The 56,825-nt window shown below is 69.3% G+C and carries 55 protein-coding genes (1 of these 55 running past the window's edge); 15 read left to right on the top strand and 40 right to left on the bottom strand.

Annotated elements, in window-relative coordinates:
- The 12 genes from BJF86_RS03330 to BJF86_RS03275 form a co-directional block, all read right to left on the bottom strand.
- Positions 1 to 576, bottom strand: partial view of a type II secretion system F family protein gene (locus BJF86_RS03330; RefSeq protein WP_075816965.1) — the 5' portion only. Its footprint begins 339 nt before the window's first position; the window shows 576 of its 915 coding nt (coding positions 1-576); it begins with the start codon at positions 574 to 576; the stop codon falls past the left edge of the window.
- Positions 573 to 1,433, bottom strand: a complete 861-nt coding sequence (locus tag BJF86_RS03325; protein WP_075816964.1) for a type II secretion system F family protein — start codon at positions 1,431 to 1,433, stop codon at positions 573 to 575. The genes BJF86_RS03330 and BJF86_RS03325 overlap by 4 nt, the downstream gene beginning before the upstream one ends.
- A complete protein-coding gene (locus BJF86_RS03320) occupies positions 1,430 to 2,752 on the bottom strand; it encodes a CpaF family protein (RefSeq protein ID WP_083652676.1) in 1,323 nt (440 codons plus the stop codon). Before BJF86_RS03320 ends, BJF86_RS03325 begins: the two co-directional genes overlap by 4 nt.
- 296 nt (positions 2,753 to 3,048) lie before the next feature.
- Positions 3,049 to 3,837, bottom strand: a complete 789-nt coding sequence (locus tag BJF86_RS03315) for a hypothetical protein (protein ID WP_075816963.1) — start codon at positions 3,835 to 3,837, stop codon at positions 3,049 to 3,051.
- Between the two features lie 4 nt (positions 3,838 to 3,841).
- Positions 3,842 to 4,447 carry an SAF domain-containing protein gene (locus BJF86_RS03310; RefSeq protein ID WP_237768060.1) on the bottom strand — a complete coding sequence of 202 codons (606 nt, stop codon included), beginning with the start codon at positions 4,445 to 4,447 and terminating at the stop codon, positions 3,842 to 3,844.
- 103 nt (positions 4,448 to 4,550) lie between these two features.
- Entirely contained in the window at positions 4,551 to 5,102 is a 552-nt protein-coding gene (locus tag BJF86_RS03305) for a hypothetical protein (protein WP_143553667.1), read from the bottom strand.
- Between the two features lie 356 nt (positions 5,103 to 5,458).
- Entirely contained in the window at positions 5,459 to 6,058 is a 600-nt protein-coding gene (locus BJF86_RS03300; RefSeq protein ID WP_075816961.1) for a hypothetical protein, read from the bottom strand.
- A gap of 490 nt (positions 6,059 to 6,548) precedes the next feature.
- Positions 6,549 to 6,773: a helix-turn-helix transcriptional regulator gene (locus tag BJF86_RS03290; RefSeq protein ID WP_269087248.1), complete on the bottom strand. Its 225-nt coding sequence runs from the start codon at positions 6,771 to 6,773 to the stop codon at positions 6,549 to 6,551.
- Positions 6,774 to 6,824: 51 nt separating this feature from the next.
- Entirely contained in the window at positions 6,825 to 7,328 is a 504-nt protein-coding gene (locus BJF86_RS19715; protein ID WP_414819927.1) for an HU family DNA-binding protein, read from the bottom strand.
- 33 nt (positions 7,329 to 7,361) lie between these two features.
- Complete coding sequence (locus tag BJF86_RS03280) at positions 7,362 to 7,847, bottom strand: hypothetical protein (protein ID WP_075816959.1); 486 nt, start codon at positions 7,845 to 7,847, stop codon at positions 7,362 to 7,364.
- 4 nt (positions 7,848 to 7,851) lie between these two features.
- Positions 7,852 to 8,109 carry a hypothetical protein gene (locus BJF86_RS18605; RefSeq protein WP_237768059.1) on the bottom strand — a complete coding sequence of 86 codons (258 nt, stop codon included), beginning with the start codon at positions 8,107 to 8,109 and terminating at the stop codon, positions 7,852 to 7,854.
- A 359-nt stretch (positions 8,110 to 8,468) separates the two neighbouring features.
- On the bottom strand, positions 8,469 to 9,389 hold the full coding sequence (locus BJF86_RS03275; RefSeq protein WP_075816958.1) for a ParA family protein: 921 nt from the start codon (positions 9,387 to 9,389) through the stop codon (positions 8,469 to 8,471).
- 157 nt (positions 9,390 to 9,546) lie between these two features.
- Between BJF86_RS03275 and BJF86_RS03270 the strand changes: the two genes are divergently transcribed.
- Positions 9,547 to 9,819 (top strand): hypothetical protein, encoded by a 273-nt coding sequence (locus tag BJF86_RS03270; RefSeq protein ID WP_075816957.1) that lies wholly within the window; start codon positions 9,547 to 9,549, stop codon positions 9,817 to 9,819.
- Here the strand turns inward: BJF86_RS03270 and BJF86_RS03265 are convergent.
- The 4 genes from BJF86_RS03265 to BJF86_RS03255 all read right to left on the bottom strand — a co-directional run bounded on the left by BJF86_RS03265 (position 9,812) and on the right by BJF86_RS03255 (position 14,078).
- On the bottom strand, positions 9,812 to 11,839 hold the full coding sequence (locus tag BJF86_RS03265; protein WP_075816956.1) for a hypothetical protein: 2,028 nt from the start codon (positions 11,837 to 11,839) through the stop codon (positions 9,812 to 9,814). The genes BJF86_RS03270 and BJF86_RS03265 overlap by 8 nt on opposite strands.
- Before the next feature lie 207 nt (positions 11,840 to 12,046).
- Positions 12,047 to 12,268, bottom strand: coding sequence for a plasmid mobilization protein (locus BJF86_RS19710; RefSeq protein WP_414819926.1), 222 nt, complete (start codon positions 12,266 to 12,268; stop codon positions 12,047 to 12,049).
- A gap of 57 nt (positions 12,269 to 12,325) precedes the next feature.
- Positions 12,326 to 13,696, bottom strand: a complete 1,371-nt coding sequence (locus tag BJF86_RS03260; protein ID WP_075816955.1) for a hypothetical protein — start codon at positions 13,694 to 13,696, stop codon at positions 12,326 to 12,328.
- Complete coding sequence (locus tag BJF86_RS03255) at positions 13,689 to 14,078, bottom strand: hypothetical protein (protein WP_075816954.1); 390 nt, start codon at positions 14,076 to 14,078, stop codon at positions 13,689 to 13,691. Before BJF86_RS03255 ends, BJF86_RS03260 begins: the two co-directional genes overlap by 8 nt.
- A 245-nt stretch (positions 14,079 to 14,323) precedes the next feature.
- On the opposite strand from BJF86_RS03255, the gene BJF86_RS03250 reads away from it, so the two are divergent.
- Complete coding sequence (locus tag BJF86_RS03250) at positions 14,324 to 15,199, top strand: hypothetical protein (protein WP_075816953.1); 876 nt, start codon at positions 14,324 to 14,326, stop codon at positions 15,197 to 15,199.
- A gap of 66 nt (positions 15,200 to 15,265) precedes the next feature.
- Here BJF86_RS03250 and BJF86_RS17285 read toward each other — a convergent pair whose 3' ends face one another.
- The 3 genes from BJF86_RS17285 to BJF86_RS17840 form a co-directional block, all read right to left on the bottom strand.
- Positions 15,266 to 15,511, bottom strand: a complete 246-nt coding sequence (locus tag BJF86_RS17285; protein WP_143553663.1) for a hypothetical protein — start codon at positions 15,509 to 15,511, stop codon at positions 15,266 to 15,268.
- A 296-nt stretch (positions 15,512 to 15,807) separates the two neighbouring features.
- Positions 15,808 to 16,527: a hypothetical protein gene (locus tag BJF86_RS03240; RefSeq protein ID WP_143553662.1), complete on the bottom strand. Its 720-nt coding sequence runs from the start codon at positions 16,525 to 16,527 to the stop codon at positions 15,808 to 15,810.
- Positions 16,524 to 16,685, bottom strand: a complete 162-nt coding sequence (locus tag BJF86_RS17840) for a hypothetical protein (RefSeq protein ID WP_158068362.1) — start codon at positions 16,683 to 16,685, stop codon at positions 16,524 to 16,526. The genes BJF86_RS03240 and BJF86_RS17840 overlap by 4 nt, the downstream gene beginning before the upstream one ends.
- Positions 16,686 to 17,334: 649 nt before the next feature.
- On the opposite strand from BJF86_RS17840, the gene BJF86_RS03230 reads away from it, so the two are divergent.
- The 4 genes from BJF86_RS03230 (at position 17,335) to BJF86_RS03215 (ending at position 22,057) form a co-directional block, all read left to right on the top strand.
- A complete protein-coding gene (locus BJF86_RS03230; protein WP_075816949.1) occupies positions 17,335 to 18,195 on the top strand; it encodes an MT-A70 family methyltransferase in 861 nt (286 codons plus the stop codon).
- 268 nt (positions 18,196 to 18,463) lie between these two features.
- Positions 18,464 to 20,161, top strand: a complete 1,698-nt coding sequence (locus BJF86_RS03225; protein WP_158068361.1) for an McrB family protein — start codon at positions 18,464 to 18,466, stop codon at positions 20,159 to 20,161.
- Positions 20,158 to 21,546, top strand: coding sequence for a 5-methylcytosine restriction system specificity protein McrC (locus BJF86_RS03220; protein ID WP_075816947.1), 1,389 nt, complete (start codon positions 20,158 to 20,160; stop codon positions 21,544 to 21,546). Before BJF86_RS03225 ends, BJF86_RS03220 begins: the two co-directional genes overlap by 4 nt.
- A gap of 199 nt (positions 21,547 to 21,745) precedes the next feature.
- Entirely contained in the window at positions 21,746 to 22,057 is a 312-nt protein-coding gene (locus BJF86_RS03215) for a hypothetical protein (protein ID WP_237768058.1), read from the top strand.
- A gap of 22 nt (positions 22,058 to 22,079) precedes the next feature.
- Here BJF86_RS03215 and BJF86_RS17835 read toward each other — a convergent pair whose 3' ends face one another.
- From BJF86_RS17835 to BJF86_RS03190, 6 genes are all read right to left on the bottom strand, one after another.
- The gene (locus tag BJF86_RS17835) at positions 22,080 to 23,153 is read right to left on the bottom strand and encodes a site-specific integrase (protein WP_158068360.1); all 1,074 of its coding nucleotides are present in this window, start codon (positions 23,151 to 23,153) and stop codon (positions 22,080 to 22,082) included.
- Positions 23,113 to 24,063, bottom strand: coding sequence for a hypothetical protein (locus tag BJF86_RS17830; protein ID WP_158068359.1), 951 nt, complete (start codon positions 24,061 to 24,063; stop codon positions 23,113 to 23,115). The genes BJF86_RS17835 and BJF86_RS17830 overlap by 41 nt, the downstream gene beginning before the upstream one ends.
- Positions 24,056 to 24,370, bottom strand: a complete 315-nt coding sequence (locus tag BJF86_RS17280) for a hypothetical protein (protein ID WP_143553660.1) — start codon at positions 24,368 to 24,370, stop codon at positions 24,056 to 24,058. The genes BJF86_RS17830 and BJF86_RS17280 overlap by 8 nt, the downstream gene beginning before the upstream one ends.
- Before the next feature lie 101 nt (positions 24,371 to 24,471).
- Positions 24,472 to 27,528, bottom strand: a complete 3,057-nt coding sequence (locus BJF86_RS03200; RefSeq protein ID WP_158068358.1) for a tetratricopeptide repeat protein — start codon at positions 27,526 to 27,528, stop codon at positions 24,472 to 24,474.
- Positions 27,529 to 27,869: 341 nt separating this feature from the next.
- Positions 27,870 to 29,294, bottom strand: coding sequence for a pentapeptide repeat-containing protein (locus BJF86_RS18255; RefSeq protein ID WP_075816942.1), 1,425 nt, complete (start codon positions 29,292 to 29,294; stop codon positions 27,870 to 27,872).
- Between the two features lie 66 nt (positions 29,295 to 29,360).
- A complete protein-coding gene (locus BJF86_RS03190; RefSeq protein ID WP_202817309.1) occupies positions 29,361 to 29,783 on the bottom strand; it encodes a hypothetical protein in 423 nt (140 codons plus the stop codon).
- A 463-nt stretch (positions 29,784 to 30,246) separates the two neighbouring features.
- On the opposite strand from BJF86_RS03190, the gene BJF86_RS03185 reads away from it, so the two are divergent.
- Positions 30,247 to 30,489, top strand: coding sequence for a helix-turn-helix domain-containing protein (locus BJF86_RS03185; RefSeq protein WP_075816941.1), 243 nt, complete (start codon positions 30,247 to 30,249; stop codon positions 30,487 to 30,489).
- A 262-nt stretch (positions 30,490 to 30,751) separates the two neighbouring features.
- Here BJF86_RS03185 and BJF86_RS03180 read toward each other — a convergent pair whose 3' ends face one another.
- Complete coding sequence (locus BJF86_RS03180; RefSeq protein ID WP_075816940.1) at positions 30,752 to 31,747, bottom strand: restriction endonuclease; 996 nt, start codon at positions 31,745 to 31,747, stop codon at positions 30,752 to 30,754.
- Between the two features lie 373 nt (positions 31,748 to 32,120).
- Between BJF86_RS03180 and BJF86_RS03175 the strand changes: the two genes are divergently transcribed.
- The 3 genes from BJF86_RS03175 (at position 32,121) to BJF86_RS03165 (ending at position 35,271) form a co-directional block, all read left to right on the top strand.
- The gene (locus BJF86_RS03175) at positions 32,121 to 33,626 is read left to right on the top strand and encodes a ParB/RepB/Spo0J family partition protein (protein WP_075816939.1); all 1,506 of its coding nucleotides are present in this window, start codon (positions 32,121 to 32,123) and stop codon (positions 33,624 to 33,626) included.
- Between the two features lie 247 nt (positions 33,627 to 33,873).
- On the top strand, positions 33,874 to 34,884 hold the full coding sequence (locus tag BJF86_RS03170) for a DUF932 domain-containing protein (RefSeq protein ID WP_075816938.1): 1,011 nt from the start codon (positions 33,874 to 33,876) through the stop codon (positions 34,882 to 34,884).
- Between the two features lie 96 nt (positions 34,885 to 34,980).
- Positions 34,981 to 35,271 carry a hypothetical protein gene (locus BJF86_RS03165; RefSeq protein WP_075816937.1) on the top strand — a complete coding sequence of 97 codons (291 nt, stop codon included), beginning with the start codon at positions 34,981 to 34,983 and terminating at the stop codon, positions 35,269 to 35,271.
- 10 nt (positions 35,272 to 35,281) lie between these two features.
- Here the strand turns inward: BJF86_RS03165 and BJF86_RS03160 are convergent, their stop codons facing one another.
- Both BJF86_RS03160 and BJF86_RS17825 read right to left on the bottom strand, forming a co-directional pair.
- Positions 35,282 to 35,758 carry a hypothetical protein gene (locus BJF86_RS03160; RefSeq protein ID WP_202817308.1) on the bottom strand — a complete coding sequence of 159 codons (477 nt, stop codon included), beginning with the start codon at positions 35,756 to 35,758 and terminating at the stop codon, positions 35,282 to 35,284.
- Positions 35,759 to 35,772: 14 nt separating this feature from the next.
- A complete protein-coding gene (locus BJF86_RS17825; RefSeq protein ID WP_237768057.1) occupies positions 35,773 to 36,150 on the bottom strand; it encodes a hypothetical protein in 378 nt (125 codons plus the stop codon).
- Between the two features lie 237 nt (positions 36,151 to 36,387).
- Between BJF86_RS17825 and BJF86_RS03150 the strand changes: the two genes are divergently transcribed.
- Both BJF86_RS03150 and mobF read left to right on the top strand, forming a co-directional pair.
- Positions 36,388 to 36,849 carry a relaxase domain-containing protein gene (locus tag BJF86_RS03150; RefSeq protein ID WP_237768056.1) on the top strand — a complete coding sequence of 154 codons (462 nt, stop codon included), beginning with the start codon at positions 36,388 to 36,390 and terminating at the stop codon, positions 36,847 to 36,849.
- A gap of 8 nt (positions 36,850 to 36,857) precedes the next feature.
- Positions 36,858 to 41,939 (top strand): MobF family relaxase, encoded by a 5,082-nt coding sequence (gene mobF / locus BJF86_RS03145; protein WP_075816933.1) that lies wholly within the window; start codon positions 36,858 to 36,860, stop codon positions 41,937 to 41,939.
- 48 nt (positions 41,940 to 41,987) lie between these two features.
- On the opposite strand, the gene BJF86_RS03140 is transcribed toward mobF, so the two are convergent.
- The gene (locus BJF86_RS03140; protein WP_075816932.1) at positions 41,988 to 42,251 is read right to left on the bottom strand and encodes a hypothetical protein; all 264 of its coding nucleotides are present in this window, start codon (positions 42,249 to 42,251) and stop codon (positions 41,988 to 41,990) included.
- Between the two features lie 137 nt (positions 42,252 to 42,388).
- Here BJF86_RS03140 and BJF86_RS03135 point away from each other — a divergent pair, with 137 nt between their 5' ends.
- The 3 genes from BJF86_RS03135 to BJF86_RS03125 all read left to right on the top strand — a co-directional run bounded on the left by BJF86_RS03135 (position 42,389) and on the right by BJF86_RS03125 (position 44,762).
- Positions 42,389 to 42,940 carry a hypothetical protein gene (locus BJF86_RS03135; RefSeq protein WP_075816931.1) on the top strand — a complete coding sequence of 184 codons (552 nt, stop codon included), beginning with the start codon at positions 42,389 to 42,391 and terminating at the stop codon, positions 42,938 to 42,940.
- 98 nt (positions 42,941 to 43,038) lie between these two features.
- A complete protein-coding gene (locus BJF86_RS03130) occupies positions 43,039 to 44,004 on the top strand; it encodes a hypothetical protein (protein ID WP_143553658.1) in 966 nt (321 codons plus the stop codon).
- Complete coding sequence (locus BJF86_RS03125; RefSeq protein WP_075816929.1) at positions 44,004 to 44,762, top strand: hypothetical protein; 759 nt, start codon at positions 44,004 to 44,006, stop codon at positions 44,760 to 44,762. The genes BJF86_RS03130 and BJF86_RS03125 overlap by 1 nt, the downstream gene beginning before the upstream one ends.
- 174 nt (positions 44,763 to 44,936) lie before the next feature.
- On the opposite strand, the gene BJF86_RS03120 is transcribed toward BJF86_RS03125, so the two are convergent.
- The 11 genes from BJF86_RS03120 to BJF86_RS03070 all read right to left on the bottom strand — a co-directional run bounded on the left by BJF86_RS03120 (position 44,937) and on the right by BJF86_RS03070 (position 56,498).
- Entirely contained in the window at positions 44,937 to 45,557 is a 621-nt protein-coding gene (locus BJF86_RS03120; RefSeq protein ID WP_075816928.1) for a hypothetical protein, read from the bottom strand.
- Complete coding sequence (locus tag BJF86_RS03115) at positions 45,554 to 47,011, bottom strand: type IV secretory system conjugative DNA transfer family protein (protein WP_075816927.1); 1,458 nt, start codon at positions 47,009 to 47,011, stop codon at positions 45,554 to 45,556. Before BJF86_RS03115 ends, BJF86_RS03120 begins: the two co-directional genes overlap by 4 nt.
- Positions 47,008 to 47,553 carry a hypothetical protein gene (locus BJF86_RS17260; protein ID WP_075816926.1) on the bottom strand — a complete coding sequence of 182 codons (546 nt, stop codon included), beginning with the start codon at positions 47,551 to 47,553 and terminating at the stop codon, positions 47,008 to 47,010. Before BJF86_RS17260 ends, BJF86_RS03115 begins: the two co-directional genes overlap by 4 nt.
- Positions 47,554 to 47,616: 63 nt before the next feature.
- A complete protein-coding gene (locus tag BJF86_RS03105; protein WP_075816925.1) occupies positions 47,617 to 49,197 on the bottom strand; it encodes a peptidoglycan DD-metalloendopeptidase family protein in 1,581 nt (526 codons plus the stop codon).
- 13 nt (positions 49,198 to 49,210) lie between these two features.
- Positions 49,211 to 50,749, bottom strand: a complete 1,539-nt coding sequence (locus BJF86_RS03100) for an ATP-binding protein (protein WP_075816924.1) — start codon at positions 50,747 to 50,749, stop codon at positions 49,211 to 49,213.
- Positions 50,746 to 52,251: an SCO6880 family protein gene (locus BJF86_RS03095; RefSeq protein WP_075816923.1), complete on the bottom strand. Its 1,506-nt coding sequence runs from the start codon at positions 52,249 to 52,251 to the stop codon at positions 50,746 to 50,748. The genes BJF86_RS03100 and BJF86_RS03095 overlap by 4 nt, the downstream gene beginning before the upstream one ends.
- A gap of 12 nt (positions 52,252 to 52,263) precedes the next feature.
- Positions 52,264 to 53,751, bottom strand: a complete 1,488-nt coding sequence (locus tag BJF86_RS03090) for a type IV secretion system protein (RefSeq protein WP_075816922.1) — start codon at positions 53,749 to 53,751, stop codon at positions 52,264 to 52,266.
- A 19-nt stretch (positions 53,752 to 53,770) separates the two neighbouring features.
- A complete protein-coding gene (locus tag BJF86_RS03085) occupies positions 53,771 to 54,571 on the bottom strand; it encodes a hypothetical protein (RefSeq protein WP_075816921.1) in 801 nt (266 codons plus the stop codon).
- A gap of 4 nt (positions 54,572 to 54,575) precedes the next feature.
- Complete coding sequence (locus BJF86_RS03080) at positions 54,576 to 54,839, bottom strand: hypothetical protein (RefSeq protein WP_075816920.1); 264 nt, start codon at positions 54,837 to 54,839, stop codon at positions 54,576 to 54,578.
- The gene (locus tag BJF86_RS03075) at positions 54,836 to 55,300 is read right to left on the bottom strand and encodes a hypothetical protein (protein ID WP_075816919.1); all 465 of its coding nucleotides are present in this window, start codon (positions 55,298 to 55,300) and stop codon (positions 54,836 to 54,838) included. Before BJF86_RS03075 ends, BJF86_RS03080 begins: the two co-directional genes overlap by 4 nt.
- A gap of 397 nt (positions 55,301 to 55,697) precedes the next feature.
- The gene (locus BJF86_RS03070; protein ID WP_143553657.1) at positions 55,698 to 56,498 is read right to left on the bottom strand and encodes a hypothetical protein; all 801 of its coding nucleotides are present in this window, start codon (positions 56,496 to 56,498) and stop codon (positions 55,698 to 55,700) included.
- Between the last annotated feature and the right edge of the window lie 327 nt (positions 56,499 to 56,825).

Raw genomic sequence — 56,825 nt, 5'->3', positions numbered from 1 at the left:
GTCGCCTACCGCGGCGGCCTTCTCCATCGCGGGCCGGGGACCCGATCCGGCGGCCCGCTCGAGGGCCACCAGGTCGATGAAGGCGCCCAGTCCTCGGGAGAACTCGGCGCGGGCCTTACCGGCGTCGTCGATCACGTTGTAGGTGGGGATGAACCACAGGCCCAGTGCCAGGGTCAGGGAGGCCGCGACCGGGATGAAGATCGGCAGGCCCCAGAAGATCGTCGGCACCAGCGTCACGAGCGGCCCGGCCAGCAGACCCAGTGCGGCGAAGAGCAGCTTCTCCCCATAGAAGCGGGTCCGGGTCTTGCGCAGGATGGCGAGGTCCTGGTCGTTGACCCGGCCCCAGATCCGGCTCGGCAGGAGCCGTTCGCCGCTGACGCCCAGGACGTCGCGGATGTCGCTGCTGCGGGTCAGCCGGTGCTGGTGACGCTCTCGGATCTGCCGGGCGCCGGTAGGCGAGAGCCTGGACAGGGTCTCGTTGAGGTCCGGATGGGCCGGCAGCAGGCGCAACACGAGCAGGGCCACGCCGGCCCCAGCCAGGGCGCCGGCGGCGAGGAACAGTTGCAGCGTGCTCACGACGGCACCTGCTCGCGGACGGCTGACCCGATGAACCGCGGCAGAGGCTTGCCCTGGGTCATCATCCGCATCCACAGCAGACACAGGACGTAGCCGGTCAGCAGCACGATCAGGGCGATCTGCCCGATGGGGGTTCCGTAGGCCGCCACGTACTCGCCGGTCAACGCCAGGTACCCCAGGACCACGACGCTGATGCCGGTGATTAGGCGCACATTGGCGCGGGGTTTGGCCCGGTCTGCCTCAATCTCTCGTCGTCCTTTGACGTCCTCGGCGACAGACCGGGCCACCGCCTCCAGCACGGTGGCCAGGCCTGGCCCGCGCCGTTCGGCGCCGAGCACGAGGTTGGCGACGATCAGGTCGGCGGTGGGGTCGTCGAGGTCGTCGGCCAACAGTCGCAGCGCCGGCACGGTGCCCCACCGTGACCGCAGCCGACCCACCAGCCGGGAGATCTCCGGGCGGATCGGCTCGGGGGTGGACCGTAGCGAGGTGATCAGCGCCTGCTCCAGGCCGACGCCGGCGGTCAGGACCCCTGACACGGACCGAAGCCACTCCTCCATCGCCTCCAGCCGACGCAGCTCTTCGCGGGCCGGTGGGGCGCTCAACAGGGTGGGCAGACCGACCAGGACCGCCGGGATGATGACGATCGCGACCACCCACCCGGTCAGAACCGCGACAAGGACACCCGTGGCGAGGCCGACCAGGAGGCTGATCCGGGTCCGCCGGGTCAGCCGTACCCGCGCAGTCATACGTCGGCGTGGCCGGGGGGCCGTGACGGGGCGTGGGGTCAGGCCCAGGACCAGCAGCAGCAACCCGCCGGTGATCAGGGCACCGGCAACGGCGGGGATCACCAAGCTCATTCGACCCGTCCTTGTCCGCCGACGTAGCCGGCGAGGTCGAAACCGTGGTGGGCCAGGGACCGGTACTGGTCGGGCAAGATCTGCGGGGTCGCGACGCGGGTCCCCGGTTCGGCCTTGAACACCGTGGTGGTGGCGTACCCGAGCTGCTTCTCCCCCGGGGTCACGACCAGGATCTCCGAGATGTACCGGTACACCCTGGCGGTGCCGTCCGGTTGCGGTTCGACGTCCTTGGCGACGTGCACGATGACGTTGATGTAGGCGCTGACCGCGCGGACGGCGAAGGCGTGGTTCGCGTGCTCCCCGGCTTCCATGACGCAGGTGACGAGCTTCTCGATGGCGCCAACGGCGTGCGGTGCGTGGGTGGTGGAGATCGACCCGGTGCCGGACTGCATCGCCTTCAGCATGGCCATCGCCTCGGGCCCCCGGACCTCACCGACGATCTGCCGGTCCAAGTTCATCCGGAAGGAGTCGAAGAGCAGCTCGCCCAGGGTGACCTCACCGGCGCGGCGGCCGTCGGGGCCGAGCTCACCTGACCCGGGGCGTGCCTCGTAGGCGTAGCACAGCGGGTGACGGTCGGTCATCTCGTGCAGGTGCAGCTCGTACTCGGTCTCGAACGTGGCGATGACCTCCTGGCGAGGGATCTGTCCGCATAGCGCCCGCACCACCGTCGTCTTCCCGGCGCCCTGCGCCCCGGAAACCACCAGCGAACGACCGGACCGAACGACCGCGCCCAGGAAGTTGGCAGCGACCGGGGTCAGCGCGTCCAGGCCGACCAGGTCGTCCAACGAGACCTCCTGCATCCGGTGCCGGCGGATCACGACCTGCGGGCGGGGACAGACCCACGCCTGCGCCGCGAGCCGGGCTCCACCGTCCAGGCGCAGGTGCAGCCGTGGGTGTGCCGGGCTGAACGGGCGTGCGTTGACCTCGGACCGGTTCGCGACAAAGGACAGAAACTCGATCAGCTCCTCGTCGCTGTCCGCGACCCGGGGCCCAGGGACCTGCCGCCCACCGGTCAGGCCCAGCACGACCCGGTCGTGTCCGAAGATCATGATGTTCTCGACATCGTCGTCATCGACCAGGGGCTGCACCCGGCCGAGCCCGAACACGGCGTCGTGGACCGCGCGGCCCAGGCGCCCCGCCTGCGGCACCGTCCAGGCCTCCTGTCCGGCCCGGACACGTTCGGTCGACTCCCGGTTCAGGAGGTCGGTGATGATGGCCCAGCCGCGTTCGCGCTGCGCGGCGCGGTCCTCCAGCAGGTTCCCGGTGGACTCCTGGCTCAGCCGGTCGGCGACCTCCTGCCGCAGCGTGGCCACCAGCATCCAGTCCAGGCTGTCACTGTCCCGCCAGTCGCCCGCCGGGCGGCCAGCTGCGGTGGTCTGCGTTGCGGCGGCCTGGTCCGAGGGCGGGACGACGCGCAGCGAGGATTGCTGTGAGCCCAGCCCGGACAGGCTGAACGACCCCCGAGTCCGACCGGGGCGGCCCGGCTGGTTACCCGGCTCCCCCTGGCGGGGCTCCCGGTGCCCCTCCGGCGGGGCCTCGGAAGCGAACAGGGGCAGTCCAGCCGGGTCGGCCGAAGCCCCGCCAGCGGCCGGCGCCGTCTGATCAGTCTCCAGCCTCATCCGACCGCACCCTCCCCGGTGTCGATCAACTCTTCCTTCGCGGCCTGGACCGCGGCCGCGATCGCGGCGTCCGCGGACCGCAACGAGGCCACCAGCGGTGCCTGGTTCAGCTTGCGCACCTGGGCACCGGCGGAGAACACGGCCGCTGTCTTGGGGTCCCACTCCACCGTCGCGACGACCGGGACGCCCATCACGGCGGCGACCTCCTTGGCCCTGTACGGGCGGCCCGGACCGACCAGCAGCACACCCAGGGCGGCACCGGCGCCGAACTCCTCGAAGCGGGCCCGCAAGGTGTTAGCCCACGAGCGCGCCCCGGACAGCGACACCAGGTCCGACCGGGCCACCAGCAGGGTGAGGTCGGCTCCGAGCATCAACTGGCCAGCGGCACCTTCCAGCCCGAGCCGACCAAGGTCGATGATCGTGTCCTGGCCGGTGCCCCCCAGGGCCTTCAACGCGCCCAGCAGCGGGTCCCACAGCCCACTCAGGGCCCCTGCTTGCACGTGCGAGCGGACCCCAGGGATCAGGGTGACCTTGGTATCCGGCAGCGTGAGCGTCGCCTGCGGGACTGCCTCGCGCAGGCGTCCCTGGTTGTGCGCGACGTACAGGTCGATCAAGGAATCGGTCGGCATGCTCTGCCCACGCAGGTATCCCGCGAGGATCGGTGACCCACCGGTGGGGTCGGCATCCACCAGGATCGTCGGACGCGACCGGCTCAGCGCCAGCCCCACGGCGGTGGTGGTGACCCCAGGAGAACCCGAGGCGGAGGTCAGGGCGATCACGGACATGCGCTCAGTCCTCGCTGCTGTCCAGGATTACGGCGACCCGGCCCGCGGCGGCCCACGTTGCGGCCTCGCCCGCCCTGGTCTCGTCCAGAACCACGGACAAGATGACCTGCCCGGTCTCGCTCACGCTGAAGTTGGCGACCTCGGCCGGGATCTCGACCGGGTCGGACACCTGCGCCGGGTCACCCTGCCCGGCGGTCCCGACGACCCGGACCCGGTCCCCCACCTGCAGCGGTTCACCCGGGAGCGACCCCGGCGCGAGGGCCAACCCCACCACGGACTGGCCGGCACCGGGGACGACTTCCTCGACCACCACGTCCGGGGACAGCAACGTGCCGGCGCTCAAGTCCAGCCCGGCACGCTGGCCCACGAACGACTCCAGCTGATCGCCTGGCACGGTCCGCAGCGCCGGGTCGGAGTTCACCTGGACGACCATCAGGTCCTCGGCGCCGATCTGGGACCCGCGTGGCACGGTCTCCCGCAGCGCCACGACCGAGACGTTGTCCGTGGCCGCGGACCAGGCCCACACCGCCAGCAAGGCACCCGCAATGACCAGGGCCAGGGCCAGCAAGACCTGGATAGGACGCCGGCGCAACTTGGGAGGGGCAGTCACCTCAACCGAGGCTTCGGTCTGGGTGCCCTCCGCGGCCGGGAACTGCCCCTGAGGGGCTGCCGTGGTGGTCGACGTCATCATCTCTCCTGGAGTTGGCCGGTGGTCACTGCGTGATGACCTGAACCTCGCCGATGGCGATCTGTGTGGTCTGGGTGAAGTCGAGCTCGATCGTTCCGGACTGGCCCAGGCCCGCCCACCGGATCACCCAATAGGACGTCGCGGACACGTCGTAGAAGCCGTCGTCCTCGTAGTAGTCGTGCCCGCAGTCCGGGGACCGCGAGTCCATGAACGACTCCTGGTACGGGGTGCCGGGGGTGTCACAGACGATGACCTGCCCATCACCCATATCCCACTCGATCCGATCCACGGTCCCGGTCGCGGTGACCGAGTACGGGCCCGACGTCGCGGTCCTGGTGATCGGTCCCCACGTCGAGGGGCCCTCGTCGTCGACCCACAGCCACTGCGGCAGGCCCACCAGGCCGATGCTCCCGGTCTCCGTGTACGACAGCGGGGTGATCCCGATGTCGATCGCGCGCAGCTGCATCGACTCCACCGCCTGCTCCGCGAGCTCACGCGGGTCCGGTGGCGCACCCCACGGCGGGGCCGCAGACCACCGCAGCGTGCTCGAGGTCGGCAGCGGGTCCGTCAACGTCACCCCCCGAGCGCACTCATAGATCGCGCCATCGGTGCGCCCAGACCACACCGGGTCCGACCAGCCCGGCTGCGGGTCCGCGTACTTGGTGTGGCACGCCCACGACGAGGACCAGTAGTAGCCACCGACCACACAAGCGACCTCAGCCTCCTGCACCCAGTCCCAACACACGTTCTCGCCGGTGCCGCCCCCCTCCTCACCGCCGCCACCGCCACCGGGAGGGTAGTCCGGTGGTGGAGGCATCACGAAGATCAAGCACTGGCCTGTTGTTTCGCTGCGCTTCTCACAGTTGGCGGGATTCGCGGCGACGGGCAGGGCAGTCACCCAAGCCAACAGCCACCCCAGCACGAGCAAGCCGATCAGCCGTCGCACGGTTCACTCCGGCTCGTATCGTCGACCACGATCCACCCGTGCTCACCATCGTCATAGCGCTCAAGCACGTAGTCGTTGAGGATCAGATCTCCGGTTTCCCGATCCGGGGTGATGTCCTGGCCCTCAGCGTCAGACACCGTAATCTCGGAGTAGTCAACGCACGCAAGAACGTCAGCCTGATCCCCGTCTACAGCAACCTCGCGAACCTCCACATCAGTCAGACCTGAGATGGTCAGACCTTGCTCTCGTTCCGCCATGATCTGAGTCGTCCACTGGTCGCGGGCGACGTCGCGCGACCATGGGTAGATGCCCTCGATGTCACCTCCCGCGTAGGCCTGACTTAGCGCTTCGGCGTAGGCAAGCACTGTGGCCTCGACGTCGGACCGGTCCTGCTGGGCCGGCGACAGGGTGGGGGTCTCGCTCGTCGCGGCGGTCTCACTCGTCGATGGTGGCGCACTGGAGGTCACCGGTGCAGGGCTGGTCGGCGAGCCGGAGAGCTCGCCTTCGTCCCCGTCACAGGCAGCGAGCAGCAGGACCGTCGCACCGGCGACGACCACGAACCGGGCGGCCCGCGATGTGTCAGTCATTCTCGGAGTCCTCTCTCATCACTACGACAAGCCTCGGCCTGCCCCGCAGCGTTCACCACTCATCTGAAACGGCAGAATAGCACTAGCGTCACAGCGCCGCGCACTGCTTGTCATGGTCGCTTGTTCGCACAGCTCGGTAGACATCCCCTGCCAGGCCCTTCGCGTCAGCGGTCCCCGCCCTGCGCAGCGAAGACTATTCACTCAGCCAAAGGCTAGCCCGCATCTAGCTCCTCCCAGCCTCACTTTGACCAAGTCTTTACCCTCAGCCACGCCGGCACACCACTGTGGACGGCTCAGGCACGATCGTGGTGGAACGCGTTCTCGACCCTCCATGGCTCCACGTCGAGGGACTTCGCGAGCCGGGCTCGGACGTCCTCGGGAGGAAGGCGCGTGTACTCCCCTGACTCCCATCGGAACACGGTGCGCACTGAAACCCTCATCGCGGTCGCCAAAGCCGGCACCGACAGACCCGCCTTGAATCTCATCAGCCTCACGCCCGCTCCCCCGGCACGAGCTCGTCGACGCTCACCCCCACGATCTCTGCCAGGGCCGCCAACTGCGTATCGCGCGGGGTTCCCCGCCCCGCCTCCCATGCCGAGACCCGCTCCCCACCGGCGACCCCGAGGGCCAACGCGACAGCACGCTGTGTCATCCCTGCCTGCTCCCGAGCCGCCCTCAGAACGGCAGGATCAAAACACGAGATATCCGACGGCACGGGCACACACTCTATGTGCTCACCCCTCGCTCTGAGGGCCGCCTCCGTCCCTCAGGCGTCGTGTGCGAGGCGGTCCCGCCGCTCCCTCAGGGCACGGGCCCACTCACGAGCATCCTCTAGCTGATGCTCCGTCATAGATCGGACATCACCATGGCTACCGCCCTGCCTATGTTCTGTGGGTTCAGTTGAACTCGAGGAGACGACAACGGGAACAACAACTACCTGCGGATCCACCTCGCGGGCGCTGCCCTCGTCTGAGGCAGGGGAGTCTGCTAGCAAGGTCTGGGCCTGACGCGGAGACTTGAACGCGGGAGCCTTGGAGGCGGGGGGCTTGCTCTCGGCACTCCGGATCAACGCGCCGGTCTGCGGGTTGCGGATAGTGCGGGCGGCGGGCGCGCCGACTTCGACGGTGCCGAAACCAGGGAAGGAGACCTTCTCACCGTTTTCGAGCTCGGCCGAGATGGCCTCGAGGACCGAGCTGACGACCTTGTCGGCAGCGGCCGGGGTCATGCCTGCCTCGCGGGCGACGGCCTCGACGATGACCTTCTTGCTCATGCCGCTAAACCTCTCCGGGGATTCTGCGCTCACTCATCGCACCCCTGGTCTTTCTACTTCGGCGTCCAGGGCACGGTTCAGAATCAAGTCCAGCATCGTTGCCTGCTCCTTTGCTAGATCCTCTGAGTCCATCGCCTTAACTGCGTCCCAGACCCGCTCGGCGGGCATGCTTGCGGCGTTCTCCCACAGGATACTCGCCATGGTCCACCAGCGCTGTCGCGCTTCGCTGCCGCGCTCACGTTCTGTCTCTTCGCGTCGGGCTTCCCGGTCCAGGGCGTCCTGGTCGATTCGAGACTGCCGATCCAACTCGGCTTGCTCGGCCCTGGCTTCGCGGTCCAGCCTCGCTTGCTCCCCTCTGGCTTGCCGCGCGTCCTCGATCTGCCTTTTCACGCCGAACCAGGCGAGGACTGCCGCGACAAGAACCGCGACGGCACTGGCCGTTGGTGAGTCCAGCAGCACCCAAATCCCTTCGACCCAGCTCGAGGGCACTTCGGGATCAGGAGCCGCGCCAGCCGGCATCGGATTACGCATCGTCGCCTGACGTGTCCACGGTGCGGGCAGCAACAGCAATCGCCGCCGTCACCAGAACAGTAACTGGGACCCTTCCCAGACCCGGGTATGCCTCCTCTGCCTGCTCGACGGCGGTGGCCAGGGTCTGGTCGAACACGGTGTACTCCGCCGGGTTGAGCCGGGCGTTCACCTGAGTTCGTCCTGTCGCGACGACATTCTGACCACGAGGTGCGCGTAGGTCAGGCTTGACCAGCGCGAGGACCTCGTCCACCACGGCCTGTTGGTGCTGCTCACACGTCCAGGCCACAACCTGCCCCCATGAGGGACGGCCTACCCCTTTGACCAGGTGCTGGGCGCGGGCGTACAGGTCCGCTGGCACTTTCCCGGATCGTGTCACGATGCCGCCGCCTCCCCCGGTGCCCTTGCCTCCGAGTCCACGAGGGCGCGCAGCCAGCTCTCTGGTCCTCTCAGCGACGTGGGACGGCTTGTGGTCCGCGTCCGCCGACCGCGGCGGCAGCAGGTCCTTTAGTGGTTCCTCGGTCGGGACCGGCGGCATCGACGGCTCGTCTTCAGCTGCCCGGGAGGCATCGAAGGCATTGGTGCGCCGTCGTGCTGTTCTCCGTAACTCCGTCATACCAGGCTCCGTTCGCGCATCCTGGTCAGGATCTCTCTGGTCAACGCCTCGTAGTCGTCAGCCAGCCCGGTGCCCGACTTCGAGCCCCTGGACCACCAACTCACGCTGTCGCCCTGTGCCTTCTGCCCGTTCGCCCGCGCCCTAAGGCCCTCGAGACGCGAGCGGCGCTGCCTGACTGCCTCCACAGACACCTCCCGGGCACTCAGTCCGTATCTACGAGCATCGGCAGCCTCCGCCCGCTTGTACCTGATGGTGCTCGTGAACGGTGGGACGTCACCGAGCATTGCAGCGAGGTCCTCCAGGACTTCTCGATTCTGCTTCGACGCCGCCGGGTCGACCTTGGTCAGCACCGCGCCCAACAGCTCGATCTCCGAGCCGGCCTTCACCGCCCGTGCGTAACGGGCTCCGACAGTCTCCACACCCGCGAGAGATCCCTCGTCCCAGATCGTGGGGACCACCAGCCATCGGGACGCTGCCATGTACGCATCCAGCAGCCTCGTGTCACCCGGCCCCGAGTCCACCAATACGAGGTCATAACCCTTCATCTCGCACAACCGCCCCAGAGCGGCACGCAGATTCTCCTCCAGAGACACCTCGGCTCCAGGGGTCAGGGACGCCCCCAAGGCGCCCTGTAACTCCGGACCGCCACACACCACATGCATCTGGTCCGAAACTTGCGTGGGGACTATCTCCGAGCCGTACTGCATTGCCATCGCCAGGTTCCGCCCACGGTCACCTTCGAGCCCGAAATCAACCCCCGACAAGTTCCCTTGCGGGTCTCCATCGACCGCCAACACACGCAGTCCCTCTCCCGCCGCGACACCCGCGACGGAACGACAGACCGAGGACTTCAACACACCACCCTTGCGGTTGGCAACCAACACCACACGAGATAACGCCTCAGACCACTGATCCATACTGCACACGCTACCGACTAGTCACCTGCGCCTCAGTAGCAACACGCTTCTTAGTAAGACATGACACACCCGCTATACCCATAGCTATACGTATAGCATGGCCCATGACATGGGGGGTTGTTGTCCTTGAGGTCGCTTGCGTGCCCTGGCCACGAAAGTGACCCAGGGCGACTTTCTGATGGACGCGCTGACGGCCGCTCAGGGCCGTCTGGCGGACCTGCTGGCCGCGGGTGAGACGAAAACGACGGTCGACGACGGGTTCTTGCTCCGGCCCTCCGGCCGGCTGTGCAGCTGCCGAGCTGCCCCACAGCTGCACAGGATGAACGTGGCCGCGATCGACGAGCTGGTGGTGAACTCGAAGGCCTCCCCGAGGTCGGCGCTGTGCGCGGCGGCTCTGCGCTACTACCTGGCCGACGCTACCGTCAGCTGACGATCTGTCTGGTCCGCTTCTCGGGGGTCGCCAGGCCGTCGGCGGCTGTCGGAACAACAGTGCTGAGTTCGCGCTCGATGCGGCCGCGGGGCTGCAGGTCGCGTGGGATTCCGTGATCGGCTCGATGCTGGTGCCAGGCTCTGGCGCGGGCGACCTGCAGTGGCGGGGGGAGTGCTGCGTACGATTCGGCGCGCTCGAGGCGCCTTTCGTCGTTGGCATGCGCGGCGACCCATGCCTGGTGCCGGCGGACGGGGTCGAGACCGAGCCGCCGTTGTCGACGCACCAGACTCGTCTTGACCGTGTGCTGCTCCTGGACGCTGCTCGCGGAGAACTGCTCCTCCAGAGCGGCTCGGCGCGATGACCGCTCGGCGGGGGAGAGTGCCCGCCACCAGGCGACCTCCTTGGCTCGCTGACGTTTGTGCGCGAGGGCCTGCTGCGCACGCCACGACGACGGCCTAGGTGCCCTGTAGTCAGCTCGCTCTGCCTCGATCGCAGCACGAAGCTGTTGCTGGCGGATGTCGGCCTGGTGTGCCGCCGTCGGGTCGAGTCCAGGGCCGCGACGCCACCTACCGTGCTCGTCGCACCTGGCCAACCCGATCTGCGCCAACCAGGTCAGCGCGCAGCGAAGTGTCCGTTGCTGGCCTGGGGTGAGCTCGGGTGTGCGGGACATCTGGGCAGCAACTGCGAGGTCAGTGGGGGAGAAGGGATCTTCGGTCAGAGCGCGTAGCAGCAGCCAGGTGTGGGCGGGGCAGCCTTCGGGGAGGCGTTCGGGGGAGGGGGTGTGAAAACCAGGTGGGGGGATTTGCTGTTGTCCCCCCACCTGGTCTGGTGCGGCCGGTATCTCTGCTTCGTAGCTGGTGGTGGCCCGTTCCGCGGGGTCGAGGGTGTCCCGGTGGATCCTCAGGACCCCGGTGCGTTCGAGGCGTGCAAGGTGTTGGCGGATGGTGCGACGGTCGGTCAGGGCGGTGTCCAGGACCAGGTCCCGCTCCGGGACGGGTATGCGCCGGTGCCCGGTGCGCTCCATCCGGTCCAGGACGGTGTGCCCGATGATGAGGAAGTAGGGGCGGGAGCGCTCGGGTACTCCCCAGGCTGCGTCGGTCAGCTGGGCTCTGGCGTGTCCGATCGCGGCGGCGGTGGTGTCGTCGGGCCTCGCCGGGCCGGTGTGGTTGTCGTCGGCCCGGACGGCCGGGTCCCAGACGTGTGTGGTCCACCAGGTGCGCCCCTTGGCGCGTGCCTTGGTGAAGGCCTTCGGGTGCGCCGTGGTGATCCGCGACCATGCGCTCTGCGGGTCGTGGCCGGCCCAGAGCAGGTGGGCGGTGGCTAGGGCTTCGTAGTTCGAGCGGCTGGCCGGCTGGTCGGCCGCGATATCCGGCCGCACGCCCTGAGACAGGTACTTCTCCCAGGGCGCGGGGAGGTCGCGGCGGCCACGGTGGCGGCGGGGGAGTAGGCCCACGCTGGGGGAGCGGGGCGGGCCGCTACCAGGCGGTGGCTGGTCGTGTGCCTGGCTGGTCCGGCCCTGCTGTGCCGTGGTCGCTCGGCGTAGCGTGGTCAACGCGGTAGTGAGGTGACCCAGGGGGGCGGTCCAGCCGCCGGTCCGGTGCGGGGCCGACAGCGGCCGGAGCGTGGACCGCAGGTCGATGGTGGTGCGGGAGGCCCTCCACCGGGTCCGCAGCTGCTCCAGGTGCTCGCTCAGGCCGTCGCCGTGGCCACCGACAGCGACCAGCACGTGCGCACGCCCCTCACCGCCCCCCGAGGGCCGCACCAGGTGCCACAGGCCGCGATCGCGGCACCATGCCGCGATCGTCTCGGTCACCGCGTGGCCACGTTCACCGGTCAGGTCGACGTCGACCGCCCTGATGTCGTCGACAAGCCTCCCGACGACGGACGCGACCAGACCTCGTCCGATCAGGTCCAGGCCTTGCTCGGCCGAGGTCACGACCACGCCCGGAACCCGCTGGTTTTTCGCGTCGATCACGAACCACCCCGACCCCTGGAACAATGCCTGGTCCAGCTGGGTCACTACGGCAGGGACACGCCGAACGCTCGCCGCAGGGGCAGGCTGAGATGATGGTGCTACGCTGGGCAGCACAGAACCTCCTCACATTGGGTTTCGGGAGTTCTTGCACTCGCTCCGAGTTGGCGCTCGGACCGAACAACTTCAGACGCTCAGGCTCCCTGTTGGCGCAGGGGGCCTTCGTCTTTGCCGGGGCACTGCCCCGGTCAGGTCTCACCCAGTCATCGGCAGCTCCTCGTCCTGGCTACGACGCACGGGACCAGAGGGGCGCCGTGGCGGCACCTCGCGGTTGAAGGCCACGGACTCGAGGTAAGACTGCATCGACAGCCCCCGATCGGACGCCATCTGATTCAACAGTGCCCGATCCTCGGGGGAGAGACGGAGAGTGACGACTGCGGTGCGACCCGGCGCACGGTGCGTTGCTCCACTTGCCATGAATCGACCCTAGCCAGTTCGCGACCGTCTGGACTGCATCGTGCCTGGCGCGGCGTGTCACCGCGCAGGCGAGGTCCTTGAGATACCGGCGGGGGAGGGGTCCACGTGCTCGGGCCGACGAGACATTCCCCGCACCGGTGATGGCGGAGCCGACACCGTCGGCGCCAGCCCGCTGGCGTGAAACGCCGCGGTGGAGGCCCGCACCACTTCCGTGGAGTGCTGCTCAGCAGCCGCGCGCAGTGCCTGGGGGAGTGGGACGGGCCGGTCGAGCATGATGTCCCGGGGGGTGATGACCGCGGACCCGTCCTGGTTGAGGAACTGGTCCGGGTACGTTTCCTGGGACAGGTAGGTCGTCAGCGCGCGTTGCCCGGCCCGGGCGTTGACCGGGATGCGTTCGGGTCTCTGGGTGACGTCGTCGACAGCGCGGGCGTGGCCGGCGGTGCTGACCAGCATCTGGTGGATGCTCTCCAGGGTGTCACGCACGTCGAGGCGGGAGACGGTCTCCTCCGCGGAACGGGGTTCCCCGTTCGGTCGCATGAGTACGTCACGGAACCCGGTGCGCAGGTCTCTGAACGCCTCGAGTAGGGCTCGATCGCCGACTGGGCTGCTGCGGGGTGCTCCCTGCAGGTCCTGCCAGAACGCCCCGAGGTCGGTCCAGGCGCGACCAGCCTGCTCGAGCCGACTGATCAGCTGCTCGCTCTGCGCGTCTACCCCCGAAGGCTGGATCGCGCGCAGGAGGGGCTGGAGGGCCTGGTAGGACAGGGACTGACCCGCAGCGAGGTGAATGAGCGTGGCGGGATGGTCGGCGGTGACGATCGCGCGGTGAGCTGTGATGTCCCACCGTGCCAGCATCAACCCCAGATCTCGCGGATCCTGCGGCTCCTGCGCGGCGTGGGTAGTCCGACGCGAATGCGCTTGTCGCAGGTAGGACCCGGAGAGCTCGTCGACGGAGGTGGCCTCTGCGAGTCCGCGCTGCAGCAGCGGGCGGTCCTGACCGCGGGTCGCCGGGCCGATGAGGTCGCCGGCTACCCGCACCCGGGCTGCGTGCGCGCTCAAGTGCACGATGTGCATGAGCTGCCCGCGGGCGACGGCCGGGTCGCTGCTGGTCAGATCGAGGGCCTCGGTCTCGGTCAGAGCCTCACCCAGCGGGAGCAGCCCCTCATCCCGCGCCGTGGCGGAGTCATAGGCGCCACCGTGCGTCCGGAGCACTTGGCCGATGGTGCGCGTGGCCTGCAGGAGACGATCCATGGGATCGCTGTCAGCCGTGACCTGCGGACTCTCGGGCAGAGCAGCCCAGATCCCGGCGGCCGCCTCCACGACCTCAGGCAGAGTTCGCAGCGCCTCGATCGGGTCCCTTCCGACGACGTCGTGCAACTGTGCCGCCGCGACCCTCTCCAGGCGAGCCAGCTGGTCGTCCAGCTCACTCATCGCTCAGCTCCGGTGGCGGGTAGGGCATGCCACGTGCGGTTGCAAGGTTCCGTGCGGCGTCAATGAGCTGGGACACGACCGGGGAGGTGCCCGGTGGGTAGGCCGCGATGGTCAGCCCGGTCAGCAGCACCTCGGCCTCCCGGAGTAGCCGGAGCGGATCCTCACCACAGGCCAGCTGATGCCGGACCATCACACCCGGAGGCAGGAGCTCGAGGACGTCGTCGACCAGGACGACGACGTCGCCCAGAGTCAGTCCGTAGACATCGGTGTCGGGGTGGGCCAGCAGTTCGTGCTGAGCCTGGTAGAGCACAGCGGCGACCTGGGCCAGTCGCTGGATCCCTTCACGCTGCAGCGGCGGCAGGGCGGTAGTGGTGTTACTCATGACGGACCTCCTTGACGGTGCGCGCGGACCCGATAGCCCGCCGCAGCACCTATCCAGCCACGGAAGGTCCCACCTGCGGTGCCGGCGACCCCAGGTTGTGGACAACGGGAAGGGTCTGTCGGTGGCTGTGGGCAAACTCGTCTCACACCCACCACAAGGCATGGGGGGCGCGGCAGGCGTTCACCGCTGCCGGAAACGGCACAGTGCGTCATGCGCTTTGGTGACACCCCTTGGAAGGAACGCCCATGGACGGCCCGGCGCGGCGAGCGATGATCCTGGATGCCGTCACGCCGGTAACGGTCAGCGTGGCGGTCGTGGTGACGATCGGCCCGGTCCTGCCCGCCATGGCGGAATGGGCGGTGCTCCTGCTGTGGCCGCTCGCCGTGCTCTCCGCGTGCCCGCCGTGGGGTGAACGATGGGTGCCCGCCCTGGTCCGGAGTGCCCGCCGGTTGACCCCGTCGGAGCAGTTCACGATGTCCGCACCGGTGCGCCACGCGCAAGAGCTCGAACAGCTGCACGTCCGTGGCCTACGGGTGAGGGTGGTCGCCGGTGGTGATGTGCGTGGTTACGGGTCGCGCACGATCCTGCTCGGGCAGGACGTGATCGCGCAGCTGCGCCGGCGCACCCTGACCGGTGAGCAGGCCACCGCCCGGGTCGGGCACCAGCTGGGGCTGCTGCGCTCCGGGGCGACCCGGTGGGAGCCGGCGGTGCAGGCGGCCTCGTGGCCCTGGCACCTCCTGGCCTCGATCCGGCTGCCTCTGCTCACACCGATGCTGCGGGCCGGGTGGGGGCTGCGCGGGTTGTACGTCCCGGTCCTTGTCTACCTCGCCTGGGTCGAGCGCAACCCGTTCCACGTGGCCGCGATCGTTGTCCTCGTCCTGACCTACCTGGTGCCCCGTTGGGGTCGCTCCTGGGCACAGGGGCGGCTGCGGCTCGCGGACGCCGCCCTCGCCGGGACATGGTTAGCGGGCCCGTTCGCGCGCTGGCTGCTGCAGGTGGACCCCTCCCCCCCGATGTACGAGCGGGTGTACGCCCTGGGTACCGCCGCTGCCCAGGCACCGGAGGGGCCCGGGTCGCCCGGCGCGGGATCGGCAGCCTGTGCGGTGGCGCCCTGGGCCTAGTCACCGCGGGGCGGGTTCAGCCGCTCGTGACCGGGGGACACGACCGGGCCCAGGGAGACAGCGGGTCTAGATGACGGCCCGCAGGTGCCACCGTTGTGGGGGAGGGGGCACCAGGGAGGCTGCCTGCGCAACGTCCGCGATGACCCGGTCCAGGTCGTGCTGGGCGGCTCCCAGGAAGCGCCGGCACATGGCCGCCGTCTCGACCAGGCCGCCGGGGTCGGCGCCGGCGGTGTGGAGGGTGTGCGCGGCCGCCTCGAGGCAGGAAGCCAGGGACGCTGCGTGGGTGATCGCGGTGTGCAGGGTCTCGGTCACCAGAGTGGGTGTGCCGATGTCGCCGCTGTCGACCCGGCATGCCCAGTGCAGCTGACCGAGGACCTTCGAACACAGCTGGTGGTCTTCCTTGACTCTCCCGGCGAGCTCAGCCCATCCACCGAGGACCTCGTGGTGCGTGGGACCGGTGCGCAGAGGAGAAAGGCAAACTTCGGCCTGCACGAGGCTGGACCAGCGGGCCAGGAGCCGGTCGTGGCAAGTGGCCAGCTCGGCTCGCGCGTTGGCCAGCAGCGTCGGTAGCTCGCTGCCCCGTGTGTCTCGTGGGGACGCCTCTCGGCTCATCGCCGGATCCCGGCGGGCGCGACCTGGGGGCCGTGGTGTCGACCGGTCTGGGTGGTGCGCAGCCTGGCGGCGCTGGCCACGGCCTGCGCCTGCCCAGCCGCCCGGTGCACGTCGACCTCGGCCGCGTCCACCGGGCCGTCGAGGTCGCGGGCCACCACGCGCGACCTCGCGACGTCCTGGTTCAGGTCGTGCACCTCGGCCCGGTCGCTCCGGGCACGGTCACGGCCCCGGGTGGCCAGCTCGCCGGTGGCTTTGGTCCGGTCCGTCAGGTCCTCGGCGATCGGCAGGATCTCACCGATCCTCTGATGCAGCCGCCCCAGGCGGGTGTGCATCGCGTCCCGGTCCACCCGTTCCTGATCGGTGTCCGGTGCCGGCATCCCCGCCAGCAGCACCTGCCCCGCCGCCAAGGCGCCGCGCGTGTGCCCCAGGTGCTCGCGCACCTCACCGGCGTCGACGGAAGCCTGTTCTGAGCGGCGACGCAGGTCCTCGAATGCCTGCTGCAGTGCGAACGGATGCCCGACACCGCGTTCGCCTTTGCGGACCTCGATCTCGACCTCACCCAGGGCAACCAGTGACCTGGAGACGTCCTGGTGCACCGCGTCCAGACTGTCCCGAGCCATGCGGATCCGATTGTCCGCCTGGTGCAGTACCCCGGCGAGTTCCTCGGTGGATACTGCGTAGGAGCCGCGCTCGGGCAGGGCCGGCGGCGTGCTCACCGGACCGTCCCGTCGGTCTGGTCGACGACGTCGGGAGCTGCCTGGGGCAGCCGCTCCAGCGCCTCCTGCAGCTTCCCGAGGTCTTCCAAGGTTCCCACCAGCTGCTGCCGCGTCTGGTCGAGCAGGTCACGCTCCGACCCGGGATCCGACTCCGACATCTCCAAGCACCTGCCTCACCTCACGGGCCTCCGTCGCACGGCCCCGGATGGGGAGGGGGCACGGGGCCGCGCCGAAGATGGGCGGTGGACCACCCATACCTTCCACAAGTCGCCGGCGCGGCGCGAGCGTTCACCTCGGCGGCCGGGAGACCAGGTCCCGACGTGCAGGCCCCCAGAGACCACGCTCTCCCTGCGTGCTCGGAGTCGGCAGCGACATAGGCCGGGGACGCGGCCCGGTCCGCGCGGGCCGCGCCGGCGGCCACCAGCTCCAGGCCGACATCGGCGCCGCCCACCCGGACGAACCGCAACAACCTGCCGTAGCGGTCCTCTCCCCGTCCGTACCCGTCCGGGACCAGCACCACCTCCTCGCCAGGGGGGCAGCAGCTTTGACCGCGCAGGCACAGACCTGGCTCGCCGACGTCGAACAGCTCAGGGTCACGCTGCGCCGGCTTGAGGAGAAGCGCGCGACCTTGGACGACCTGGACGGGTCAGATGCCCTCGGGCCCCTCGCGGTCCACCCCACGTGGGACGTCCCCCGAGAGGTCGAGGCCGGCGGTCAGCCCGGCCGCACCCGGCCCGGGCGACGTGACCGCGACACGCGGCCCACAGAAGATCCAAAGAAAGATCCATTCCTGCTACGGTCGGTTTCGTGACCGCCGAGACCGTTCAGCCCCTGCGCCCCGATTCCGAACCAGCACCCCTGCCGGAGGTGGTAGGCGGCTTCAAGACGGTCTTGGCCGACCCGCCGTGGCGATTCACCAACCGCACCGGCAAGGTCGCACCGGAACATCGCCGGCTGGACCGCTACTCGACCATGACTCTAGCGGCCATCAAGGACATCGAGGTGGCCGACGTGGCCGCCAAGAACGCGCACCTATACCTGTGGGTCCCCAATGCGCTGCTGCCCGACGGGCTGTCCGTCATGGAGTCCTGGGGTTTTCGGTACGTGAGCAACGTCGTGTGGGCCAAGCGCCGCAAGGACGGCGGTCCCGACGGTCGAGGCGTGGGGTTCTACTTCCGCAACGTCACCGAGATCCTGCTGTTCGGGGTGCGCGGGTCAATGCGCACCCTGGCCCCAGCTCGCCGTCAGGTCAACATGATCGAGACCCGCAAACGCGAGCACAGCCGCAAGCCGGACGAGCAGTACGAGCTCATCGAGGCGTGCTCACCCGGCCCCCACCTCGAGCTGTTCGCCCGACACCCACGAAAGGGTTGGAGCGTATGGGGCGATGAGTCCCTCGATGAAGTCGAGCCCCGTGGGAAGGTCCACCGCGGGTACGCAGGCGGCCCGATCGACACCCCCGACCTGGACCCCTACGAGCGGCTACAGCCCGATACCCAAGCCGCCGTCGCCGCTGCCCTGCGCAAGGAGTACGAGGACGGCAACAAGAGCATCCGCGATCTCGCCGCCAACACCGGCTACAGCATCGCCCGGGTGCGTTCGCTACTCGAGTGCGCCGAGGCCACAATCCGACCACGAGGTGCGACACAAGGCGCCGGCCCGCACTGACACGACTCGATGATTCCTCGCGCCGAAGCCCGCTGGCGACCCGCGGGCCTGCCCGGAACCACCCGGTTCTCGGCAGCGGATCCGGCATATTGACCCCGTGAGCCCATTCCCGACCATCGGCAAGATCTCGTTCACCAAGTACACCCAGCCGGACGAGATGATCGCCAAGCTAGCGACGCTGGAGCCCGGCGTCACGACCGCCGGCGACGTCGAGGCGCTGCTTGACAACGGACAAGGCAGCACACCGGGTCCGCTCTACAACGACATCGTGTCCTACGACCCGCCGATCGTCGGCACCTCGCCCGCCCGCAACGGCGTCGTCGTCGACGACGAACTGTTGCGAGCCTGCCGAGATGGACGCTCGGACGCTGGCCTGCTGCTGTGGTGCGCCCTGAACATCGCCGACGGCCGCCTTGACCGGATCACCCGCACTATCCTCACCGACGCCCAAGGCCTCCTACGGCCCGAGATGATCAACCGCACCAAGCTTCAGGAGGCCCTCACGGCTGAGGCGGCCAGCAGTGGTGAGTCCGACTTCCCCAAGGACGACAAAAGCACCACGAACATCCTCCGCCTCACCGACAAGTGCGGCCTGCTTGTTCCGCAGCAGCATGGCGGCTCGATCGTGGGCCTCGACCGGACCCTCCCCACCCGGGAAGCGGTGCCGGCGCTGGTCACGATGCTCGGCGAGAAGCTGGCCCAGCACCACCTCGGAGCCGCCGAAGGGGCAGGAGTGGAGTTTGCCTTGGGGATGGGCGCCAACCACTGGCTCAACCTCGCCCCCGCGGAGTTCCGTGCGGCGGCCGCCGGGAAGCCAGGCAACGCCCAGCCGGTGTCCCAGCGAGGACCCATCCCCGGCGACCTCGCCGAGCTCGCCGAGCAGCTCGAGCGCCGGCGGCAGGTGGTGCTTCAAGGCCCTCCCGGTGTCGGCAAGACCTACCTCGCTCGCCGCTACATCGACTGGGCGACCAGCGGACGGGCCGAAGACAGCCGTCTGCAAGGCATCCTCGCCGATCTGCCCGCCAACGAACGCCGACCCGAGGACATCGCCGCCGAGGTCATCCGGCGAGGCCTGAGCACCGTGTGGGACATCGTCCAATTCCATCCCGGCTACGACTACACCGACTTCGTCCGAGCCCTGGTGGCCGAGCCCGTCGAGGGCGGGGTGACGTTCACCCCCAGGCACAAGATTTTCAGCCTGATGGCCTCGGTCGGTCAGGAGCTCGCGACCGCCGGCTCGAACGCCGAGCCGGTGCTCATCCTCGACGAGATCAACCGCGGCGACATCGCCAACATCTTCGGTGAGCTGCTCTACGCCCTGGAGTACCGCGACGAGGCCGTGGCCACCCCCTACACAGTCGACGGGCACGCCTCTATCACCGTCCCTGGCAGCCTCGCCCTGGTCGGCACGATGAACACCGCCGACCGGTCCATCGCCGTGATCGACTACGCCCTGCGCCGCCGGTTCGTCTTCCTCGACCTGCCCGCATCCGCGGCCCCTATCGCCGGCCACTCCGGATATCCCAGCGACTCCGCCAAGCGGGCCGCGCTGCGCCTCTTCGAGCTGACCGACGACGCCCTCGCCTCCACGTCCCCCGGACTTCGGGTCGGGCCCTCCTACTACCTCGTTGACGGTGCCGACGAGGCCGAGTGCCTCCAGCGTCTGGCTGGCCGCTACGTCTACGAGGTCCTCCCACTGCTGCACGAGTACGCCCTCGAGGGCGAACTCGACGATGGGAACTTGTTCAGCCTGACCACAGGGCTCGGGCTCGCGCCGGACGCGACCCAACCGGCCGCCGTGGCGGCCCTCGCAGCCACGCTTACGGGCTTCGCTCAGCAGCCTGCGACTTCCGTGTCATCGGACCCGGATAGCGCTGAAGACGCGCCGACCCCAAGCCCGGAGGAGCTGCCGACCGCCGCCAGCGTCGACGACGGCCCAGCCCCTGACGAGAACGAACCGCTTTGACCAAAGACGAGCACGTTCTCCGACTGGCCGAACACCGCTCGGCCACCCTCGAGGACGCCTGGGTGCAGGCCGTCCCGGCGTCGTTCTGGGAACAGACCGAGACCACGGTCAGCCGCACTCCCGGTCAGGACGGGTGGAGCGTTCAGGCGGAGTCCTACGTCGGGGTCGCCCGGGTCAGTACCGCCCTTGGGCACCTCACCCTGCACGTCAGTCCGAAGCTCGAAGGGTGCGACTCCTTCTTCCTGGCCGACTACGCCTACGGCCAACGGCACCAGCCCCTTCGCCAGCTCCCCGGTGAGCAGGCGCTGGTCGACCAGGTCCGCAACGACCCCGCCGCCTGCCTCCTGCTCTGGCACGTCCTGGCCGTCCACCGATTCAGCGCCCGCTGGCTGCGACGCGACCAGATCACCCTCACACAGGACCTGCACGGCAAGGTCAAGGGCTCGATCCAGCTCAGCCGGTACATCACCAAGCATGTCGCTCTCGCCGACGCCGCGACCGTCCCCTGCCGCGTCCGAGAACGCACCCAGGACACCCCCAACAACCGCATCCTGAAGGCTGGCCTGCGACGGGCGGCGCTACTGGCGGCGTCCCTGCCCGTCCCGGGCGCGCGCCGCGCCGTCCGAGCCGCCGTGAACGCCGCCTTACCCCGGTTCGCCCAGGTCGCGGACGTACCCGGCAGCCCGCGCGACCTACGCGGCACCTCCACCAAGGGCCCGCTGCGGCACTACACCGAGGTCCTCAACGCCACCATCAACTTCCTGCAAGGCAACTACCTCAGCGGCGACCTGGGCACGACCGGCACCACCGCCTTCCTCTGGAGCATGCCCACTCTCTTTCAGGAGGCACTGCGCGGCGTCCTGTCCGAAGCCAGCTCGCTCCACCTCCTCGAGGACGTGCCCACCGCCACGATCCACGACGCACAGGGAACCAAGAAGTCGTCCTCCAAGGTCGACCCCGACTACGTCGTCGTCCGCCCTGACGGCTCGATACTGCTGCTGGACGCCAAGTACAAGAATGCGGCAGGCATCGGCAGCCCCGCAGTGGACCTCGTCGAAGTGCCCGGTGCGCGGCGCATCCGCGTCCCCCGCAGCGACATCTACCAGATGGCCGCCTACCGCCAACATGACCGATGGACCCAACCCACCGGCGCGCTGGTCTACCCCATCAGCCTCCTAGGCAACGAGGACCTGCCCGCCCCCTACCAGGTCCGCGGCTTCGGAGAGCCGATCTACATCTGCTTCATCGATGTCGGACCCAGCGCCAGGGGCAACCTTCCGGCGTTCCTCGCACACGCCAGTGCCCTCGCGACCGGGAACCTCAGCTCCGAGCTCCCCGTCGCCCAACTCGGTCAGTTTGCCGAGGTCGCCCTGGTCGGTTCTTAGCGAAATCTACCGCCGCTTGTCGCCGTCATAAGCGGGGTTATACAACCCTAAGAACACGCCGCACCCGGCCCGCCGGCCCTCGCGGCGGCTGGAAACACGTGCAGAGCTGGCCGGCCCGCTCGCCGCCTACAGATCCGGGGTCCGTGAGGTCACGCAGAAGGTGAGGTCGCAGCCGTTCGACCCCTCGATGCGTGGCGAGGTGACAGATCTGTGGCGTGACGTGGTGCGGCCCACGGTCGACACCCTTCGCGAGGACGGGTCCCACACGCGCCTGGCTCATGACGCCGCACTCAACCTCGGTATCGACGTGAAGACGCTGGTGACTGGCGGTGGAATCTACTTCGGTGTTGAGACGCTCACCAGCATCAGCGATTTCGCTGCGGCAGGCATCGCAGCCGCACCCGTCGTCGGGAAGGCAGTCACGTCCGCGATCAAGGAGTCGGCTGGACGCCGTGAGTCTGCTCGCCAGCACGAGTTCTTCTACCTCATGCGGCTCGACGACAGCCTGTGACCCCATGCCCGTCATGGAGCAGTCAGAGCCCGAGTTGGGTGGCGGCGTTGTCGGTCCAGGCGTTCTCGATGCGGGTGTAGATGCCGAGGGTGGCCAGGGAACGGTGCCGGGTCTGGTGGGCAATGGCGCGGTCGGTGATGCCGCGTAGGTGGGCGTAGGTGACGAACCCGGCACGCAGGGAGTGGGCGGTGTAGCCGTGGGGGTCGAGGTCGGCGCGGGCGACGGCGGTGGTGATGAGGGTGTTCGCGGCCGCGGCGGTCAGGGGCCGGTCCAGAGCCCGGTTGCCCTTGGAGACTGGCCGCAGCAGTGGTCCTTCGGCGTCCGGGTCCTCGAGGCCGGCGAGGTGACGCCAGGTGGTGATCGCGGTGACGGGGCAGCGGGTGGGGTTGCCGCCGCGGGGGATGACGACGATCTCGGCGGTTTCGCCGTACTGGTTGGTCTTGGACCGGGGCAAGGTGAGGACGAGTCCGTTGGGGTGCTCGGCCAGGTGCTCCAGGCGGATCCCGACGAGTTCGGAGCGGCGCAGTGCGGCGACGAAGCCGACCAGCAGCAGGACCCGGTCCCGGGCGCCACCCAGGTGCGGCTCTGGTGGACGCTGCGGATCGGCCCAGGTGCGGGTGCTGGGGCAGGCGTCAAGGACGGTGAACAGCTCGGGCGGCATCAGCGGACGGGACTGGACAGGTGGTTGGCCATGGACCCGTCGGATGCCTTCCCAGACGGCGACGACGCGGGCGTGCTTGGTCGGGTCCGGCAGCTCACGCAGCTGGTGCGCGAACCGGATCGCCGAGAGCCGGCGGGACATGGTCCCGGTCTTCGCGCCGTGCTCGGCCAGGTAGGTCAGGTAACGGGTGATCGCCATCGGTGTGGCCGGCAGCAGCTGGTGCCCGTGACCGTTCCCCCCGCACCAGGTGGTGAACTCGCGCCAGTCGGCGGCATACCCGGACAGGGTGTTCTGCGCCCGGGCGGCCGCAACGTACTCGGCCTCCCGGTCGGTGAGCTCCTCGGTGACCGGGACCGATGCCAGCACAGCCAGCGGGTCGGCCGCGGCCTGCGACCTAGGGGAGAGGCCGGGAGCCGGTGGTTCGGGCGAGCTCATGATCGGCGACGGTGGCGAGCGAGGATGGCGATGGCCACCAGATCCAGCAGTCGACCTCGCAGGGTGACGCCTGGCTGCGCCGCCGGCTGGACAGGTGAGGCGACCGAGTCGTTCTGGATCTCCCGATAGGCGGGAGACTGCAAGCGAGGTGCCGGCTCGACCAAGGCCCTCCAGGCGGCGCGCACCACGCCCAGGCCCAGGCGTAGACAAGCAGACCACCGACAGCCACCGCGCCGACAGCCACCGGCTGCGCCAACCCATTATCGGCAAGCCAGGCAGCGGTGAAAGCGGCAGCCAACCCCGCTGGAATGACGGTCGCGCCCAGGGCCAACCCGACGACGCCGGTGCGCAGGTGCCTGCGCGTTGACTGATGGTGGTGACGGAACCGAGCCAGCATCCCACTGTCAGCGCGGACGGTGATGGGAACCTCGTCGGCGAGCAGATCCCGAGCGATGGCATGGCGAGCATTCGCCTCCTCAGCGAGAGGCACCAGAAGGCCGCCAAGCACCATCGGTGTCCCCACCGCCAGGCCAAGGAGGAACAGCCACGCGCCCACGCCAACGCGTTCGACCGCGCCCCGGAGTACTTCGACACCGATGGCTGCGGCCAGGACACCGAGCAGGACGGCAAAGACTGTGCCGAACAGGAACCCCACAGGGCGCAAGAACGGATCGCTCGCCGGCCGCAACCGCTGTCCCACGAGCTGGGCACCCACGTACCGGTGCAGATCCTCGACAAGCCGGTGCTGTCCTGGCGGGCACGTGCCGGCCTCCAGCAGTTCGCGCCACTGGGCCTCCTCGCGGCGCAGCCGCGCTGGGCGTGCGACCGCGGTCATCAGGCCCCAGAGGCCGACCAGTGCCGCGATCACGGCAGCGATGGCACTCAGCCACGCGGTGAGCTCCTCACTCATCAGCACCACGCCTCCCGCCGAGGCGTGGCATCCGGATCGGAAGTCGGTGCTGCAGGTCCTCGCCGTGCGGGCCGGGGAGCCGAGGCGGGTCCAGCCGGTCGACGGGCCAGGTGGCGAGCTGGTGGGCGCGTTTGTCGGCGCGGTGCCGCCGGCGTCGTTCGCGCACTGCCTGCGGCACTAGGTCCGGGGCCTCTTCCTGCTGCCCCGACTGTCGCGTGGTGCTGCCTCTGGTCAGTGCCCACCCGGTCAGCCGCACCAGGACCGGGGCTTCCCACCACGGCGCCGCGGCCGTCGCGAATCCGCTCATGCGGACCACCCCTCTCTGTGGCGTCGACATCACATATTACCCACCATTCTATCCATTATGGTAGGTAATGGGGGCGTCGCTCCCCGGCTGCGGCAGGTGCGTCAGCCGTCCGCTCGGTCGCCCCGTAGACGGTGTAGCCTCCCGCGCACCGCACCGGTGAAAGGGTGCTCAGTTCCAAAGACTCGGGTTGCATCGTCCAGGAGCCGCTCGAGCTGGGCGATCGCGTCCTTCACCCGCCCGTCCTCACCAAGCCAGTACGCAAGCTTGCCCCAGGTGGTCAACGTGTCCGGGGCATCCGGCCCCAGCACCCGGATGAAGTCCTCCAAGAGCACCTCGAACTCCGTGATCGCGTCCTTCACCCGCCCGTCCTCACCAAGCAAGGACGCGAGGTTGCCCCGGGTGATCAACGTGTCCGGGGCATCCGGCCCCAGCACCCGGACGAAGTCCTCCAACAGCACCTCGAACTCCCTGATCGCGTCCTTCACCCGCCCGTCCTCACCCAGCCAGTACGCAAGGTTGCCCCGGGTGATCAACGTGGCCGGGGCCTCCAGGCCCAGCACCCGGATGAAGTCCTCCAACAGCACCTCGAACTCCCTGATCGCGTCCTTCACCCGCCCGTCCCGACCCAGCCAGGACGCGAGGTTGCCCCGGGTGATCAACGTGTCCGGGGCCTCCGGCCCCAGCACCCGGATGAAGTCCTCCAACAGCACCTCGAACTCCCTGATCGCGTCCTTCACCCGCCCGTCCTCACCCAGCCAGGACGCGAGGTTGCCCCGGGTGATCAACGTGTCCGGGGCCTCCGGCCCCAGCACCCGGGTACGGTCCTCCAGGAGCTGCTCGAACTGGGTGATCGCGTCCTTCACCCGCCCGTCCCGACCCAGCCAGGACGCGAGGTTGCCCCAGGTGGTCAACGTGTCCGGGGCCTCCGGGCCCAGCACCCGGGTACGGTCCTCCAACAGCACCTCGAACTCCGTGATCGCGTCCTTCACCCGCCCGTCCCGACCCAGCCAGGACGCGAGGTTGTTCCGGGTGTTCAACGTGGCCGGGGCCTCCGGCCCCAGCACCCGGGTACGGTTCTCCAGGAGCTGCTCGAACTGGGTGATCGCGTCTTTCACCCGCCCGTCCTCACCCAGCCAGGACGCGAGGTTGTTCCGGGTGATCAACGTGGCCGGGGCCTCCGGCCCCAGCACCCGGGTACGGTCCTCCAACAGCACCTCGAACTGGGCGATCGCGTCTTTCACCCGCCCGTCCTCACCAAGCCAGTACGCGAGGTTGTTCCGGGTGATCAACGTGTCCGGGGCCTCCGGCCCCAGCACCCGGATGAAGTCCTCCAACAGCACCTCGAACTCCGTAATCGCGTCCTTCACCCGCCCGTCCTCACCCAGCCAGTACGCGAGGTTGTTCCGGGTGTTCAACGTGTCCGGGGCCTCCGGCCCCAGCACCCGGGTACGGTTCTCCAGGAGCTGCTCGGACTGGGCGATCGCGTCTTTCACCCGCCCGTCCTCACCAAGCCAGTACGCGAGGTTGTTCCGGGTGATCAACGTGGCCGGGGCCTCCGGCCCCAGCACCCGGGTACGGTCCTCCAACAGCACCTCGAACTCCGTAATCGCGTCCTTCACCCGCCCGTCCTCACCAAGCCAGTACGCGACAGCGTGGCGGGTGTCGAGGGGAGCGTCTGGAAGACCTGGAAACCAGTCGCGCATGAGGCTGATAGCTTCCCGATAGCGATAGATCGCAGCGAGCTGCAGGGCGATCGTGTACGCGGCTACCTGAACAGCATCGGAGACAGTTTCGTTTGGTCGTGTCAGGTCGAGAAACCACTGCGCCAGAGCCAGATTGTGCGGCGTCCCGGGCATCGCCGACTGGCCGTTGGCTCGTTCGGTGATGGCCTCAGCGAGGACCTGACGTGTCGCGTCGTGGAGCTGAGCGATCTCCATCTTACTGAGGCCGAGGTCCTGGTCCTCGATGAACTCCCGGACTGTGTCGAGGAGCATGTGCTCGCGCACCCAGTGAATGTCGTCTTGGTCGAAGCACCAGGACAAGGGCTTCACAGCATGTCGCAGGCAATCGGCCAGATCGTCTTGACCGATCCGCGCCAACTCGGTGGCATGAGCCACTGTCGCTATGTCGTAGGTCGGGATAGCACCGTCAGCGTCGCTCTGACTAGGGTTCGTAGCGCGGCTGGAGATCGCTCGGATGAGGGCACTCTTGACCGGGGCTGGGAGCTCGTCCCAGCGCATCCGCACCACGTCCCGCACCGAGGTCGGCAACCGGTCCAGTTCCCCTGGGTCGAGCTCGATCCGTCCTTGAGTCTCGGCGATGCTGCGCTTTACCTGGCCCGAGGTGAGCCATAGCTTGATGAAGTGCGGGTTCGGCATCCGCTTCGCCAGCATCTGAGCCGTGTGATCGTCGGTCTGTGGGGCGTGCTGCAGGACGAGTTGGACCAGGTCAGACTCAACCAGTGGCACCACTGGTAGCTCGTCCAGGTGACCAGCAGCAGTGGCTCTGTCGACCCAGCGGCGGTACTCGCTGTTGTGTGCGCCCTCGGGCCACGCCGTGCCGACCACCACGACAGGCTGGCTCGCCACAGGCCGTGCCAGCGCGTCGAGCAGCTCAGCAAGGTCGGGCCCCATCCGGTGTAGGTCTTCGACCACCACGACCTGGGGCAGGCCTGGGTGCGACAAGTCCCGGATGGTGTCGGCCAGTTCCTGCGCAGCGGAGGTGCGCGCCTGTTCGACCCTGGTGCCCATGTCCGTGGTCTCGGCCAGTTCCGCCCGGTTCTTCAGGCTCTGACGCGCCTGCCCGATTCCGCGGCCGGAGTACTTCACCACCAGGCTGGCTCCCGGGACGAAGCCTGCGACGTCCGCCAGTAGGTCGATACCCTCTCCGGCCACATCGACGCTCAGGGCGCGGGCGACTTGCTTGGCCCGCCCCCCCAGCCGGTCGAAAGCACCGGTCGCCTTGAGCTTCGCCCTGGCCATCCCTTGAAGATGCGCTTCCAGCTGCGGGTAGGCGGCAGCGACAACGTCCATGTTCGCCCCGGTCCGAAGGCGCTCACAGCCGAACGTCCACCACCCGAACGCCGGCAGCGCACCACCTTGGCGCACGAAGTCCTCCGGCTCGGGCCCTAGCAGTTTCCGGCCAGGCATCGGATCCATACCGCCCTCACCGGCCTCCCTCGTCAACGCTGGCAGTTCGGGCCAGTACCCAGGGTGCGGTTGCCCATCCCGGAGCGTGCTGTACACCTCTTGGATGATCCTTGACTTCCCCACCCCCGACTCACCGGTCAGCAGCACCACCCGAGGCCGAGCCACATCACCGTGAGAGACCCCGTCAACGAGGGAGACAAGGTCCTCGACCAACTGGCCGTGACTACCGAGAAGCATGCGTCACAGCATCTCGCAGACGTCGCCCCACGTGCTGCTTGACCCGATTACCGCCACAACGAAGGCATTATGGTGGGTAATAGACAGGAGCCGTGGGCGGTCCCCGGGAAGTCTTACCGCCCCGCCTCGGCATCTCGTCCCCACCCGTGGAACGGTTCCCCGTCACACGTGATGGTCGCCCCGTCCTGCAGGTCGGGGTCCGCCAATCCTGTGATCTGGGCCCCGTTCTGCCGAACGATGCTGTCGAAGAACACCTGCACACTCTGAAACCTGGCGCGGCGTACTTCGTGGCCGAAGGAGGTGGTGCCCCCGGAGAACGTCGCCTCATCGAACGAGGTGGTGTCCCCGGAGAACGTCGCCTCATCGAACGAGGTGGTGTCCCCGGAGAACGTCGCCTCATCGAACGAGGTGGTGCCCCCGGAGAACGTCGCCTCATCGAACGAGGTGACCTCCCCCGAGAACGTCGCCGCATCGAACGAGGCTCTCTGCCCGGAGAACGTCGCCTCATCGAACGAGGTAGTCTTCGCGGAGAACGTCGCCTCGGCGAAGAAGGTGTGCTCCCCGGAGAACGTCGCCTTGTTGAAGAAGGTGTGCTCCCCGGAGAACGTCGCCTTGGTGAATAGCGTGTATTCCCCGGAGAACGTCGCTAGAGCGAAGAACGTGTGCTCCCCGGAGAACGTCGCCTCGGCGAACAAGGTGTGCTCCCCGGAGAACGCCGCCCCGCCGAACGAGATGTTCCCGGAGAACGTTCCCCCCTCGAAGTTCACGTTCCCAGTGAAGCGTGACCTGGCCAGGTTGAGGTTGGTGAGGTGGGCGCCTCTGAGGTGGTACTCGAGGTCGGACCAGGAGGGGTGGGCGTCGGGTTGGGTGTGGGCGTGGATGACGGCGGTGATGGTTTCACGGACTTGCTGGTCGAAGGGTTTGGCGGCCGGGTTGTTGTGGTCAATGACGGTGCGGCCGTTGTGGAAGACCTGGGTGGTGGTGGTGGACCGGTCGGCGAGGTGGTCGGTGGCGGGGTCGAACGGGAGCCTCAGGTAGCCGCAGAGGACATCGACGCACTGCTGACGGCGGGTGGGGTGCTCGTCGGCGAGGGCGGCCATGGCGTACACGCCGGCGATCCGCTCCGCCGGTGAGGCACCGCCGAGCTGGGCGGCCGCAGAGGCGAACCGGTCGGTGAAGACGGCATCAAACTCGCGTCTTGTGGTCTGCTCCGTCACGTCCTGCTTACGCAAGTTCACCACCAAGGCGACGAGCACACCGACAGCCGTAGCGACCGCGAACGCCGCGGTGATCCGTTGAGCCGGGGTGATGCCCGCCTCGGTGTCGACGTCGACGAGCTCGCCGACACCTACGTAGGCCCCCGAGACCGCGGCAGCCCCCAACAACAGAGCCAGCAGCAGAACGACCCATATCGGCCAGCTGGCGAGCCCGCGCAGACCAGGGTCCCTCTCCGGTTTTGGCTTCCGTCTGTGCCGGGAAGCCGCCGCCGGGTGCCTGACGTGATGCTCAGGCGGGGCGGGGTCGTCATCCGTGGCCATGACCGTCATCGTTCCAGCAGTCGCCCCTGACGGACAGTCGCCCACGCCCTTCGCGGCCCCACATCGCTACTGGTGTTCCTCCTCGGTGCGGTAGCCCTGCCCGGCGATGGCGCTCTGTGCGGCCTCGAGCGCGGCGCCGAGGGTGCGCGCCGCGTCCGCAGCCGTCAACAGGTGCCCTCGCGCGACGTCGACGCTCTCGTGCAGGTCCCCTGCGGTGTCGTACACGTCGTACTCGGCCAACGACTTCTCCAACCCCTCCCCCAGCTGGGTCAGCGCCTGCGGCAGCAGGTACCCGACACCCTGGAGGTTGCCGAGGACGTCGTACAGCACCGGCGCCGGCACCGCATACCCATAGGAGGTGAGGTGGTTGATCGCCCGGATCGACTCATACGCCACCTCCGGCCACCCAGCCTCGACATCACCGCCCTGCGGGCCTTCCCCGGCCCGCAGGCCCCGGCCCCCGTGCACCGCGTTCTCGATCCCGCCCATCTCTCTGACCTTCCGTCGCTGGACTACTGCCCGCATCGTGCCCGACGCCACGTGTAGGCCGCGGGAACTGTCCACAGGACAGACAGGCGATGCGACGTGTGTTCGATACCGTGGGTGGGTGGCAGGCGGCATGTACGGCAAACGGGGCCCGGGAGTCCCGCTACGCGACCGCGGCCGCGTCCAGGTCACCACGGACGTCGCGGGACCGGTGCTGCGGCCGGCCAGGCAGGCGCCGGCGACGAGGCATGCCTGGGCTGCGTTCGAGAATTTTCCGGACCCGGTTCCGGTGCTGGTGATCAGCTGGCACCGTTCAGCCGACGGGTGGCAGGCGTGGGTCGTGCTCGTCGTCGACGACCAGGCCGTCACCCGGTTCCTTCCCGCCTCCCAGCTGCGTCCCGCCCACACTCCCTGACACCCGGGTAGCCGGCCAGGACCAGCCGCTCCGGCGTTGTACGGTCACCACGTGCCCTACCCCGGCCGCACCTCGAGCCACGACGCCGACCTAGAGCTGGCGAGGTCTGCGGCGCCCGGCCGATACCTGCCCGACCACGTCAAGGCCTACGTCGTCCGCGAGTACGAAGCCGGCCGGTCCCTCCGCGAGCTGGCCGAGCTCACCGGCCGTTCCCACGGCGCCGTCCGCAACATCCTGCAGCGCGCTGGCGTGCCACGCCGCGGCCGCGGAGCACCCCCCATTACCCCAGCCTGAGCACGAGCACAGCACGATCAGGAAGAGACCTTGGCCGAAAGCTCATCACAGCTGCTGATCCGGGGATCCCGGTTACCGGGCTCTACCCCGAACTTGGGTGCATCAGCCGGGCTGAGATGTGCGCACATCGGGGCAGTTCGGGGGATGGTGACGAAGCAGGGGCCACCTCGTGGCGCGGCGGCTGGAGGCGGTCAGGCCCGTGCTTCCATTAAGACCAGCGAGTTCCTGCGCGCCTTCACCGACCTGGTAATCGCTCACGAAGTCACCCCGGGCGCGATTCGGCCACCTCGTCGATCTTCCACTCGGTCTGCCCGGCACCGCGTCTGAACACGACTCTGCCCGCTCTTGTCACCACCCGCACGGCGACGGAGCCGGCCGCCTCACCGGAGGCATCCAGGTCGAGGTTTGTGGTCACCATGAGAACGTCCATGGCCGACGTGGTCGTTGCACCGTACGCGTAGACGGACCCATTCAGTTGCGCCGTCTCCATGGGCACCGAAGCGACCTCAATCTCGACTTCAGCGCTCACTCGCACCTCGGCAACGCGCCGCAGCACCGGAGGGTCGACGTCGGCCGCCAAGAGGTACATATCTGGCCCCTCGGAACTCAGGGGAAAGTCCGCACAGATCAGCGTCTTGTCTTCCTCTGCAGTGAAGACGTTTAATGGATTCACGCCTCGCAGGGACAAGATCGCGTCCACGAAGCCTTGGACAAAGCGGCCCGCGGAGAACACCGGCTCGTCTCGTCCAGCGACGTAGATCGGGTGGTCTCTTGGCAGTTCGAGTTCCTCGGCCGGCCAGCCGGGCGCGGCGTCCAGCCTGACGACCAGCAACTCAGGTGTTGTCACAATTGTCCTGAGCCATACCGAGCGCACGGCTCGTTTCAGCTGCGCGATGTAGTCGACGTCAAGCGGCCTCGGGGTCAAGAGGGCGACATGATGCTTCTCGGCGACCTGGCGGGCCTCTCTGGTGAAGCCTGAGGACGAGACCAGGACCAGTTTGTTCGTCGGGAGGCGCGCGTGCTTGCCAATCTCCTGCTCGACCCAAGTGACGTCCTGGGGGCGAGCGTGATCGCGGCACTCAAGGGCCACCACCACCGGGTGACCCGCCAGGGTGCTCTCGACGACCACGTCGACCTCTCGCATGGTGCCGGTCAGGGCGTCTGTGAGCATCACTGACTCCGACACTGAGGCGTCCCCCGAGAGAACAGTCTGCAGCAGCGCCACGGTCTCCTGGAACAGGTTAGTGCGGGCCGGCATACCTGGAGGGTAGTCGCCACCTGTGAGCGCGAGTGGGCCGCGCGGCACGCACCAAGACAGATAATCTCGCGCCCTAATCAGCGACCCGGGCCGCCCCGGGTACAAGCGGCTGCCTAACACCCTCCCGGGTGCATTGGCGGTCGGTGGGTGCGCCCCCCGATGGTCGTCACCCTCTCTGTGAGGGTATCGGCCTGGGGGTGGCGAAGTAGCGGCTTGTGCGTCTGGGCGCGTCGCTCGTGGTGTGGCGTTTCCCCAGGTCAGGTCGGGTGTGGGTGGGTGTCCACAGATTCTCTGGGACGGTCCTCTGGGGGTGTGTCGGTTGGCAGTGTGGGGGGTGCAGGACCACCAGTCACCCGAGGGGAAGGAACCCGACATGAGCACCACCACCAGCACCGACACCACCACCACCGAGGCCGCCGAGGTCGAGGTCGAGGACCAGGGGTGGGAGGCCGGGAGGGTCTACGAGGTCGACCCATCGACCTTGGTGATCGGCACGAACGTGCGCACCGACACCCGCGAGTCCAAGGAGTTCTCCGCATCGGTGAAGGCCCGTGGGGTGATCGAGCCGATCACCGCGTGGGCCGACCAGGACGGGTCCCTGGTCGTGGACCGGGGCCAGCGCCGCGCCGTGACCGCCGCCAGGGTCGGGACCCCGTCCGGGACCGTCCCGGTCCGGGTGATCGACCGCCCCGGCGACGCGGACCGGATCACCGACCAGCTGACCGAGAACATCCACCGGGCGGCGATGCACGCGACCGAGGAGCACGAGGCGATCGAGCAGCTCGCGCTGCTCGGGGTGTCCGCTGCGCAGATCGCGAAGCGGACCGCGATCAAGCGGGGCACCGTGGACACCGTCCTGACCGTCGCCGGGTCGGCCACCGCGAAGAAGCGGATAACCGGGGAGGGTCTGACCTTGGAGCAGGCCGCCGCCGTCGCCGAGTTCGAGCACGAGCCGTGGGCGATGGACACCCTCGAGCAGCACCTGAGGTTCGGCGGGTACGGCATCGCCCACGTGGTGCAGCGGCTGCGGGACACCCGCGCCGAACGTGCCCAGGTGCAGGCCGAGGCGGAGCGGCTGCGCCGCGGCGAGGGCCTGCCCGCGCTGGACCGGGCCGACTACCCCGAGGGGTGGCGCAACCTGGCCCTGGCCGACCTGGTCGGCGCCGAGGACGGCGAGCCCGTCCCCGAGCAGGACTGGCCCGGCGTGCCCGGTGCCGCCGTCGTCGTCAGCCTCGACTGGGACTACCCCGACACCGACGACCACGAGGACGACCCCGAGAGCACCGACCCCGACGCCGAGGTCCAGGCCGGGGACGGCCCCGAGCCGGTGCAGGTGCTGGTGCCGATGTGGATCTGCACCGACCTGCAGGCGGCCGGGCTGATGACGTCCTGGGACTACCGCCTGTCCCAGCGCCAGGACGCCGGCACCGGGGCGGTTGGCCCGGTGGACGAGGACGCGCAGGCCGAGGCGAAGCGGGCGCAGCGGCGCCTGGTGCGGGAGAACAACACCGCGTGGCGGTCTGCGGAGACGGTGCGCCGCCAGTGGCTGGCCCAGTTCGTGATCCGCAAGACTCCGCCCAAGGGGGCCGAGGACCTGATCTGCCAGGCCGTGCTGACCGGCCCGCACTGGCTGCGGCAGGCGTTCGAGTCCTCCCACCCCCGGCTGCGCACCCTGCTGCGCCCCACCGAAGACGGCACCCCCCTGGTGGGCTACTTCGGTGGGCACGCCCAGGCCGCCGAGCTAGCCGACGAACCCGCCACCCCGAGGCCGCGACGATGCGGACCCTGGCCGCGATCCTCACCGCCTGGGAGGACAAGACCGACGTCCACACCTGGCGCAACCCCGACGACTGGGACCACCGCGTCATGGCCGCCTTGACCCAGTGGGGCTACGAAGCCTCCGGCGTCGAGCGCCTCCTCACCGGCGAGGCGGACCACGGCCAGGACGGGGACGAGGCCGACGCCGGGGACGGCGCGGCCTGAGCCGTCCACACCCCGGGGTGACCGGGCGGGGTCGTCCACAGATCAGGGCGACCCCGCCCGCCACGGTCCCGGGATGGGAAGACTCAGAAGTGAGCGGGAGAGCCACCAGGGCCACCGCCACCACCACGGGGAGGGAACCCACCATGTCGCACCAGATCGAGACCCACGCAGACCAGGCCGCCGCGATCTTCGCCCGGAAGGACGCCTGGCACCGCCTCGGCACCACCGTGCGGGGGATGGCGTTCACCGCCCAGGACGCGATGACCCTGGGCCACCTGGGTGGGTGGCGGGTCCGGAAGGCCCCGGTCACCACGACCGAGGTCACCGACGACGGCGTGCACGTCATCGAGGTCCCCGGCAAGCAGGCCACCATCCGGACCAACCCGTTCACCGGCACCCCCGAAGCGCTCGGGGTCGTCGGCGAGGGCTATGTGCCGATCCAGAACGAGGAGCACGCCGAGTTCCTGAACCTGCTGGCCGACGAGGGCGGCGCGGTCTTCGACACCGCCGGGTCACTGCGCGGGGGCAGGCAGGTGTTCGTGACCATGCGGCTACCGCGCACGATGAAGGTCGGCGGCGTCGACGACGTCGACGTCAACATCGCCGCCCTGAACTCCCACGACGGGTCGGCCGCGTTCCGGGTGGCGGTCACCCCGATCCGGGTCGTCTGCGCCAACACGCAACGGGCCGCGCTGCGCAACAACCACGGGATCATCTCGATCCGGCACACCACCAACGCCAAGGCGATGGTCGCCCAGGCCCGGGAGGCGCTCGGGCTGACGTTCGAGTACGTCGAGGACTTCGAGGCCCAGGCCGAGCAACTCATCAACACGACCATGACCGAAGCCGGGTTCCTCGACCTGGCCCGGGCCGTGTTCGGCACCGCCCCCGCCGGCGCGTCCACGCGGGCCGCCAACACCGCGAAGAAGCGGGAGCAGACCCTGCTCGGGCTGTGGGCCGACGCCGCGACCCAGGCCGACGTGCGCGGCACCGCCTGGGCCGGCTACCAGGCCGTGGTCGAGTACGTCGACCACCACGCCCCGGTCCGGTCCACCGACCGCCCCGCCGAGGCCCGCGCCGAGCGGCTGCTGACCACCAGCGGCCCGAACCAGGCCAAGGACGCCGCCTGGGCGTTCGCCACCGCCACCCTCTAGGACCCACCAGACCGCAGGCCCCGGCCCGGGACCCCTTCCCTCAACCCCGGGCCGGGGCCTGCACCCACCACCACACGCGCAGGAAGGGACGACGCCATGAGCAGCACCACCAGCCACCGATCCGTCCCGGCAGCGGGGTACGTCTACACCGGGTGCGTGGCCGAGCTGCGCGGCCAGCCCGTGCCCGCCGCGACCATCGACCGGTGCACCTGCCCGCAGTGCCCCGAGGACCCGTTCACCTGCCCCGTCTGCGGCAGCCACGGCCACCGGGTCGAGTACGCCTGGGCCCAGTGCCCGCACACCCCGCCACCGCCCCGGCGTGCCGCGTGGACCACCCACCCGGACGGCACCCGGTGCGCCTGGTCCACGTTCGGGCCGAGTCACTGACCCCGGCGCCTCACCACAACAGCAGCTGCTCCCCGTAGAGCGCACGCAACCGGGCCAGTTCCGCCGCCAGCAACGCTGGGTCGCGCCTGGCCAGGTCCCGCAACTCCCGGGCCCGACGCCGCGCCCCCCGAGGGTCACCCAACGGCGACCCCGCCAACTCCCGTCGGGCCACCCACTCCCGCCGGTTCTCCTCATACGACGAGGCCACCACATGGTCGGGGTGCACCCGCTGGCACAGCGGGTTGTCACACCGATGCCCGCCGACCTGCACCGCTGCCGCTGCCTCCGGTCCCCATGCGAGAGCCATCGCGAGCCGGTGCGCGATGATCACGCGTCCCCGACCGACCCAGACCCGCCCGTGCCCCCGTCCCGCTATCGCCCCGGTCCACCATGAGCACCCCGAACCGGGCACGGTGATGATTCGGTTCCGGTAGCGCGCGATCACCTCGGGGTCGGTGACCGCGTGGCGCAGCAGATCGGCCGACACCCGCCCCACGGTTGCTACTCCCCTGCCGCCGGCGGCTCGGTCCTCGCAGCACCGTCTCCGGTGGCCGCGCCCTGGCCAGCAGGGCCGGCCTCCTGCGCCATCTTGCGCAGCCGCTGCGCCTGCTTGGTGCTCAGCCCTTCCACGCCGCTCCACTGCACCGCTTCGTCCACGGTGAACCCCTCCCCCATCAGCGCGTCGAGCGCCTGGCCCGCCTGCAGCTCGAAGTGCTCCACGGCCTCGTCACGCTGGGCCAGGGCCACCGACACCGCCACCCCCAGGTCGGCGCACCGCCTCTCCCGCGCCTTCTCCTGCGCCCGCCGCTTCTCCTGCGCCTGCACCGCGCGACGACGCGCCGCCGCCCGCACCTGCTGCGCCCTGCTCGCCACCATCACCCATCACGCCCTCTCGCCGTTCACTCTGACACTGCTCACACCGTCCACAAGCCCGCGCCACGCCCCTACCGTCCACCCGGCCCGCCATCAGCCGCACTGACGACTCACCGCCCCCACGCCCGGCACGTCATTCGGAACAGAGCCCCAAACCGGACACACCTCTTGCACTCCCGGCTCGTTGACGCGTCACGTTCTCGGACGCCGGGCCCCGCGGCACCGCTTTATCTAGGTATGGCGATGACCATCCACAAGCTGACCGCGGGGTCGGGGTATGACTACCTGACCCGGCAGGTCGCGCGCCAGGACGCCACCGAGGTGGGGCACGCCGGCTTGGCCAGCTACTACACCGAACGCGGTGAGACTCCCGGTGTGTGGATGGGGTCGGGCATGGCCGGGATCATCGGACTGAAGGCTGGCGACGAAGTCGCCGCCGAGCACATGCAGAACCTGTTCGGCTACGGCATCCAACCCCTGGGTGAGGACGCCATGACGGGGGTCGGTAGGGACTCCCCCGACGCCGACGAGGCGTCCATTGACCGGGTGATGCTGATGGGCCGCGCCTACCCGGTGATCGAGGGAGATTTGGGCGAGCTGCGCAAGAAGGTCGCGGCCGGCTCGACAAGATCAACCGCGACAAGGGTCTGCCCGCGGGGGCCCCAGTCGACCTTGACACCAGGGCCAGGGTCCGCACCGAGGTAGCCACCCAGATGTTCCGGGCCGAGCACGGACGCGACCCTCAGGACGAGCGGGAACTAGCGGGTCTGATCGCCAAAGCCTCCCGACCGTCGAGCACCGCGGTCGCCGGGTACGACCTCGCGTTCTCCCCCGTCAAGAGCGTGTCCGCACTGTGGGCGGTCGCCGACCAGGCCACCGCCGCGAAGATCGAGCTCGCCCACCAAGCGGCCGTCAAGGACGCCCTGGGGTTCATCGAGGACCATGCTCTATTCACCCGCACCGGCACCGGCGGCGCCCGGCAGGTCGACGTCACCGGCCTCGTCGCCACAGCGTTCACCCACCGTGACTCACGGGCCGGCGACCCCGACCTACACACCCACGTAGCGGTCGCCAACAAGGTCCAGACCCTCGACGGGAGGTGGCTGTCGATCGACGGTCGTGTCCTGTTCAAAGCGACCGTCACCGCGTCCGAGACCTACAACACCGCACTGGAGCAGCACCTCGGCAAGCTCGGCCTACGGTTCGCCGACCGACCCAGCGACGACGCCCGCAAACGGCCCGTGCGGGAGGTCATCGGGGTGCCGGCCGAGCTCAATGAGCGGTGGTCCTCGCGGCGTGCTGACATCGAGGCCCGTCGCGACGTCCTGGCCCAGGAGTTTCAGGCCCGCCACGGGAGGCCTCCGACCGCGGTCGAAGCGGTCAAGCTCGCCCAGCAGGCCACCTTGCAGACCCGCCAGGACAAGCACGCACCCCGCACCTTGGCCGAACAACGCACCCAGTGGGCGACCGAGGCACGCGACGTCCTCGGGGGTCATCGCCAGGTCGAGCAGATGGTCAGAAGGGCCTTCGAGCACGCCCCCGGTCAGGCGTGGACCTACCCCGGGCAGACCGGGCTGACCCAGCGCTCCGGCGAAATCATCGACACCATCCAGGCCACCCGCGGCACCTGGCAGGTCTGGCACGTACGCGCCGAAGCACAACGTGTCGCCCGGTCGATGAACGCGCCGGCCGAACACGCCCCCCAGCTCGTCGAGGACCTGGTCAACCGGGCCCTGAACCTGCACAGCACTGCCCTGCCGAAGCCGCGGGATATCGCCACGGCGGAGCCGGCATTGTTGCGCCGTCGAGACGGCACGTCGGTCTACGAGGTCGCTGGCGCCCAGCTGTTCACCTCGACCCGGATCCTGGACGCGGAGCGGTTCCTGGTCGACGCCGCGGGCCGCGTCGGCGGCCGGGTCGCCCCGGAGGCGGCGGTCGGGGTCGCGCTGCTGGAGTTGGAGGCCAACGGGGTGCGCCTCAACCCTGGGCAGGCGTCGCTGGTGCGACGGATGGCGACATCAGGGTCCCGCGTTCAACTGGCGATCGCGCCCGCTGGTGCGGGCAAGACGACCGCGATGTCAGCCCTCACCCGGGCCTGGCAGGCCTCCGGCGGCACGGTCGTCGGGTTGGCCCCGTCCGCAGTCGCCGCGGGCCAATTGCGTGACCAGATCGGCGCGACGACCGACACCCTCGCCGCCCTGAACTTCTACCTTGCCCACGGCCTGAGCAGCGGCGGTGCCGCGATAGCCAAGCAGATCGGGCGCGGCACGCTGGTCCTGATCGACGAGGCCGGCATGTCCGACACGCTTTCCCTGCGCACTGCAGTGGCGTACGCCCTCGACCGGGGCGCGAGCGTGCGCATGATTGGTGACGACCAGCAGCTAGCGGCGATCGGCGCCGGTGGGGTGCTGCGCGACATCGAGGCTACCCATGGCAGCGTCCGGTTGACCGAGCTGATGCGGTTCACCGACCGAGCCGAGGGTGCCGCGTCACTCGCGCTGCGCCAGGGAGACACCGCCGCGTTGGGGTTCTACCTTGACCAGCAGCGGGTGCACGTGGGTGACGCCGGCACGATGGCCGACCAGGTGTTCGCCGCCTGGAAGGCCGACACCACCGAGGGGCGTGACTCCATCATGCTCGCCCCGACCCGCGACCTGGTCAGTCATCTCAACCAACGGGCACGCGCCGACAGGTTGGCCCGCGACGGTGAGATCCCGGTCCGCACGCGGACCCTGGCCGACGGGAACGAGGCCAGCCCGGGCGACCTCATCATCACCCGTAGCAACGACCGCCGGCTGCGGACGAGCGGCACCGATTTCGTCAAGAACGGTGACCGGTGGCACATCATCCGCATCAAGCGGGGCGGTGACCTGGTCGTGCGGCACCAGGAGACGCGTAGACGCATCGTCCTCCCAGCCTCCTATGTCGAGAAGGACACCGAGCTGGGCTACGCCTCCACGGTACACACCGCTCAAGGCCTGACGGTCGATACCATGCACGGCCTCCTCGGCGGGCAGGAGTCGCGGCAGCAGTTCTACACGATGATGACCCGCGGGAGAGCCGCGAACCACGCCTACCTCGAGGTCGTCGGCGACGGCGACCCGCACACCCTCATCCAGCCCCGCAACGCGATCCCCCCGACCGCCACCGACGTCCTCGAAGGCATCCTCGCCCGGGACGACGCACCCCGGTCCGTGCACACCCTGGTCCGTGAAGAGGACTCGGCCTCGGTCGCGTTGGGCCACGCCGCCACCCGGTACGTCGACGCGCTGACCTTCGCCGCCGAGCAACGCCTCGGCAACGCCGGGGTGGAGCGGCTAGAACGCGCGGCCGAGCAGGTGCCCGAGCTGACCCAGTCCCCGGCGTGGCCCACGCTGCGGGCTCACCTGATCCTGCTGTCGGCCCACGACATCGACCCCGTCGCGGCCCTGCGGCAGGCCGCGGTCACGCGCGAGCTCGACACCGCCGCCGACCCCGCGGCCGTGCTCGGATGGCGGCTGGACGACACCGGCCTGCGTAACGCCGGCCCGGGTCCATTGCCCTGGCTGCCAGGAGTCCCGGCATCCCTGGCCGCTGACCCCCAGTGGTCGACCTATCTCACCGAACGCTCCGACCTGGTCCGCGAGCTCGTAGGTCAGGTCGCCGACCAGTCACGGGCCATCGACACCCCGGTGTGGGCGCGTCAGGGGGCGCGCCGGCCCGATCCAGACCTGCTCGCCCGGGTCCAGGTCTGGAGAGCCGCGAACCAGGTCGACGACACCGACCTGCGCCCCACCGGGCCACGCCAGATAGCGAAGGCGCACGCGCTGCACCAGCACGACCTGAACGCCTCGCTGCGGATGGGGCGCCACCCTGCCATGGCGGAGTTCGGTGAGCTCATCCACTCGTTGTCCCCCTCCACCCACGGGGACCGTTTCGCGCCACTGCTCGCCGAGAGGCTGGCCGGCCTCTCCCGGGCCGGAGTCGACGCACCCGCCGCCGTGACGGCAGCCATGACCACTGGTGGACCGTTGCCGGATGACCATGCGTGTGCGGCGCTGTGGTGGCGGATCAACCGCGACCTGTCCCCCGCAGTGGCCACCGAAGTCGACGCCCAACACTCCCTGGCCACCGGCTGGCAGACGCAGCTGGTCGACCAAGTCGGGCCCGAGCGTGCCGCGGCCATGCAGAACAGCCCGTGGTGGTCGACCCTGGTCACCACTGTGGACCAGGCCACGGCCCGAGGATGGCCGATCGCTGACCTCCTCCAACAGGTCCCAGCGGACGGGGCCGACGTCGACGAAGCGCAGGCGATGACGTGGCGGATCTCCCTGCTGACCTCCACACCCCCACCCGAGGACGACCACCACACAACGGAGGAGGACCAGCCCCCCGTTGACCTCTACGACCACCACGACGACAACGACCAAGCCCCAGAGCACGCCCCCACCCACGAGGAGGTACAAAACCACCTCACCGGCGAGGCCGCCAGCGAGCCAGTCGAGCCGACCTACGACGACGTCGACCTGCCCGAGCAGGAAGAATCACCCGCCGCGACGTTGGCGCTGCTGGCCCGGATCCGTGACCTCGGGCCCGACCCGCTCGAGTACAGCGAGGTCGAACTAGCCCAACAGTGGGACCGGGCCCAGGAACGGCAGGAGTCCCCGGTGCCGGTGGACCGGCTGGCCGCAGTCAACGCGATGGCACTCGACTACTACGAGCACCGGCTCGTCGACGGCCACGGCTGGGCCCGGGAGTACCTCGGAGACCGGTTCGGGCACGACATCGCCGGACACCCGCACATCCGTCCCGGATACGCCCCCGCCGGGTGGACCCACCTGGTGGACCACCTACGCGGCCGCGGCGTCAGTGACCTCGAGCTGGAGACCAGCGGCCTGGCCTCCCGCACCCGCACCGGGAACCTCATCGACCGGTTCCGAGACCGCGCCGTCATGCCCGTCATCGACCAGGACCAGGTCCTCGGCTTCGTCGGCCGCCGCAACCCCGCCCACGGCGACGAGGAGAAGGCCGGCCCCAAATACCTCAACACCCCCTCGACGCCCCTGTTCCGCAAGGGCGACCGCCTGTACGGCGCCAGCCAGGCCCTGCTGGACGCCAGCGCCGTCCCCGTCCTGGTCGAAGGGCTCATGGACGCCCACGCCGTCACCCTCGCCACCGGCGGAACCTGCGTCGGCGTCACCCCCTTGGGCACAGCCCTGACCGAGACCCAGGCGCGACACCTGGCCCAGCAGTCAGCCCGCCCGCTCGTGGCCACAGACGGCGATCTCGCCGGCCAGATGGCCGCCCACCGTGACTACTGGCTCCTAGCCCAGCACGGGGTCACCCCGCAGCTGGTCACCCTCCCGGACGGGTCAGACCCCGCCGGCATCCTCGAGCGGCGCGGGCCAGATGCCCTCGTCGCCGCGCTGCGGGACAACCGAAGCCCCCTCAGTGAAGCCCTCCTCCACGAGCGCCTCACCCATCTCGCCGGGCCCGAGGCGGTCCACGACGCCGCGACGGTGCTCGCCACCACCCGCACAGCCGACTGGGACCGGGGCGTGGCCGCGATCGCGGCTGCCGCCGGCACCGATGAGGACGCCGCTCGAGCCGTGCTGGTCTCCCGCATCCGCGACTGGAACGAGAACCCTCACAAGCTCGCTCAAGAAGAGGTCGGGAAACTGAGCGAGGTGCGGAAGCGCCGCGCGCAGTCGTCGTCCACTAGCCCACTCTCCTCAGTTCACGCTCCCCCACCCGCCGCTGCCCGCGATCGGGTCACCGTTTTCCCCCGAGAGAGAGCGCCTATACGTCGCCGCTAGGGTCGGGTGAGCGGCAGGCTGAGCAAGCCGATCGGTGCCTGACGTAACTCAGATCTGTGGCGGAAGGATGTACTCGACGCCGCGCTCGTCGCGGATGAACACCTTGTAGCCGCGGTGCTTCATCTCAGCGATCTCAACCCCGAAGCGGATAGATTCGCGGCAGAAGGCTCGGGGGGAGAGGCCCGACAACCGCGCACCCCGCAGGATCTTCTGGAGCGGTGCGCCGGCAAAGGAGAGGTTCAGTCGCTCACCCCGGGCTGCTGGAGCTGGCGGAGCCGCTATGGACTGATGTTCCGAGTCTGTGTCGTGCATGGGACAGGACTATAGGGCAACAGAGGCCAATATCCACCTCAATATGCAAAACCTGTCGCTAACATGTCGTCAATAGGGTTCCAAAATGCACCAAAATGAGCCCCCCACGGCGTGACAGTTTCGATTACAGTACACATATGGACAGGGAGCGCAAGCCCGCGGTAGGGGGCGAGGAGGACGCCGCCGACACGGCGGGCGGGCACCAGGCCGAGCGCGGCCCTGCGGACACGGGCAAGGGCAAGAAGGCGCGCAAGAACAAGAAGGCGGCCAAGGGCAAGAAGGCGCGCAAGGACAAGAAGGCGCGCACCCGCAACTTCGGAGAGGGTAAGGCGGACAGCGACACTGCTCCCGTTCTCTGGGGTGGTAGCCCTGTGGAAGACATCACCTCGCTCGAGGCGGATCAGGACGACGAGGAGGCCATCCTCCGGGAGGGTCCGAGCCGACTCAGCTGGTCAGGGCTGGGCGTGGTCGGCTTTGGCCTCGTGGGTTTTCTGATCATCGCCGGCGCGATGGTGATGAGGATCTCCGGGAAGATCTCGGAGGGCACGCTGGTGGCCGTGCTCGTGGCCGTCGTGCTGGTCGTCGGGACTGTGGGACTGGTCCTGTCGAAGGGGCGCCAGATGCCATCGATCAAGTTGTGGCTGAAGGACATGGGCCTTGAGGCGTTCTGGCCGAGGGAGAAGAAGTGATGCAGGTGGCAGCGGAAGCGACGAACCGGGTCTCTCGGGGACACGTGAGGGATTTCCTCAACACGATCCCAGCCCGATCGAGGGACATATTGCGCACCATGTACGAGCTGGGCGAGTCGGCGTCGTTCGAGAAGGTGGCGAAGGAGCTGGAACTGGAGAAGCGAGGCGTCGGGGCTGCGCTGAAGGCCATGGACGACGCGTACTGCAAGTTGACCTCTGGTGGTCACCTGATCCAACGTGACGGGCGGCGGTACGTTCTCACCGGCATTGGGGAACGCGTCGGCGATGAGCTTGTGCAGAATGAGGCGGCCCTCACGAAGACGTTGCAGTCGACCGCGACCAAGCATTACGAAGCGTGGCTGCCGATCACGACGGAGTGCGTTTCATCCCTGCCCGACCTCAGGAGGCATGTGGCAGGCCTTGCCCCCCACGTGAGGCTGATGCCATCACCGCGCAGCTCGTCTGATTTTCAGCAGCTCGGCAGGGATCGCGACCAATGGCACCACGCCATGTTCTCCGCGTGCGTCCGAGGGGACCAGATCCGCGAGGGTGAGGTCAGCAAGGTCACGTTGGCCGACAATCGATCCGCGAGCGTCGTGGTCGCGGGGAGTCCCGCACCGTTCAAGGTGCTGACTCACCCATCTGTGTTCCCGGGGGTGAACAAGGTGTCGCCGACAGACCTGTGGGACCTTGATGGCGGGTTGATGGTGCCCAAAGGTGGGGCAGTGCGTGACCTCCTCGACCACCTTCATGGCGGGTGGGACCGGTACTACCCCTACGTCGAAACCACGGACCTGGAGTTCGGCCTGAACATGCTCCTGACTGACCACCTGCTCGACAAGCCGGCTCTCATCGTTCACGGGGACAAGAAGTTCGAGGAGTACGTCGCAGGAGGACTCAGGCTTTACGACTTGGAGGGGGCTGAGAGGTGGCGCGCCGTGACCGGCATGTACCGGATAGATGCCATGGCTGAGTCCTTCAGCGCGGACAAGAGCGCAGTGTGGAACACGATCTGGGAGGCAGCCGCCAACCTCTGGCTGGCGGCGGAAGAGGCGGTGGCGTGATGAACAGACGGACTCTCATCGTCAAGCTCAGCGGCGCCGCGCTGGGAGGGCTGCATGTGTTTCACCCGCCCGCCTTTCGAGCCATGGCCGCCCAGGTCAAGCAATTGCGTGACAGTGGCCACCGCGTCGGGCTGGTCCTGGGTGGAGGCAACGCATACCGCGCCAGCGAGAGTTGGGAGTGCGGAGACTACGGCGACCTACCTCGAACCGAGCGCGACAACTTGGGGATGCTGGCCACGGCCATGAATGCACAGGCAATGACGTACGCGCTGCGTCAAATCGGACTCCCAGCTCGCATGATTGCCCGCCAGGGAATCGCAGCTCCCCTCGCCGAGCCGTGGGACGAGCAGGATCTGGCCACGACGAGTGACGTCATCGTTGTTGCTGGGGGCACTGGCCAGTCAGGAGTCTCCTCCGACGTCGCCGCTCCACTTCTGGCAGCGGCAATGGGCGCTCGAGAGATCGTGGTGGCCAAGCACAACATCAACGGTGTGTTCACCTCCGACCCCAACGTTGACCACCCTGGCCGTCCGGCAGCGCAGTTCTTGGCTGAGTTGACCGCCCAGGACGCTCTGGACCAAGGCCTTCAAGTGATGGACCGTGAAGCGCTGGTGCTATGTCAGCAAGCGGGATGCACCGTTCGTGTGGTCAGCGCCAACGACCATGATGCGATCACCAGGGTGGCAGGAGGCGAAGCCGTCGGGTCCACCATCTGGCCCGACGCTCTTCCGCTGTTCACTGAAATGCGCGCGGTCTGAGCCAGAGCCTCGAACGACCGCTGAGATGGCCGGGCGGTGTTGATCTACGCGGCGGGCTGGCCGCGCCCCTGGGGACTTCGAGGGATTCCTGAGCCGAAGGCCCTTCCTGGTTCGGAGGAGAACGGCGGCGATGAGTGAGGCGCTCGGCGCGTGCCAACTGACGAGGCGCTCTGGCTATTCGTCGTCGACGATCTCACCCGTGTCAGGGTCGACGCGGTAGGGACGGGTTGTGGGCTGACCTGCGAACGTACTGGTAGGTCTTGCTGGGGCGCCCGCGCCCCAGGTGTCGAGATCAGCACGGAGTCGAGTCCAGCGATGCTCGCGCTCGGTTTCGAACCGCGCATGCCGCGGTCGCCCAGGCCAGGTGGTGTGTTTGGTGTCGCAGCTGCCGTGAAGGCGGTAGGTCATGCGGTCGAGGAAGGCGGGGAGGCAGTAGCGGTGCCAGTCTTCGAGGGCGTCGCCGGTGAGGGAGCGTGCGGCGCGGTAGCGCAGGTCGGTGACGGTGGTGAGCTCGAGGACGAGGTGGGGGTGGCGGTCCCAGCAGATGGGGATGGCGGCGCCAATCTGCCAGGTGTGGTGCTCGTTGATCCAGGGCACGACGTCGTCGAGCCAGTCCCACAGCTCGCGCCGTAGCGACCGACTGAGATTGTCCGGGACCCAGGGTCGCGGCAGTCGGTTGACGTCGCCGAGGGCGGCGCGTTGCTTGGGTGTCCCGTGCTGTGCGATGTCGAGGTCGCGGTAGGCCTGTGCCAGTCCTGGCCCGGGCTGGGGGAACGGGGCGGCGAGCAGGCTCATGCCGATGTCCCGCTATCGGCGGTGAGCCCGTGGGCGCGGGCATCAGCGAGCACTCGGGCGAGTTGGTCGGCTGGGTCCGGGACGTGTTCACGGCGGTTCGCGACCTGGGTCCGCAGTTGCTGCTGCTCGGCGAGGAGGCGCCGCCCTGAGCGGCCGTTGATGGCGCGGTCGAGAGTAGCGACGATGGGGGCTCCGTTCTCGGACACGACGAGGGCGCGTCCTTCTTTGAGCTGGCGGATCTCCGGGCCGCTGATGATGGGGATGTCGTCACCGCGGTAGTTGCGGCTGCCCCATTTTCCCGCGCTCCACTCGGTCCGGGAGATCCGCACGGTGCCGATGAGGTCGCTCATCTCTTGGTTGAACCGGACGTCCTTGGACCCACCGAACAGCATGAGGTTGTTGGTCAGGCCGAGCACGGACCGCGCTTCCTGCTCACCGAAGATGGCGTCGAGCTGGGCGCGGGTCTGCGCCGCCCAGATGAACGACAGCCCCAGTGCCCGCTCGTTGGCCATCCGGGTCCGCAGGGTCGGTAACGGCGCGGTGGAGGGTAGCTCGTCGAGGCAGGCGAGTAGGGGAGGGCAGAGCCGCCCGTGCGGCGAGTTCTGTGCGGCGACCAGGCCCCTGTCGAGGACGTGCTCGGCGACGGCGGTCATCAGCGGGGACGCGGAGGCGTAGGGGTCCTCTCGTCCGAGGAGGTAGATGGTGCCGCCGCCGGCGATGACGTGGTCTAGGTCGGTGGCGGCTCGACCTGGCCCGGGGACGCAGCGCCGGCGGATCGTGGGTTGGAAGAACAGCGCCATGGCCTGGTGCACGGTGGTAGCGGTGTTGCCGGCGGTCCGGTCGTCGCCGCGGAGGGCGGCGTGCAGCAGGCCGGCCCAGTGGTCGGTGGCGGCGGGGTGCTCGCGCAGGATCTCCTCGGGTTCGTGGGAGCCGATGGGGTTGGCGACCCATTCCAGGATGTGGTCCAGGCTGCGCCCGGTGAGCGCAGCCGCGTGCAGGTAGGCCTGCATCACTTTGGCGGCTTCTCCGGCGTAGAACCGGGCCGACTGGTCCCCGAATCCCTCGGACATGGCCCCTTTGATGGTGCCTGCCGCGAAGGCCTTGGCGCGTCGTTCGGCGGTCTGCGGGTCGTGGCACCCGGCGACCGGATCCCAGATCAGCTCAGGCAGTCCAGGGACCAGTCCGAAGGGGTCCAGTACCACGCACGGGCGTCCGCCGGCGCCCCGACGGGTCATGGTGAGCAGGAGGTCCTCGGGCTTGGTGAGAGTGACCAGGGCCGCGCCTGGTGCCTGCAGCAGGGCGGGTGTGAGCAGATCGAGGGTCTTGCCGCTGCCCTGGGGGCCGATGACCCCGGCTGTCCGGTCCCACGGCACGTACAACGAGACGCCGCGGGGATCGCGGGAAGTGCCGAGTCTCCACCCCACCTGGGAGGGGTCGAAGCGCCTGCCCCTCACGATCGCCCCGCCTCCGCCGGACCGTCGACCTGCTCCGGGGCGTGCTCGGGCTGGGTCCAGGTGAGGATCCCCACCAGCCGGTCCCCGAGCGTGCGCCGCGGGTAGAGGTCGGGGCGGATCACGTGCCGGTGCCTGCGCAGGCGGGAGGACCCAAGCAGCTGCTCCGCCTCGTCCTTGGTCGCCGTCCCGAGCACCTTCCCAGGGCCGTGACGTTGCCACCACCAAGCCGTCGCCCAGATCCCGAGCATGGCCAGAGTCAGGGTCATCCCGCCGCTCCACGCCCAGAGCGCAACAGCAGTGGCGACCTCGCTGTCGGGGGCCGGGTCCAGACCTGCGGCGGCGTCACCACGCAGCAGCCCGGGAAGGCAGGTGAAGATCTCGTCCTGAGCGGTGAGGGTCAGTCCGGCGCCGACGGTCAAGTTCGCGAGGATCCGCCCCAGGTGCAAGCCCAGCACCGGGACCCCGAGCAGCACCGCGAGGCCTGCTCCGGCGGCGAGCTGCCAGTCGAAGGGGTAGGGGTTCTCGCGGCGTTCACGCTGCACGACGTACCTCGGGTTCGGTCGACTGGCTCATGCTTCCTCAAGCGACCACGCCTTCACTGGCGTTCAGGGTGCGTCGGCTGCGATGTCGGAGACGGACCCGACCCGCCAGATCTCGAAGATGTTGTTGTCCAGGCTGCGGGCGTAGGAGAAGTGGCCGACCCCGTCGCGGGGGTTAGCGGCCTCGATGGAGGTGAAGGTCTTAGGGTCCCAGACCAGACCGACGTGCCCGATGGTGTTGGGTCCGAGGTAGGAGTCGTAGAAGAACAGATCACCGGGTTGGGCGTCGGCGACCGCGACCTGGTAGCCGTTGCCGGCGGCGAGCCAGTCGCGTTGAGCCTGGGCGGTGCGGGGGGTGGTGATCCCGATGGTGGCGAGGGCGCTCTGGGTCAGGCTGGAGCAGTCCCATGCGTCGGGCCCGTTGGCGCCGAGCACGTACGCCTTGCCGCGTTGGCTTCCTGCCCACTGCAGCATCGTGCGGATTCGCTCGTCACCCAGTGGCGGCAGGTCTGGGTTGCCGGAGCCGGGCGGGCAGTCGATGGGTTCAGCCAGGACCGTCCCGCCGCCGTAGGCGTGGGCGTAGTAGAGGACGTCGTTGACGTACCAGCTGGCCCGGTTGTAGGCGAACAGCGCCTCGCGCACGCCCTGCTCACCGTCGTGGACTCCTGAGGCGGCGAGGTAGTTCGCGGCGGCATAGATGCTGTCGGCGTCGCTGTGAATGTCGACGGACCCGTCCCGGTCGCCGTCGACGCCGTATGCGGAGAACGTGGCGGGCATGAACTGCATGAGCCCTTGGGCGCCCGCGATCGAGGGGGCGGTGTTCTCGCCGTGCGCGGTCTCGGCCATGCCGATACCTGCCAGCAGCGTCCATGGGATGTTGTACTCGCGGGCGGCGCCCTCGTACAGCTCTTGGACGTCGGCCGGGACGGGCAGTGGCGGGTTGACCAGGGAGTCCTGGCGCGGGTCGCCCGGCTCGGGCAGGTCGAACCCGACCCCGCCCTCTCCGTCACCTGGTAGGTCCGGGTCGGGCTGCTCACCGGGAGGTGGCGAGGGGGCGACGGGGATACCGTTCAACGGGGCGCCGCGTTGCGCCATCCACGGTGCGGGGTCGGTCGGGGTGCCGTCGACGTAGACCTCGAAGTGCAGATGGATGCCGCGGCTGAGTCCGCTGGTGCCTTCAATCCCGACCGGTTGCCCGGAGTGGAGCTGGTCCCCTACTTCCACGTCCACCTGTGCCAGGTGGGCGTACCTGGTGGCCACGCCACCCTGGTGGGCGATCTCGACGACGTTGCCCTGCTCCTCGCCGCTGGGGCCGGCCTCGGTGACCCGGCCGGCGGCCGCGGCCACGACCACTCCCCCGGCCGGCACCGCGGCGAGGTCGATGCCGGCGTGCAGGCGGCGGGTCGGCAGGATGGGGTGGTCACGCATCCCGTAGCTGGAGGTGACGACATACTGCTGCTGGAACGGTGGCCGCCATGGACCGGTCGCGGGCAGTGCGCCCCCGGGGAGGGTCCCCTGGCAGTGGGTGGTGCGGTACTCCTCGGCCGAGGCCGGGGAGATGACGACGATGAACACGGCCGCGATCGCGAGGAGCGGCGCCAGGAGTAGCGCGACGATCGCTGCCGCCGCTGTGAGGATCTTTCCCATCGGTACGGCGTTCTCAGGCGGCGTCGGCGATGGCCTGGTTGGTCCAGGTCAGGTCACGCTCGATGGGGTGCAGGATGGTCTGGATCTTCATGTGGCGGCTGCCGATCTGCCAGACGCCCCGGCCGGGTTGCTGCATCGCCCAGGTGGTGATGGCGTCGCGGACCACGGGTCCCAGGCCGAGCAAGGTGTCGAGCTCGTCGGCGACTCCGGCCCGTTGGCCGTGCATGATCTTCACGTCGCACAGGTGCAGCAGGTCCTTGGCGATCATCTGGGACTGGGAGCCGTGGTCCCCGGCGGAGAGCAGGTCAGACGGCTTGTGCAGGACGGCGATCTGGATGTCGCCGCCCTTGCCGCCGGCCCCGCGGGACAGGCGCAGGTCGGCGTCGTAGGACTTGACCGCCTCCGGACCCAGCCGCAGCTGCTTCCAGGACTCGTCCCGGACCACGATCCGCCGGTCTGCGGCGCTGGAGAGCTCGCGTTGCGCGGAGGCCCACGAGTTCAGGCAGGTCAGCGCCACCCCGACCGCTTCGTCACCCAGCGGCTCGAGGCGGCTGAGCGACAGCGTCTGGATCGGGGCCGACCAGTCGATGTCGATGTTCGTGTGGTCATCGAACATGCCACCGAGCACCCCTGAGCACAGCTGACCGAGCGCGTCGCGCAGCACCCGGGTCTCGTCGAGGAGCTGCCGCGCCGAGGAGTACCGGGTCTGGTCGACCAGGTCGGGGCTGGGGTTGCGCAGGGCCTCCCAGACGTGCGGCAGCGTGGTCTCGCTCAGCCGGGTGACGCCGCGTTCGAAGCCGGTGAGGTGCTTGAGGACCTCCCGGACCGCTTCGGCTTCGACGGGGCCGAAGGCGACGCGGCTCTCCCCGACCCGTTGGGATCCGACCAGGCCGCGGACGAGGAGTTCCCAACGTTTGAACACCGACGCCGCCCGTGCCTGTGATTCGTCGCTGGCGAGTTGGTCCCAGCCCTGGCCCAGCGGGCCCAGCGACAGCGGGTTGACCCGTGCGGCCATACCCGGCCCGACCGCGATCGGTGCGACGCCGAGGAACCGGGCCAGGTCCTCGTACTCGTCCTTGGGGTCCCCCGGGACCAGGATCCGGTACCCGAAGTCGATCGAGCGCAGGCAGAACGCCTTCACCGTGGCCGATTTTCCGGTGCCTGGCTTGCCGAAGACCATGATGTTCGGGTTGGTCACCGGGACATCGGGGTTGAGGGTCCACCCGTGTGGGTCGCAGTAGTGCGCCGCGCCGGATAGGACGTCCATGCCGATGAATGCCCCTGTGGCCGGAAGGCCGGGGCCGGTGATGAGCGGCCACAGCGCGGCTGCCTGCTCCGAGGTCATCCGCCACGCGGACACCGGTGCGGTGGCGGCGGCCCAGCCGCGGCTGCGGCGTCGCGGCCCGGCGATGGCCGCACTGGACCAGGCGAGCCGGTCCTTGGGCCGGACTGGTGATTCGGGGACTGTGGGCAGGTCGTGCCCGAAGTCGGCGAGCAGGCCTGCGACGCCGCGGCCGGAGCGGCGGCTCGGCCGCCCGAGGCGCTGCCTCATGACTGGCCCGGCCGGGTCAGGTCCACCCCGAGGGGGACACAGCTGGAGGCGAAGGCAACGTCGTGCGCCATGTCCAGCGGTAGCGGAGCGAAGCCGGCCTTGCGGACCGAGGACTCCAGGCGGCGCCGACACTCACTGATGCGGGCCGTCTTGGGTGCGGTGACCGTGGCCACCGCGTACGGGTAGGTAAGTGAGTTACCGGCAGCGAGCTTGGCGTCGACCCGTCGCGCCTTGTCGGCCTTGCCGCGGATGGAGGCCCCGGTACGCATGCCCACCTTGGCCCGCATGTCCTCGGCCAGGTTGGCGCTTTCTGCGGTTTTCTCCGACTGCCGGACCGCCCGGCCCCTGGGGACGACGGGGAAAACCACAACCAGGCTGCGTCGCTCCCCCGGCAGTCCGGGAGTGAGCACGGCTCGCAGGGCGCCCATGGCGGCGCCCTTGTCGGGTAGCCGGAGGGTGACCGACGCGGAGTTCCAGGCGTCGTGGCTGTAGTGGCGGGGGGCGGGGTCGGCCCCGGACGGGCCTGCCATCGCCCACGGCACGTCGGCGTTGACGCCAGCGTCCTTGTCGTGAGCGAGCACGGCTTCAACGATGCTGGCCCGATCGCCGGGCGCGAACCCGGTGCGGGTGACCGCGGCCAGCTGCGGGCTGGTGAGCCAGGTCGCCCTGGTGGCGCCCAGGCCGCCGGTGAGCTGCGCCTCCATCTCGGCCGCGGCGCTCTGGATGACCCGGGCTCGGCCGTCGATACCGCCACCGAACTCCCGGCCGGCCCGGCCCAGGCGGGCCTCGGGGACCACGAAGGAGAAGAAGGCCTCGCTGCGAGTGTTGATACGGGTGCTCATCTCGTCCAAGGCGGCGTTGATGCCACTGACGACCGGTGACGCGTGGCCGGTCCGGTGCCGTCGTACCCACTCGGCCCGTTCGGTGCCGTCCTCGGGGATGGATCGGACCATGAGGATGACAGTGTCGATCAGCTCGGTCGCCTCGGCGGCGTCGAGCAACGTGCCCAGCCCGCGGCCGAGCAGGTCCCGTTCACCGGCCTCGGCCATGTCGATACCCGGGTGTTCCAGAGACGCGGTCTGGGTCCACGTGCGCAGGCTGCGGTGCTGGATGAGGGCAGGCCGCGCGAACTCCGGGCCCTGCGGGGGACCCTCGTGGATGGCCAACCCGGCGAGCACTCCGGGCAGGTCCACCTCTGAGAGATCTCTAGCCTGACCGGTCGCCGCTCGTGCCCGGAACCGGGTCCACCCAGCCAGAGAGCCGGCGGCGACCCTGACCGTACTCCACGCCCAACCGGTCGCGGACCTGCCTCGGACGGGGACGACGACGAGGAAGACCAGCACCAGCCACCCGAGGGTGAGCACCGCCGCGCTGGCCCATCTGCCGGCCGACGCGGTCGCCGCGACCGGCAGGAAGGTGAGCGCGATGGTCCCGAGCTGCCACCCGGAGATCCCGAGGAACCAGCCCACCCGACGCGGCGTGTAGTCGGAGTAGATCGTCATGTGGCGGTCCTTTCAGGGGTCAGGGGATGACGGGGGGCACGCTGGCGGCCGCCGCTCCGGCTGCCGCCCCTCCCCCAGCCGCCCCTCCCCCAGCCGCACCGGTGCTGCTGGCGCCAGCGGCGCCGCGCCGGCACTGCCGGCCGATGGTGCCCCTGCGGGGGCAGGCACGCGGGGAGCGGGTGTGGGAGGCGTCTGGTCGCCCTCAACTCTCGAGGGCGAGGGTGTGGGGCCGTCGGGGTTGGTGCCGTTGACGTCGGGCTGCTTGTGCGCCTGCTGGTTGCGATTCCCGCTGGTGTTGGGGTTGTCGCGGTAGTCCGGGACGTAGGTGTTGTGACCGATACCGGCCTGGTTGGCGATGTCGGCGCCGACGACCGCACCCTGGGAGCCGATGGTGCGCATCGCACCGAGGATCCCTGCTGCAGCCCCACCGATCGCGGGGATCGCCCCGAGGGCCTGGCCGGTGGCCTGGGAGCCTTGCTGGGCCAGCCTGTTGCTGGTGTCAGCCTCCCCCGATCGTTCCGCGCTCGAGCGGCCTTGACCGTCAACCTCGGACGCGGACCCTGACCCGGTGCCCTTCCCGCCCTGCAGGAGGCCTTGCAGACCGCCGGAGGCGTTCATCCCGGCCCGCAGCGCGGCACCGGAGTTCGTCCCGGGGTCGACGAACGCGAGCAACTTGAACAGCCCGAGCGGCGCGAAGCAGGAGATGCACAGGAGCACGATGCCGATGACGGCACCGGCGACGTCCTGGGTGATCTTCTCTGAACCCTCGATCACCACGCCCTGGGTGAACTGGGTGCCCAGGCCGAGGACGAGCACGAGGATGACGGGGGTGAATGCGGCGGCGTGGAACCAGCGGAAGCTCATCCAGAACCAGCGTCGGGTCGCCTCGAACGGCAGCCCGGCCGCGGACACGATCCCGGTCACGGCGATCACCAGGGCGGTGGTAGAGGAGACCAGCAGGATGACGACGTGCGCGAACGCGGAGATGACCAGGAAGATCCCCATCACCCCGATGACGGTGGCGACCACGGCGTCGGTAACGTCGCTGGCCTCGAACGCCCCGAACGGTTGGAAGCCCGCCCAGGAGTCCACCTGCAGCAGGGTCTGCAGAAAGATGCGGGCCAGGCCACCGGCACCGGCAAAGACGACCACGCACCAGGTGACCCACATGATCCCGGCGAACTGGAACTGGACCGCGCCCCACACGGCACGGCCCAGAGTGGCGCCATCGCGGCGGATCAGCGCGAGACCCAGTTGGCAGAGCAGCAGCAGCATGAACAGGCAGATCGCGATCCCGAACATGTACTGGTAGATCACCCTGGCGGGACCGTCCGTGGACAGATCCGGGGTGGTGATGATCTCCACGAACTGCAGCACGACCCTGGTCAGCCACAGGCCGGCGCCCCACAGGGACAGCATGATCATCGTCCAGCCCTCGGCCATCAGCTTGGCCGCGCCCGCCCCGAGGATCTCGAATGGGTCCGGGATCACGCCCCACATGTCGACTCCTCTGCTGTACTCACGGTGCTGCCGGGTGCCAGGTCAACCAGCCGGCGTCAGCGGCGAGATCGGTGCCGGGCCAGGTCGAGGGAGCCGGTGCTGGTGGGTCCCCGGCGGCGATGACCCACCGGCCCTGCTCCCACGTCATCCGTTCGCAGTGGCCGTAGGCGACATCGACGGTGCGGTCGATGGAAGCGGTGATGTCCAGCAGGACGCAGGCCACCACCCAGTCCGGCCCGTCGACGCCCTTGACCTGGGCGGCGGCGGGTGTGACCTCGATCCGTGCCTGGGTCCCAGCCTCCTGGCCGGGCAGGCCGGCGCTGGAGAGGAACTCGGACACGTTCTTGGTCATGCCCCACTCGCGGGCCGGTCCGGCGCCGGTTTCGGTCCATGCGTCATGGACCTCGTGGGCGCGGGGGATCGACATCGTCTGGACGACCTCGCTCAGGATTGCGCCGAGCTGCCCGGTAGCGCCTTCGGGGGTGTGCGGGTAGCCGGTGGCGACCCTGGCCGGGCCGGTAGTGGTCGGGTTGGGTATCTCGATCGTCTCGGTGAGCGCGGTCGAGGGTGTGCCCCCGGTCGCCTCTGCGCCCCCGACCTTGAGCATGGGCGCCGCGGCGATCTGGTCCCTGGTCGACCCACCCGGCTCGGTGTCAGCCGTCGAGGGGCCCGTGTCGCGCTCGGTGTGGGAGCCGCCGGCCGGTGACAGGGCCATCACGACCGCGGCGACCGCTCCACCGGTGAGGGTCAGCGCGAAGGTCACCGCGGCGAGCAGGATGGCCACGATCTTGGGGCGGCTCCACGGCTGGGTGTCTCCCACGAGATCAGAAGCACCCGGCGCCGTACATGGCGCGCATGATGCCGGGCAGGATCAGGTAGAGCAGCAGGGTGCCGAAGGTGACCAGGATCCCCGCGCCCCCTGCCATGGAGAGCATCCGGATGTGGAAGAACTTGCCGGCGACGATCAGCCCGATGCTGATGAGCAGCGCGCCGGCGAAGACGGCGCCGACCATCCAGACGGCGTAGCCCATGATTTCGTTGTAGAACTCCTGGGCGCCCGGGGGGACGCGGGGGCAGACCCTGTTCATCGGTTCATCTCCTTGGTGGTGGGTGTGGTCGTGTGGTGTGCATCTGGGTGGGCCAGATCCAGGACTTCGGCGGCAGCGGCCACGACTGTCCTCGAGAGTGGGCCGGTGTTGAGGCCGGTGACAGCGAGCTGCGGCTCGGTCGGGAACTGCAGGAGCCGTCCGGCGTCGTGCAGGGCCCGTGTCCGGGGACCGGTCTGCTGGTGGACGGTCGTGGGCCAGCGACGCTGCCGGTGGCCTACCCGGAAGATCGCCACGGGGGTGGCCTCCTCGGGCAGCACGTGCAGCACCGCCTCCAGGTGGCGCACACCGGGGACCGTGGCTGTGGCGACCAGGACCGGCGCCGGCGCAGTGAACAGTGCGGTAGAAAGCCACCCGGCGGCTCGGGCCAGGACGCGCGGGTCCCAGCTGAGGTCGAGCACGGTTAGGTTGGTGGAGTCCGGGGCAGGGTCGGGGACACTCACCTCTCCAGGGGTCAGCGGTAGCCCGCTGGCCCGTTCCAGGCGCACGGGACCCCGTGCGCCGGCGACCCACCCGGAGGCGCTCTGACCCAGTTCCGCCGTGGCGGCGGCACAGAACGCGGACGCGGCGCCGCGGCACTCCACGACCCGGGAGCTCCCTGGTGCGCGGTGGCGATCGCGGCCGCCAGGATCGAGGCCCCCGCACCGCCGTGGCAACCGGCTACCAGGACCACCGGCTCGGTCGGTTCCCACGTGGAACCGACCCGGGCTGGGGCAGGCGCCGCGGCGCGGAAGTCTCCGCGCGCCGCGGCACGGTACGCCTGCTGCAGCTCGTCCAGGCTCGGTCTGGTGTGGGCGCTCACTGTCACGTCCCCTCAAGTGGTGTCGTGTCCGCTGGCGTTCAGGCGGTCGCCTCGAACCCCGCCCTCCGGGCGTGCTCGCGCAGCAGACTCAGCGACCGGGCAGCGTGCCGCCGGACCGAGGACCGGTGCATCCCCTGCCCGCGGCCGACGTCGAGGAGGACCTGCTCGGCCAGCAGCCCCGCGTTCCCGCGCCCCGCGCGTCGTACGTCCCGCTCGTCAGCGGTCTGGGCCAGCTGCAGCAGCAGGTCGCGTTGGTCCCCGGTGATGACGTCGCTACCGATCGCCTCCTGCAGCACCTCCCGCAGCAGGACCTCGGCCGTCGCGTCGACCCGTGGTGATGGGATGGTCTCGGCGCAGGTCTGCTCAGCCTGGTCGTCCCACAGGGACGTCACCGACCAGGCCGGATCCTCTCGGATCCCGAGGTCTCGCAGCACCCCGCCTCGGGCACGCATCAGCGTGTTCGCGGCGACCTTCGGGCCACCGTTCCAGGACCGGCACTCGATCCACAGCTGAGCGGCGACCACCTCATCGATCCGTCGGCTCAGGTGGCTCAGGGTGGCGGCGAGCCGGGCGGCCCCCGGGATCAGAAGCCAGGCCAGCAGTCCAGCGGCGGCGATGTCGTCCCCTCCGGTGGGTGAGGCCAGCGACGCGAGCCCTTGCAGGACGTCATCCTTCTGCCCCGGACTCCACCCGGTGAAGATCTCCGGCAGCTCCAGCGGGTCAGGACACACGTCCAGCCGCGGGTCGCACTCCCCCCAGGACGACCACCGGTCCCGGGCCCGAGTGAGCAGCGAGCTGGTGTGCGGGTCATGCAGACCCAATTGCGCGGCGACCCTCATCGCCATCCCCTTTCGTCGAGCGGACACGGCTCGACGACACCGCCCAGGCATCCCCCGCGACGTCCCCCACGCACCCAGAGAGGGCGGCTGAGGTGGCAGGAGCGTGCCGGTCGCGGGCCTGCGACCTGCAGTGACGCTGCGCCCCCAAGCGCCCCCGAACTGGTGAACGTCACGGCAACCCACCGGGACAACATCCATGCGGTGGCCAGGCGGCGGGCCTGGTGCAAGGGCTCGCGCCACCATGTATGTTGATTTAGTCAACTGACACTGGATAAGTGAGGATGAACTCATGGAGGGGACGGTCTACACCCCCGGCGCTGGGCACAG

The sequence above is a fragment of the Serinicoccus sp. CNJ-927 genome, assembly GCF_001942435.1.
Classification (GTDB): Bacteria; Actinomycetota; Actinomycetes; order Actinomycetales; family Dermatophilaceae; genus Ornithinicoccus; species Ornithinicoccus marinus.
The sequence above is the reverse complement of the archived record's forward strand: the minus strand, read 5'-3'. Positions and strand labels throughout refer to the sequence as shown.

Coding starts and splice junctions, on each gene's coding strand:
- BJF86_RS03325 (WP_075816964.1), bottom strand. CDS start 1,433: ATGAGCTTGGTGATCCCCGCCGTTGCCGGTGCCCTGATCACCGGCGGG.
- BJF86_RS03320 (WP_083652676.1), bottom strand. CDS start 2,752: ATGCTGGTGGCCACGCTGCGGCAGGAGGTCGCCGACCGGCTGAGCCAG.
- BJF86_RS03315 (WP_075816963.1), bottom strand. CDS start 3,837: ATGTCCGTGATCGCCCTGACCTCCGCCTCGGGTTCTCCTGGGGTCACC.
- BJF86_RS03300 (WP_075816961.1), bottom strand. CDS start 6,058: ATGACTGACACATCGCGGGCCGCCCGGTTCGTGGTCGTCGCCGGTGCG.
- BJF86_RS19715 (WP_414819927.1), bottom strand. CDS start 7,328: ATGAGCAAGAAGGTCATCGTCGAGGCCGTCGCCCGCGAGGCAGGCATG.
- BJF86_RS03280 (WP_075816959.1), bottom strand. CDS start 7,847: ATGCCGGCTGGCGCGGCTCCTGATCCCGAAGTGCCCTCGAGCTGGGTC.
- BJF86_RS03275 (WP_075816958.1), bottom strand. CDS start 9,389: ATGGATCAGTGGTCTGAGGCGTTATCTCGTGTGGTGTTGGTTGCCAAC.
- BJF86_RS19710 (WP_414819926.1), bottom strand. CDS start 12,268: ATGGCAAGTGGAGCAACGCACCGTGCGCCGGGTCGCACCGCAGTCGTC.
- BJF86_RS03260 (WP_075816955.1), bottom strand. CDS start 13,696: ATGAGTGAGCTGGACGACCAGCTGGCTCGCCTGGAGAGGGTCGCGGCG.
- BJF86_RS03255 (WP_075816954.1), bottom strand. CDS start 14,078: ATGAGTAACACCACTACCGCCCTGCCGCCGCTGCAGCGTGAAGGGATC.
- BJF86_RS03250 (WP_075816953.1), top strand. CDS start 14,324: ATGGACGGCCCGGCGCGGCGAGCGATGATCCTGGATGCCGTCACGCCG.
- BJF86_RS17840 (WP_158068362.1), bottom strand. CDS start 16,685: ATGTCGGAGTCGGATCCCGGGTCGGAGCGTGACCTGCTCGACCAGACG.
- BJF86_RS17835 (WP_158068360.1), bottom strand. CDS start 23,153: ATGAGCTCGCCCGAACCACCGGCTCCCGGCCTCTCCCCTAGGTCGCAG.
- BJF86_RS17830 (WP_158068359.1), bottom strand. CDS start 24,063: ATGAGTGAGGAGCTCACCGCGTGGCTGAGTGCCATCGCTGCCGTGATC.
- BJF86_RS17280 (WP_143553660.1), bottom strand. CDS start 24,370: ATGAGCGGATTCGCGACGGCCGCGGCGCCGTGGTGGGAAGCCCCGGTC.
- BJF86_RS03200 (WP_158068358.1), bottom strand. CDS start 27,528: ATGGATCCGATGCCTGGCCGGAAACTGCTAGGGCCCGAGCCGGAGGAC.
- BJF86_RS18255 (WP_075816942.1), bottom strand. CDS start 29,294: ATGGCCACGGATGACGACCCCGCCCCGCCTGAGCATCACGTCAGGCAC.
- BJF86_RS03190 (WP_202817309.1), bottom strand. CDS start 29,783: ATGGGCGGGATCGAGAACGCGGTGCACGGGGGCCGGGGCCTGCGGGCC.
- BJF86_RS03180 (WP_075816940.1), bottom strand. CDS start 31,747: ATGCCGGCCCGCACTAACCTGTTCCAGGAGACCGTGGCGCTGCTGCAG.
- BJF86_RS03175 (WP_075816939.1), top strand. CDS start 32,121: ATGAGCACCACCACCAGCACCGACACCACCACCACCGAGGCCGCCGAG.
- BJF86_RS03170 (WP_075816938.1), top strand. CDS start 33,874: ATGTCGCACCAGATCGAGACCCACGCAGACCAGGCCGCCGCGATCTTC.
- BJF86_RS03165 (WP_075816937.1), top strand. CDS start 34,981: ATGAGCAGCACCACCAGCCACCGATCCGTCCCGGCAGCGGGGTACGTC.
- BJF86_RS03150 (WP_237768056.1), top strand. CDS start 36,388: ATGACCATCCACAAGCTGACCGCGGGGTCGGGGTATGACTACCTGACC.
- mobF (WP_075816933.1), top strand. CDS start 36,858: ATGTTCCGGGCCGAGCACGGACGCGACCCTCAGGACGAGCGGGAACTA.
- BJF86_RS03140 (WP_075816932.1), bottom strand. CDS start 42,251: ATGCACGACACAGACTCGGAACATCAGTCCATAGCGGCTCCGCCAGCT.
- BJF86_RS03135 (WP_075816931.1), top strand. CDS start 42,389: ATGGACAGGGAGCGCAAGCCCGCGGTAGGGGGCGAGGAGGACGCCGCC.
- BJF86_RS03130 (WP_143553658.1), top strand. CDS start 43,039: ATGTACGAGCTGGGCGAGTCGGCGTCGTTCGAGAAGGTGGCGAAGGAG.
- BJF86_RS03125 (WP_075816929.1), top strand. CDS start 44,004: ATGAACAGACGGACTCTCATCGTCAAGCTCAGCGGCGCCGCGCTGGGA.
- BJF86_RS03120 (WP_075816928.1), bottom strand. CDS start 45,557: ATGAGCCTGCTCGCCGCCCCGTTCCCCCAGCCCGGGCCAGGACTGGCA.
- BJF86_RS03105 (WP_075816925.1), bottom strand. CDS start 49,197: ATGGGAAAGATCCTCACAGCGGCGGCAGCGATCGTCGCGCTACTCCTG.
- BJF86_RS03100 (WP_075816924.1), bottom strand. CDS start 50,749: ATGAGGCAGCGCCTCGGGCGGCCGAGCCGCCGCTCCGGCCGCGGCGTC.
- BJF86_RS03095 (WP_075816923.1), bottom strand. CDS start 52,251: ATGACGATCTACTCCGACTACACGCCGCGTCGGGTGGGCTGGTTCCTC.
- BJF86_RS03090 (WP_075816922.1), bottom strand. CDS start 53,751: ATGTGGGGCGTGATCCCGGACCCATTCGAGATCCTCGGGGCGGGCGCG.
- BJF86_RS03080 (WP_075816920.1), bottom strand. CDS start 54,839: ATGAACAGGGTCTGCCCCCGCGTCCCCCCGGGCGCCCAGGAGTTCTAC.
- BJF86_RS03070 (WP_143553657.1), bottom strand. CDS start 56,498: ATGAGGGTCGCCGCGCAATTGGGTCTGCATGACCCGCACACCAGCTCG.